Genomic DNA, 54451 nt, shown 5'->3' on the forward strand with positions numbered 1-54451 from the left:
TAGTAGACGTGGATCACGGAACCAACCAGTGCCACGCCGGACTCCTGCGGAGCCTCACCGATGGTGGCGTTATCCAGCAGCTCCTCCAGGTAGGTGATGCGAGCCTCCTCCTGGCCCTGCTGCTCGCGGGCTGCGTGGTAGCCGCCGTTCTCCTTGAGGTCGCCCTCTTCACGGCGCTCGTTAATCTCGGCTGCCAGCACCGGACGGTTCTCCTTCAGAGCCGTCAGCTCTGCATTCAGTCGGTCGTAAGATTCCTGGGTCAGCCAGCGAGTCTGGTTCTCGGCCATTGGGTTCTCCCATCTTCGTTGAAGGTTGACGCGGTCTCTCACGTGGGCGTCAATAGATTATTAAGTAGGCGTGCAAAGTGTAGCACCTGGGCGCCAGGCTACCTGGGCTGCCCGGCCTAGTCGCGCGGGTCGAGGTGCGGCGGCAGCGTGGCGGAGCAACCGTAGGCCGTGGCTGCATAGCCGCGTTCGCGGGTGGGGATGTCCACTAGGAAGCGCTCTACTTCTTCGCCGCCGCGTGGCACGACAAACTCGCGGCGCCCGACTTCGTTCTTGTCGTAGTCCAGGGCGGTGACGATGCAGTACGCGGGCTTGGAGGGATCCTTGCGGGTGACGTCGATGCTCATGGTCATGCGCTCGTCCGAGACGATCTCGCCGCCGGATTCCTGCGCCGTGACATCCGCTTCCGAATTACGCATGAACTGCGTGACCGCATAAGTCAGCGCCGCTGCCAGCATTACGGCCAGGATTACCACAACGATTTTCCCGGAGAATTTCTGGTTGCGCGTTTCGCCGTAGCGCTCTTCTTGGATGCTCTTCTTCGCCGCGTTCATGATGTCTCTAGTCTAGCCCACCCTTTTATTATTGACGCCCACGTCCCCGGGCTGCCTGGACTGGTGGCTCTATTGGGCAGGGGAGGGCTGGGTAGTAGATTGTATTGGCGTGAGTGAAAAGACATCTTCCGCAGTTACGCCGCGTTATCGCCTGTTGGCGATTCATGCGCACCCGGACGACGAATCCAGCAAGGGTGCGGCCACCATGGCTCGCTATGTTGATGAGGGGCACCGGGTGAAAGTGCTGACGTGCACCGGCGGTGAGCGCGGGGACATCCTGAACCCAGAGATGCAGGAGCTGGCCGAGCAGGGCATCGGAGAGATGATCGAGGTGCGCCGCGAGGAGATGGCTCAGGCAGCCTCCATCCTGGGTGTGGAGCATGAGTGGTTGGGTTATGTGGATTCCGGCCTGCCGGAGGGCGACCCGAAGCCGCCACTGCCGGAGGGCTGCTTTGCCCTGCAGGACACGGAAGAGGTCACACAGAACGTTGTGCGGGTGGTGCGTGAGTTCCGTCCGCACGTCATCATCACCTATGACGAGTACGGCGGCTACCCGCACCCGGATCACATCAAGGTGCATGCGGTTTCCGTCCGTGCCTGGGAGGCTGCCGACGACCCGAACTACCATCCGGAGCTCGGCGAACCTTGGGAGGTAAAGAAGCTCTACTACACCCATGGCTTCATCCGCGAGCGTTTCGAGAACCTGGCCACCGCCATGTACGAGCGCGGCGCGCAGCTGCCGGAGCACGTCCTGCGGCACTTGGAGATCTGGAGGCAGCTGCCCGATATTTTCTCCCGCGTGACTACCCGCGTGAATGTCGCCAACTGGTTCGAGCGCCGCGATGATGCGCTGCGTGCCCACCGCACTCAGATTGACCCGAAGGGGGCGTTCTTCCTTGCGGACACGGATCTGCAGCAGCAGGTGTGGCCTACCGAGGAGTTCGAGCTCGCGCAGTCGCGCGTGCACAGCGAGCTGCCGGAGACGGAACTCTTCGCGGGCCTGGATTCGGCGGATTAGCGCAGCACTGGGCTGATTCACGCAGCACAAGCCTGATTCACGCAGCGCAGGGTTTCCCCACAGGCGAGCGACAAACTACAGTTAATGGGCAGATAACAAGAAGGAGTTTCCAGCGATGAACACCGCCACCTGGATCATTGCGCAGGCAGAGCGCACCGGCCCGAAGGGCGCCGAGTTCGGCAAGGCCGCCCCCGTGGGCCTGTTCGTGATCGTCATCTTGCTGCTGGTTGTGCTGCTCATCGGCTTCGCCATGAACAAGCGCATCCGCCGCCTCGAGCGCCGCCAGGCTTTCGCCAATGCGCGTGGCATTGATCTGTTCGACACGGAGAAGCTGGAAGCTGCAATGAAGGCCGAAGGCTTCGACGAAACCGCCGGCAAGCGTTCCATGTTTGCCCGAACCGAGGTGCCGCAGACAGATGAGCGTTTCTTGCCCTCCTCCGGCACACTGACCGGCCCCGCTGCTATTGACGCGGAACGGGCGCGGGCTAAGGGCGTCAATAAGGATGGCGAAGAACCCCCGAACCAGCATCAGTAGGATCAATACCGTGAACCGCATCCCCCAGCTGCTATACCCAGCGTACGAGGCCAGCCTGGCGCGCTCGCTGCGCGATAAGCCGCGGCCGAAGCACGTCGCCATCATGGCCGACGGCAACCGCCGCTGGGCGCGCGAGAACGGGTTCACGGATGTGTCGCACGGCCACCGCGTAGGCGCGAAGAAGATCGCGGAAATGTGCGGATGGTGCGATGAACTGGGGATCGAAACCGTCACGGTGTACCTGCTCAGCACCGAAAACCTGAAGCGCTCCCCGGAGGAGCTGTCGTTGCTGTGCAGCATCATTGGTGACGTTGCCGAGGAATTGGCGGATTCTGACGCCGGGTTCCAGCTGCGCACCGTCGGCCACCTGGAGCTACTGCCTGAACAGCTACGCATTCGCCTGGAAGAAAACCAGGCCAAAACGGACGACCACACGGGCGTGCGCGTGAACGTGGCCGTGGGCTATGGCGGGCGCCAGGAGATCGTGGATGCGGTGCAGACCCTCGTGGCCGAGCTGGCGGAGCAGGGGACCGCGCCGGAGGATATGGCGGAGGCAATCACCGCCGAGGCGCTGGGGAACCACATGTACACCTCGGGGCAGCCGGATCCGGACCTGGTGATCCGCACGTCGGGGGAGCAGCGCCTATCCGGTTTCCTGCTGTGGCAGTCCGCGTACTCGGAAATCTGGTTTACCGATACCTATTGGCCGGCTTTCCGGCGCGTGGATTTCCTGCGCGCGCTGCGCGACTACTCGCAGCGGCACCGTCGCTTCGGGCTTTAAGCCGGGGATAACCGGCGATAGGGCGCGGACGATAACTGCCCGCGATAGAGCTCGGGGCTAGATCTTCCGCATCCGCACTTTTTGCACCAGGTGGTCCGGGCCCTTCCGCAGTACTAGAGAGGCACGCACGCGGGTGGGAAGGATATTTTCCATGAGGTTCGGCAGGTTCACGGTCTGCCAGATTTCCCTAGCGACCACGGTGGCCTCTTCATCGCTGAAGTTGGCGAAGTGGTGGAAGTGCGCTTTCGGATCCTTAAACGCAGTGTTCTTCAGGCGCAGGAAGCGGTCGATGTACCAATCCTCGATGTCCTCGCGCCGGGCATCGACGTAAACGGAGAAGTCGAAGAGGTCGGAGACCATGAGGGTGGGGCCGGTCTGCAGAACGTTCAGCCCCTCGACGATGAGGATGTCCGGGCGGTCGACGGTGATGGTCTGGTCCGGAATGCGGTCATAGGCTTCGTGGGAGTACACCGGCGCCTGCACCTTCTGGGTGCCGGACTTCACCTTGGTGATGAAGCTCAGCAGTTCCGCCTGGTCGTAGGACTCCGGGAAGCCCTTGCGGTGCATGAGCTTGCGGCGCTCGAGTTCTGCGGTGGGCAGCAGGAAGCCGTCGGTGGTTACGAGGTCCACCCGCGGGTTTGTCTCCCAACGCTGCAACAGAACCTGCAGCACGCGGGCGGTGGTGGACTTGCCTACGGCGACGGAACCGCAGACGCCGATGATGTAAGGGATCTGCGGCATTGCCTCGCCGAGGAACGTTTCGGTAGCGGCGTTGAGCCTGCGGTGCGCCTCGACACGCAGGAAGATCAGGCGAGACAGTGGCAGGTAGACCTCGGAGACTTCTTCCAGGTCGATTTCGTCGCCGATGCCGCGGAGCTGTTCCAGTTCATCTTCGGTGAGGACCTGGGGCATCGACTTTCTCAAGGTGCGCCACTGAGTACGGTCCAGCTCAATGTAAGGGCTGGGGGAAGTCATAGCACCCATTGTGCCCCGAAAATGGGGCAAGGTGAAATTGGATCGCTTTGGGTTTGTCATGGGACCGCAATGGGAACGCAATGGGGTCGCAATGAGACCGCAATAGTTTGGCAGTGGGGTGGGTGTGGGCTGGGGTTGGGATGAGGTATGGGTTGGGTATAGGGCGCTGCGGGCACTCGCTATGATGGTGATGCAGATAAGCAACCGGTTTTATCTTTCTTAGATTCATCCACAATGGAAGGCCTTGGTAGACGTGACTTCTCCGCAGAATTCGTCCACTCAGAACTCGCAACAGCACAACACTCCTTTGGCGGAGCTGGATCCTCAGGTCGCAGAAGCCATCGCAGGTGAGCTGCGCCGCCAGCGCACAACCCTGGAGATGATCGCTTCGGAGAACTTCGTGCCGCGCGCTGTGCTGCAGGCACAGGGTTCGGTGCTCACCAACAAGTACGCCGAGGGCTACCCGGGCCGTCGTTACTACGGTGGTTGCGAGCACGTGGACGTCGTCGAGGACCTGGCCCGCGACCGCGCCAAGCAGGTCTTCGGTGCAGAGTTCGCCAACGTGCAGCCGCACGCTGGTGCACAGGCCAACGCAGCAGTCCTGATGTCCCTGGCTAACCCGGGCGACAAGATCATGGGCCTGTCCTTGGCACACGGTGGCCACCTGACCCACGGCATGCACCTGAACTTCTCCGGCAAGCTCTACGAGGTCGCCGGATACGAGGTGGATCCGGAGACCTTCCGCCTGGATATGGACAAGATCCGCGAGCAGGCCATTGCAGAGAAGCCGCAGGTGCTGATCGCCGGCTGGTCCGCCTACCCGCGCCACCAGGACTTTGCAGCTTTCAAGTCCATCGCCGATGAGGTCGGGGCGAAGCTGTGGGTGGACATGGCTCACTTCGCTGGCCTGGTTGCCGCGGACCTGCACCCGTCGCCGGTTCCGCACGCTGACGTGGTCTCCACCACCGTGCACAAGACCCTGGGTGGCCCGCGCTCCGGCATGATCCTGGCTAAGCAGGAGTACGCCAAGAAGCTGAATTCTTCCGTATTTCCGGGACAGCAGGGTGGCCCGCTGATGCACGCCGTTGCCGCCAAGGCCGTGGCCATGAAGGTTGCACAGACCGACGAGTTCCGCGACCGTCAGCAGCGCACCCTTGAGGGTGCGAAGATCCTGGCTGAGCGCCTGAACGCTCAGGATACGAAGGACGCTGGCGTGCAGGTGCTCACCGGCGGCACCGACGTACACCTGGTGCTGGTTGATCTGCGCAACTCTCAGCTGGATGGCCAGCAGGGCGAAGACCTGCTGCACGAGGTTGGCATCACCGTCAACCGCAATGCAGTGCCTTTCGACCCGCGCCCGCCGATGGTCACCTCCGGCCTGCGCATCGGCACCTCTGCCCTGGCTTCGCGTGGCCTGGATACCGAGGCCTTCACCGAGGTTGCGGACATCATTGGTACTGCTCTGGCCGGCAACGCGGACATTGCTGCGCTGCGCGCCCGCGTGGATAAGATTGCCGCGGACTTCCCGCTGTACGAGGGCCTGGAAGACTGGAAGCTGGTCTAAGGAGCCCAGCGGCTTCAAGACAGGCAGCTTCAAGGCAAGCGGCTTTGAGAATAGCGGCTATAAGAATTGGGGTTTAGCACTATGGTCAGCACGCAGGTGAAGGATGCAATCATCGTCGTCGACGTTCAAAACGACTTCGTCGATGGTTCCCTGGGAACCGACCGGGGCCTAGAAGTGGCACGGGGGATCAACGCCTGGCTGGGCGGCCTGGTGCACGCCGAGGAGGAAGTCGAAGCAGGCGACGGTTCCTCCGTTGCCGCCCGCCCGCTTATCGTCGGCACAAAGGATTGGCACATCAAGCCCGAAGGCCACTTCGCGCCAGAAGGGGAGGAGCCGGACTACAAGGACACCTGGCCGGTCCACTGCGTAGCCGACACGCACGGCGCGCAGGTCTGTGCCGAGCTGAACCCCGAGCTGGTGGACGCCTGGTTCCACAAGGGCGAATACACCGCCGCATATTCTGGCTTCGAAGGTCACCTCGCGGGCGAGGAGCAGACACTTGAGCAGTGGCTGAACTCCCACGAGGTAGAAAACGTGACGATCGTGGGCATCGCCACCGACTTCTGCGTGCGCGCTACAGCCGAAGATGCGCTCCGGGCGGGCTTCGGCGTGACGGTCATCGAGGAACTTTGCGCCGCGGTGAGCGAGGATGGCGCTACCCAGGCTCTGGACGCCCTCAGGGCTGCCGGCGCCGAGGTTATCGCCCAACCACGCTAGCCATCCCGCGCTAGCGGGTACACAAGAGGGCGATGGCGAGGGGGCGTCACTAGACAAGAAACCACGACAGCATCTGCCCAAAGCACAGCTTTACGCAGCCGCTCCACGTAGCGTATCCAGTATGAGCGAAAACACTAATCTTGTACTGGTCGAAGACAAAGCCGGCGTACGTTACATCACCATCAACCGCGCAGAAGCATACAACTCCCTAGACCAAGGGCTGCGTCTCGCGCTGATCGAGGCATTCCGCAATGCGCAAAAGGATTCGGAAGAACTCGGCTCCGCAGTGCGCGCAGTGGTTCTGCGCGCCAATGGCAAGGCGTTCTGCTCTGGCCAGGATCTGAAGGAACAGCTGCGCGACACGCAGAACCGCACGGGGATGGAAAAGGTGGTGGAGGAGTACAACCCCATGACTGAGCTCCTCGCCGGGATCAGCGTGCCGACGATCGCCGCGATCCAGGGGCCGGCGGCAGGCGCGGGCTGGGGACTGGCAATGGCCTGCGACTTCCGCGTGATGTCCACCGCCGCCTCTTTCAAGGGCGCCTTCACGGGCGTGGGGCTGGCGGCGGATTCGGGCCTGTCACAGACCCTCGTCGACTGCGTGGGCCGCGCTAAGGCCCTGCAGTTGCTGCTCTTGGACCGCAAGGTGCCCGCCGAGGAAGCCGCAGAGCTGGGCCTGGTAGCGCAGCTTGTGGAGCCAGCGGATCTCGAAGCGACCGTGGAGAAACTGGCCAACAGCTTCGCCGCCGGCCCGACCGCGGCGTACAAGGAGATGAAGGCACTGGTGAAGAACACTGCGGCGATCAGCGAGGCTGCCGCAGCGGAGGCAGAGGCACAGCTGCGCCTGTTTAACACCGCCGACCATAGCGAAGCGGTGGCCGCCTTCCTAGGAAAGCGACCACCGCAGTTTAAGGGGGAGTAAGGCTAGACCCTAGCTATCGCCCTTGGCCAGGCGGCGAGAGATGATCTCGATCATGATCTCGTTCGGGCCGCCGTAGATCGGCTGGACGCGGGAGTCCAGGTAGTGGGTGGAGATCGGGTACTCCAGCATGAAGCCGTAGCCGCCGTGCAGCTGCAGAGCCTCGTTGACAACCTCGATCTGCAGCTCGGTGGTCTGGTACTTAGCCATTGCACCGGTGACCTCGTCCAGGGTGCCGTTGACCTTCTCCATGATGCAGGCATCAACGAAGGACTGGGAGCCCTGGATGTTTGTGGCCATCTTGGCCAGCTCCCAGCGGTATGCCTGGTGGTCGATCAGGCGCTGACCGAAGGTCTTGCGGTCCTGAGAGTGCTTGTAAACCAGGTCGAATGCGCGGCGGGAGGTAGCGATGGAGCCCACGGCGATGGACAGGCGCTCCTGTGCCAGGTTGGTGCGGAGGTAGCCGAATGCGGCGCCCTCTTCGCCCAGCAGGTTCTCCTTCGGAACGCGAGTGTCCTCGAAGGACAGCTCAGCGGTGTCCTGGGACTTCAGGCCTACCTTCTTCAGCGGGCCGGTCTTGGTGTAGCCCTCCATGCCGTCCTCAACGATCAGCATGGAAACGCCTGCGCGGCCCTTCTCCGGGTTGGTGACGACGACCAGTAGGGTGAAGTCTGCCTGGACACCGTTGGAGATGAAGGTCTTCGCGCCGTTGACGATGTAGTCGCCGTTCTCGTCCTTCTTCGCGAAGGTGCGGATGCCAGCCAGGTCGGCACCTGCGCCCGGCTCGGTCATTGCCAGTGCGGCGATCTTCTCACCGGCACACAGCGGCTTCAGGAAACGCTCCTTCTGCTCGTCGTTGCCGAAGCGCTGCAGGTAGGGGATGACCAGGTCGTTGATGGTCTGGATGCCCACGATAACGGAACCGGAGTCAGCCTTAGCCAGCTCCTCGGTCAGCACAGCGTTGAAGCGGTAGTCGTTCTCCATACCGCCGCCGCCGAACTCCTCCGGAGCCATCATGCCCAGCAGACCCTGTTGACCGGCCTTCTGGAACATCTCGCGGTCGCAGTAGCCCTGCTCGTGCCAGCGGTCAACGTTCGGGGCGATCTCGGCCTTCACGAAGTCCGCGCAGGCCTCGCGGAACATGTTGTGCTCTTCTTCGAAAATGTTGCGTGGCAGGAAGTTCTTCATGGGTTCCTTTCAAACCAAGACGTTGGCTGCTTGAACTGCCGAACTTGAACTACTGGAATACCAGCAGCGTGCGTAGCGCCAGTGGCAGCAATGTCGGTTATAGAGATTTCTGTGTGTTGCAGCTCGATGTTACATCGCTATTGTGACGTGCATCTCTGCGTTGTTTATGAGAATAGCATTTCTTTGGGGTGAAAGTACAAGGAAACCCCTCGATATTGGGCGAAAACACACTGTTATGTGTCGCACATGGTTGCCACTTCACCCCTGCGGGCAGATCTAGCCACCCCCGCCTGAAAAAAGCCCAGGTCAACTATTTATTCAACATTTTTGTTGTTTAAATATTGACAAGCCAGGTGAGGCTTGGCTAACCTCTTGGATGTGTCGCAGGCTAGTCACCTGAGGCGCACTGCAGTTGTGGAATATGTTGCAGCACCTGTCGAAAGTTCAGTTGTCGGCGCAGTATTCATGCGACGAGGGTTTCTCTCTTCTCCCCGAAGCGCACGAGCATCGGTAGCCACTTTCTCCTCCGAGGTGCTGTGGTTGTTCATCCGGTTACCCGGCAACCGTCAGCTTCGTCACCTGGAGGTTGCTTACCGGATAAAGCTTCTGATGGCTCGTCACCATCGAAGGCCCAAGGTCAATGGCCAAAGGCGAAAAGGCGAGGAAAGGTCCGAAATATCGGGCTTATCCTCGCCTTTTTCTTATTCTTATGCCGCCTCTAGCTGAACTTATTGACGCCCCGTCTCCTCGCGCTCACTAGCCAACTTACGGCGAGCCTCTCGCAGCCACTCCGGCTGCTTTTCAAGCAATGCCTTAATCTCCGCGGTCGTCAGTGGCTTGTCCATGTCATTGTTCTTCAGCGACGTAATGCTAATGCCCAGCTTGCGAGCTACCTCGGGGCGGGGGTGTGGCCCCTCTCGGCGCAGCGTCTGTAGCCACTCGGGCGGGTTCTTCTGCAGCTCCACGAATTGCTCATGGGTAAGTGCGGAATCCTGGAACTCCTGCGGCGTGGCTGGAAGGTAGATGGCCAGCTTCTTTGCGGCGGTGGCGGGCTTCATGGGCGGGCCGGACTTGTAACTTGGGATCGCGTCAGTCATGTTCATCATTCTAATGAACGGCTCTATTATTGGTGCCATGCCCACTCAGCAGAACCACGCCGCGAAACCGCGCCAGCACCTAAAAGTTGTCTTTAGCACTGGCGTGCAGCCGGATAAGTGGTTCCGCCGTTTTGACGAGCGGGTTCCCGGGTGGAAGATCGCCAGCGCGGGCACCGATGACCCGTTGCCTTATATACGCGCAGGCCAGGCGGATGTTGCCTTGGTGCGTCTCCCGGCGGAAGGGTTCGAGCGCCCGGCTGACATGCACGAAGTTGCCCTCTACGAGGAGCAGATCGGCGTTGCCGCACCCAAGGAGCATCCCGCCAGGGTCATGGATTCCATCAACTTCCGGGAGCTGGCCGACGAGAAACTTATGTACGTCACCCCTCCTACCGGCTGGGATAATGTGGCAGCTCTGCGCGAAGCCCTGCAGGTGGTTGCCGCCAATGTTGGCATTGCCGTCGCGCCGCGTCCCTTGCTGCGGGCTATTAACCAGCGCGGGGTGGTGCATCGGGATCTTTCGGGGATTGACGCCACCACGTGCCCCCGCACCCGGGTGGCCCTGATGTGGCTTACCGAATCCGACAGTGACGTCATCCAGGACTTCGTTGGGATATGTAAAGGGCGCACCGCGAGCAGCTCGCGACAGGTGGCTAAGCGTGGGCGTGGTGGCGTCCATAAAAATGCAGATAAAACAAAGAAAAGAGGTAAGAAAAAGACCTCTCAAGGCGCGCGGCGAAAATAAAGAATTGGTTCCGATTGGGTTAAAGATCCTCAACAACACGTGCATTTTTCGTTGGAACACTATTAGGAATGGAGGGGTATTGCTTTTGCAATAAGCGAGAGCTGAAAAAGAGCCGACAGAAAGGTATTAGTAATGAACTCCAACAAGCGCTTCCGTCGTTCCGCAGTGGCACTGGCTGCAGGTGCATCTCTGGTATTCGGTGCTGCTGCATGCTCTGACGATGCTGAGGACGCCAAGGACAAGGCTGGCGACGCAGCAAACTCCGCTACTGAGAAGGCTGGCGAGGCTGCCGACTCTGCTACCGCGAAGGCCGGTGAAGGCGAGGACGGCGAGTCCGAGGCTGAGGGTGCTGACGCTGAGGGCTCTGAGGGCGCAGACGCAGAGGGCGCCGAGGGTGAGACCGAGAAGGTCCAGACCGCTAGCGGTGAAGAAGTTGAGCTGCCGAAGGACGTCAAGACCGCTTGGGACAACGAGGGCGGCGAGTCCGGTTCCTTCGGTAAGCTCGCCGAGTTTACCGAGGGCGAGAACGGCTCCCTGGCAACCTTCGAAAAGGGCTGGATCGCCAACTCCAAGGACCACGGTGCAGTTCCGCTGATCGGCAAGATCGGCGAGACCTGGAACAACGGCGGCGGCCTGGACAACGAGCTGGGTCTGCCGACCGCTCCGGAGAAGGGCGACGCAGCTAACGGCTGGACCCAGTCCTTCGAAAACGGCACCATCACGTGGGCCAAGGACGAGTCCGGTCAGTTCTCCGAGACCATCGAGAAGCGCTAAGTTCTAACCCTCAAGTAGAACTTGATAACCCCAGGTGAGGGGCAGGAACTGCCCCGAAGCCTGGGGCTTTTTATGTTTACCCAGAGTTCATCTGACAACAATGTAATTTCCATGCGGTGCGCATAGCGTCGAGGGTGTCCGAAGCAAGTAACAACTACCCACCTCATCCGTTTCCCGGATGTAAAGCGTAGCTTTTGCGGCGTGGAACGTCCGGGTTGATTGACTCATAATCCCTTACAAGGAGCACCACCTCCATGACTTCCGCCGCACCCACCGATCAGGCACATCAGAACTTTCAGGCAGAGCAGGCTCTCAACGCCCATTCCGACGCAGAGCTCGGCCTAAGCACCTATGTCCTTGACACCTCGGTGTTGCTATCCGATCCCTGGGCACTCATCAAGTTTGCGGAACACCGCATCATCCTCCCCGTCGTCGTCATCAGTGAACTCGAAGGCAAGCGCCATCACCCGGAACTCGGCTGGTTCGCCCGGCAGGCCTTGCGCATGCTCGAGGACTTTCGTCAGGAGCACGGTCGACTGGACATGCCCAGCATCGTCAATGAAGCTGGCGGCACCGTACAGGTTGAGCTGAACCACGTTGACCAGTCCGTGCTGCCCACGGGCCTGCGCGGAGAACAGAACGATCACCGCATCCTGGCCTGCGCTTTGAACCTGCGAGCGGAGGGGCACAACGTCACGCTGGTGACGAAGGACGTGCCGCTGCGTGTGAAGGCCGGCGCCGTTGGTCTTGACGCCGACGAGTACCACGCCCAGGACGTCGTGCTAACCGGGTACAACGGCATGGCTCGCGCGGAGGTGCCCACCAGCATCATCGACGAGTTGTACGACGTGGGGGAGGCCGACATCTCCGGCGCCCTGACGGTAGACGGCGACGAGGTCGACGAGCTGCCGATCCACTGCGGCTTGCAGCTGACCGCGGGCAGCCAGTCCGTTCTGGCGCGTTCGATGGGCGACGGAATGGTCCGCCAGGTTCCCACCGACCTGGAAGCCTTCGGCATCCGGGGGCGCAGCGCCCAGCAGCGCGTGGCGTTGGACCTGCTGCTGGATAACGAGGTTGGCATTGTCAGTCTCGGCGGTTCCGCGGGCACCGGCAAATCCGCTCTGGCGCTGTGCGCCGGGTTGGAGGCAGTGCTAGAACGCGGTGAACACAAGCGCATCGTCGTCTTCCGCCCCCTGTACGCCGTCGGCGGCCAGGATCTGGGCTACCTGCCCGGTAGTGAGACGGAAAAGATGAACCCCTGGGCGCAGGCGGTGTACGACACCCTGGAAGGGGTGGTGAGCGACAACGTGCTGGAGGAGATCGACGCCCGCGGGTTGCTGGAGGTGCTGCCGCTGACGCACATCCGTGGCCGCAGCCTCAACGACAGCTTCGTCATTGTGGACGAGGCCCAGTCACTCGAACGCAACGTCCTGCTAACAGTGCTCTCTCGCCTGGGGCGCAACTCCCGCGTTGTACTGACTCACGACGTTGCGCAGCGCGATAACCTGCGGGTAGGGCGCCACGACGGAATCCAGGCGGTGATCGAAAAGCTGAAGAACAATCCGCTGTTCGCGCACGTTACGCTGACCCGGTCCGAGCGTTCCGCGATCGCTGAACTGGTGACGAATCTGTTGGAAAAAGGATAGTTCGCTCACAGCTGCCGGTAGTCAGGTGGCGTAAACGATGGGTTTTAGGGCACAATTTCTTCCATGACTTCCGCGAACACCGCAGGTAACACTGCGCACTCTGGGAACGCTGCGAACACTGCAGGGAGAGCCGCAGATAGCAGTGCTGGCAACAACGCCAAGGACAGTGCCAAGCAGGCTATCTCCATCCGCCTGATGGAGGAGAAGGACTATCCGCAAGTCCAGAAGATCCTGCAGACCGGTATGGATACGGGCGAGGCTACCTTTGAGGAAAGCGCGCCCGAAGCGTGGGATGACTTCATGCGCCACCGCTTGCCCGAGCTCTCCTTCGTTGCCATCGACACGGATCCCGCAGCTGCGGCGGCCGCGGGGCTTGGGGAGGATGAGGAGAAGATCCTGGGGTGGATCACTGCCACCTCCGCCAGTCACCGCGACGTGTTCGACGGGGTGCTGGAGGACTCGATCTACGTCCACAATGACGCCGCCGGCAAGGGCGTGGCCGGCAGCCTGCTCGACAGGCTGCTCAAGGAGGCCGCAGAGCAGGGCCACTGGGCGATGCACTCCAGCATCTTCCCGGAGAACGAAGGCTCCGTGCGGCTGCACGTCTCCCGAGGCTTCGAGGAAGTGGGAGTGTTCCACTGCATGTCTCACATGAACTACGGGCCGAAGAAGGGCACGTGGCGCCACAACATGGTGATGGAGAAGATTCTCGAGGGCGGCCCGGCATGGAAGTACTACCAGGAGAACCTGGACCACCCCGACGAGGGCGACGCTGAGGGCAACGCTGAGAGCGCTAGCAACGCGGGCAGCTCTGAAAACGCTGAGGAATCGGCAGAAAAGTCCGAGTAACTTTCCAGCACGTATCCCAAGCACGTTTCTCAGGCACGTTCCCGAGCGAGCTCAGACACAGCAAAAGGCGACCGTATTAGCCATTAGCGCGGTCGCCTTTTCTCTTTGCGCAGGATCCCATCTGGGACTACTCGATGGTTTCCTTCAGATTGTCCTGGCGGACCAAGACCAGAATCAGCGCAGCCAAAATAGCCACCGGCGCCATTGCCCCGAGAACGGGGACGAGGGCGTCGTTATACGAGGTAGTGATCGCGTCATGCAACGGGCCAGGCAGCGTATCGACGATCTCCGGGGTTAGCCGCGCACTGCCGCCGCCCTGGAAGTCCTTTGCGAACTCAGCCCCTTGCGGACCCAGCTCCTTGAGCGCGCCGGGTACCCGCTGGCCCATCAGATCCGCCACGCGGTGCGTGAACAGCGAACCGATGATAGCTGAGCCAGCCGTACCGCCAATCTGGCGGAAGAAGTTATTCGAAGCCGTCGCAGTGCCCACCATCGAGATTGGGAAAGAGTTCTGCACGATCAGCACCAAAATCTGCATCGAAAGCCCCAGGCCAACACCCATCAGGGCCAAGACAAGACCGAGGTGCACGAGGGAATCGTGGGCGTCAAAAAGCCCCATAAGACCGACCGCCGCGGCGGCGACGAGCAGACCCGCGACGGGGAACCACTTATAGCGGCCCGTGCGGGACACGTACTGGCCGGAGGCGGTGGCGGTGACGATCATGCCGGCCATCATCGGGACCATCATCAGACCGGCCTTGGTGGGGGTCATGCCGTGCACCATCTGGATGTACGTCGGCATGTAAGCCAGCACGCCAAACATAACCACACCCGTGATCGTTCCCGCCGCAGTCGTGACGACGAAGTTGCGGACGGTGAACAGCTGCATCGGGATCAGCGGATCCTTCGCCTTGCGTTCCACCAGTACGAACAGCGTAGCCAGGATTGCCGCTGCGATGCCCAGGCAGATGATGACCGGGCTGGACCAGGCGTAATCGCGCCCACCCCAGGTGAGCAGCAGAATCAGCGCGCTAGTAGCGCCGGCCATCAGGACCGTGCCGGGGACGTCCAGGCGGGCGCCCGAGCCACGTTTCGGCAGCTGGAGATTGAAGAACACCATCAGGAACGTGATGACCGCCAGCGGAACGTTGAACCACAGCGCCCAACGCCAGCCCGGGCCGTCGGTGAAGAAGCCACCCAGCAGCGGCCCTAGTACGGAGCTCAGGCCGAAGACGGCACCCATGATGCCCATGTAGCGGCCGCGATCACGTGCGGGAACCACGTCGGCGATGATGGCCTGCGCGCCGATCATCAGGCCGCCGGCGCCGAGGCCCTGTACGCCGCGGGCGACGATCATCATGTCCATGCTCTGCGCAAGCGCACCCAGGACGGAGCCGGCCAGGAACAGGGTTACCGCCACCAGGTACAACGGCTTACGACCCATCTGGTCACCCAGTTTGCCGTAGACGGGCATGCCGATGGTCATGGTCAGCAGGAAGCTGGTGATGACCCAGCTCATCTTGTTGGCACCGCCGAGCTCGCCGACGAGGGTGGGCAGGGCGGTGGAGAAGATCATCTGCCCCAGTGAGGACATCAGCATGCCTAGCATCAGGCAGCCGAAGACTAGGGGGACGTTGTTGTGGTTTTCCTGGCGCTGCTTTTCCGCCGCGTCGAGCCGTGCCTTGGCTGCAGCGGCTTCTTCGCGAGTATCTTTCATGGGCGGTTCTCCTTGGTTTTCTGTGCTTTCTGCGAGATGTTTTCTGCGGTTGAGGCTGTTGACGGCTTGAGGGTGGCCGGTTCGATGGCACTGAAGACTTGCCGTAGCCCGGTTAAAGCAACGTCGAAGTCCTTTGTGCTGTTCAGGGTTCTGCCGCGCCGTGTGGCTGAGGTTGCTGCGGCCCATTGCACCGTTGTTGCCGCGGTGACGATGAGGTGTGCTTCCTCCATCGCCTCCATGTCGGTGCTGCGGTTATGCGGGTGCCTTTCGAGGTTCTTGCACACCGCTTCGGCAAGGTCGCTGCGCAGCTTTTCGTAGCTGGCGAGCTTCGCAAGTGCCAGGCTGGGGAATCTCTTTATTATTTGGGATCGACGCCACCTTATCGACTCCGCCAGTTCCGGATCGAGGTTGGCATTGTCCGACTTCTTGGCCTCCTCGATGCGCTTCTTGGTCAGCATGTCGTAGAGGTATTGAGGCAGGCTGCCCCGTGCCGGGGAGAAGCTTTCGAGTTTGTTGAAGTCGTCTTCGGTGAGCAACGGGGGTTGTTTGCCGACCGCAACGTGTTCCTTGGATGAGAAGTAGTTGAAGAAGGTGCGGCGGCTGATGTCCGCTGCTTCGCAGATTTCCTCCAGGGTGACTCCATCGAAGGAACGATCGAGGAAGAGGCGAGTGGCCTCGTCCTCGATCCTTAGCCTGGTTTCCAGGCGTTTGCGCTCGCGCAGTCCCATGGTTGGGGGATCTGTGGGCTCTGGGGGAGCTGGAGGTTCCGTGGGGTCTGGGGGAGTTGTGTGGTCCGTGGGTTCCGTGGGCTCCGTGGACTCTGGGGGAGCTGGGGGATCGGAGCGGTTCGAATGCATCACTCGAACAAAGTTACACCCAGTGCAAAGTTGTATCTAGTGCAAAGTTTGTGTGATTCTTCATACGGGTTTGCCTAGTGTGTGGTGGTTAACGGTCTGCGCCGCGGGTGGGATGGGGTGCTGTGACTGGCTTTGCGGGTGGGGGTGCTGCGCCTGTCGTCACGGGTGGGTTTGTGGTGGGCGTGGTCGCGAAGTTCCATTGTGGGGGTGTAAATGTCGGAAATGTTGCACTCCGGTTGGGTAAATGTCGGAAATGTTGCACTCCGGTTGGGTAAATGTCGGAAAAGTTGCACAACCTTGTCGGGGCGAATTTTCAATAGTGTAAAAGTGTAGGTCACGGGGGTGTTGCTGAAGGGGCCAATTCTGGAGGGGAGGCCTTTTGCAACTTTTCCGACATCTATGAAACGTGTGGTGTTGGTGTGACCAATAGCTTCTGAAGGATAGTGGTTGGTTGACGATGTGACGGCAGATAGTGGGTATTGGTCGGTGCTGGAGAGGCTGAATGTCGCTAGAACGAGAATCCGTTAATGGGATCAAATCCCAGTAAAGTAAAAGCCCAGGTCAGAGGGTTTTGATTTTCCGGAGTCGGCTGCGGCGCCGTGCGTATTCCCGTTCTAACGACATTTTGGCTCTATGGGAGCGGCGAAAGGGAACTAAAAGGGGCAGAAGAGGCCGGGATGGAAGTAAGGCGGAGGGACAAGAAAGGTGTAGGCGAGGCTGGCCGCGGTCAGACATAGGAAAACCCGCTGTCGCTCCTCCAAGGCGGTGGCTAGTACTTACTAGTAGCGCTAATGCCTACTAGTGCCTTCGGAAAACAACAGCGGGTGTGTCGGCCCGGCTTGCAGGCCAGCCAGGATGACCCGGCAAGTGTGGCCACCCGAGCCAGCGCCGCAGAAGCTAGTGTGGCCAGCCAACTAGCCGGCTGGCCCCGCAACAGCGTCAGTACTTAGTTTTCGCCTACTTGTCGCGGTCGGTGTTTGCCATAGCCAGGACGTCGAGACGCTTATCCAGCTCCTCCTCGGTCAGCTTCTCGCCGTCGACAAAGCCCAGGTCGATAACAGTCTGACGGATGGTCTTGCCTTCCTTCAGAGCAGTCTTAGCAACCTTCGCCGCAGCCTCGTAGCCAATAGCAGAGTTCAGCGGGGTGACGATGGACGGGGAGGACTCAGCCAGAGTGCGCATACGCTCCTCGTTCGGCTCGATGCCGTCGACCAGCTTCTCCGCAAATACGCGGGCGGTGTTGGCCAGCAGCTTCGCAGACTCCAGCACGTTGCGGGCCATCATTGGGATGTACACGTTCAGCTCGAACGCACCCTGGGAACCGCCGAAGGCAACGGCAGCGTCGTTACCGATGACCTGTGCAGCGACCTGGGTTGCAGTCTCACACAGAACCGGGTTGACCTTGCCCGGCATGATGGAGGAGCCCGGCTGCAGGTCCGGCAGGTGGATCTCGCCCAGGCCGGTCAGCGGGCCGGAGCCCATCCAGCGGATGTCGTTGGCGATCTTGTTCAGGGAGACAGCGATGGTGCGCATAGCGCCGGAGAACTCAACCAGGCCATCGCGGTTAGCCTGTGCCTCGAAGTGGTTCTCTGCCTCGCGCAGCTGCTCCACGCCGGTCAGCTTCACCAGCTCGGCGGTCACGTTGGCGCCGAAGTCAGCCGGGGTGTTCAGACCGGTGCCGACTGCGGTGCCGCCGATCGGCAGCTCACCCAGCCGGGGCAGAGTGGCCTCAACGCGCTCGATGCCTGCCTCGATCTGGCGGGCGTAGCCGGAGAACTCCTGGCCCAGGGTTACCGGGACGGCGTCCATCAGGTGGGTACGGCCGGACTTCACGACCGTCTCCCACTCCTTGGCCTTCTTGGCCAGGGACTCCTGCAGCACCTTCAGACCCGGGATCAGGTCGTTGACGGCAGCCTGGGTTGCGGCTACGTGGGTGGCAGTCGGGAACGTATCGTTGGAGGACTGACCCATGTTCACGTGGTCATTCGGGTGGATCTCCACGCCGTTGTTCTTGGCGATGGAGGCGATGACCTCGTTGGTGTTCATGTTGGAAGAGGTACCGGAGCCGGTCTGGAACACGTCGATCGGGAACTCAGCGTCGTGCTTGCCCTCGCCGATTTCCTTGGCGGCGGAGATGATGGCATCCGCCTGCTCGTCGGTCAACAGGCCACGGTCCTTGTTCACCTGCGCGCAGGCCGCCTTCAGCAGACCCATCGCGCGGATCTGTGCGGACTCCAGCGGACGGTCGGAGATCGGGAAGTTCTCCACCGCACGCTGCGTCTGCGCACGCCACAGAGCCTTCGCGGGAACCTTAACCTCGCCCATCGTGTCGTGTTCAATGCGGAATTCTTGCTCGGTCATTCTTTCATCACCTTTATCTTCTAAGCTTTTTGACGCCTCCCGCTTCGAACCCACCGAAGGACTCAAAGTCGGGAACCGTGGGAAAGCGGATTGTCTTTCGTGCCCCGCACGGACACCGCCCAATCTACCTAAAAGGCCTGCTGTACGGCGGCGGCGTGGGGGCGTCATAAAAAGAGTTAGTTACGGGTGTAATCCAGCACGGAGTAGGACTGCAGCTTCGCCAGCTGGTGCTGCGACTCGATGAAGCGGATTGTGCCGGAGCGAGAGCGCATAACCAGGGAACGGGTGGTGGCGGAGTTCTGGTGGTAGGAGACACCGCGCACCATGTCGCCGTTGGTCACGCCGGTGGCCACGAAGTAGCAGTGCTCGGAGTTCACCAGGTCGTTGGTGGTCAACACGCGGTTGAGGTCGTGGCCTGCGTCGAGAGCCTTCTGGCGCTCGGCCTCGTCCTTCGGCCACAGCTTGCCCTGGATCTCGCCGCCCATGCACTTCATGGCGGCGGCGGCGATAACGCCCTCCGGGGTGCCGCCGATGCCCATCATGATGTCCACGGAGTTGGTGGAGGTGTCCTGGGCAGTTGCCACAGCACCTGCCACGTCGCCGTCGCCGATCAGGCGGACCTTCGCGCCGGCCTCGCGGATTTCGCGGATCAGATCCTCGTGGCGTGGGCGGTCCAGCACGACGACGGTGATGTCGCCCGGGACGGTGCCCTTGGCCTTGGCGACGGCGTTGATGTTGTCGGCGACCGGAGCGTCGATGTCCACCTTGCCCACGGCCTCCGGGCCGACGGCGATCTTCTTCATGTAGAACACGGCGGACGGGTCGTACATGGATCCGCGCTCGGCGGCGGCGATTACGGAGATTGCGTTCGGGCGGCCCTCGGCCATCAGGGTGGTGCCGTCAACCGGGTCGACTGCGATGTCCACCGCCGGGCCGTTGCCGGTGCCGACCTGCTCGCCGTTGAACAGCATCGGGGCTTCGTCCTTCTCACCCTCACCGATCACGACAACGCCGTCCATTTCCACGGAGTTGATCATCTGGCGCATCGCATCCACGGCTGCGCCGTCACCGGATTCTTTCTGTCCACGGCCAACCCACTTGCCGGAGGCGAGGGCGGCGGCTTCCGTCACGCGGACCAGCTCCATCGCCAGGTTGCGGTCCGGAGCCTCCGGGTTGGGGGAGACAGCAGGGATGTGCTCAGTAGACATGATCTTCAAGCTCTTTTCTGTTGCTGATTGGTGGCTGATAGGTAATTGTTTCCACTCTTCTTCCATTGTGCCTCATTTACCCCGGGCGCTGTCTGATGCTGCGCCTTATGTTTCGCCGTCCAGCCCTGCCTAGGGTTGGGTTCCGCCCTGTGCAGGGCTGATTTGGCCAGGCCAGCGGTGGCAATGCGATAATGGCGGGCGTGCAGATTCAAAAACCCCGTGCGTTTCAATCCACCAAGGACATTGTGCTTTCCCTGGTGGTGCTGTTGGTTGCCATGTTCCTGACGGTCGGGTTTACGGGCCTGTGCTCCTATAACCCTGGAGAGGCTGATCGCTCGGGCCCTGTGCAGGAGGTCGACAAGGATACTGTGCTGCAGATGGATGCCCGGACCTTCGACTTCCCGATCCGTAATCCGGAGATGCCGGAAGGCTGGGTGGCCAACTCCGCCCGTCGTGTGATGGTCGGCGGCGAGCCGTCGAGCCTGGTCGGTTGGGTTATTAACGGGGAGAACTACATTTCCTTGACCCAAACCGGTGCCGACTTTAAGGCTGCTTCTCAGCCTGATGATTCCGTGCGGGAAGAGACTGGCACGGAGACCACGGGGGACGTCGAGTGGCACGTCTTCACCGGCGAGGATGCTCGCCCGCTGTGGGTTGCTGACCTGGGGGATGTGCGCTTGGCTATTGAGGCGATGGCCTCCCACGAGCAGACTCGCACTGCCGCGGAGAAGATCGCTGCGACGGAGCCGATCGACGTCACCGACGCTTCCGACGCTGACGCTAACGAAGCGACCGTCGAGCCCAGTAGCGGCGAAACAGCTAACTAGCCCCTGGCGCTAGCTCGCACGCTAGCTCTCGCTCTGCGCCGCGGCGTTGCGGGCCTCGCGCTGTTGTAGGGCTTGCTCGATGCGCTTGGACGCGCCGTTGAGGTAGTCCTCGCAGTACGCGGCCAGCTCCTCGCCGCGTTCCCAGTAGTTCAGCGACTCGTCGAGGCTCATCTGCCCGAGCTCGAGGATCTTCACGACCTCCACCAGCTCGTCGCGTGCCTGCTCGTAGCTCAGCTGGTCGAGCGGGCGAAACTTCTGCTGATCGCCGTTGTTGGTGTTGTTAGTGCCGTTGCTGGTGTTGTTGTCCGCCATCGTTTTACGCCTCTCCTGTGCTGTTCTCGGTGCTGTCGGTACTGCCGGTACTGTCTGTCGTGTTGCTGTTTCTATTCATGACGCCCCCAGGCGCCGCCTGCACGCCCATTGCCGCGGCCGTGATGGATCCGTCGGGGACACGGATGCGAAGCTGCGAACCGGGGTCAACCTGATCCACCGTGGTGACCACTTGGGCTCCCGACTTGTCGCGCGGAATAACCTGCACGATGGAATAGCCACGCGCGAGGGTCTGGGATGGCCCCAGGGCGTTGACCTGTGCCTTCAGCGACTCGATCGAGGAACGCAGTGAGCGGACATGCACCCCCAGGGCACGGTCCTTGCGCTGCAGAGCTTCCGCGATGATGTCCTTCTGGCGGGTGACCGGCAGGCTGGGATCCGCCATCACAGGCCGGGTGCGGATCTGCGCCAGCCCCTTACGTTCGTGCGCCACCCAATTACGCAGGGCCCCGGCGCCGCGCTGGCGTGCTTCGCTGATGATTCGCAGCTCCTGAACCACATCCGGGACTACCGTCTTGGCCGCATCTGTGGGAGTGGCCGCGCGTACGTCGGCCGCGTAGTCCAGCAGGGGATTGTCCGGCTCGTGCCCGATGGCCGACACCACTGGGGTTCTCAGTCGGGATACTTCGCGCACCAGTGCTTCCTCGGAGAACGGCAGCAGGTCTTCCACCGAACCACCGCCACGGGCGACGATGATTACGTCGACCGCCGGGTCTTGCTCCAGTTCGTGTAGAGCATCGACGACCTGCGGAACCGTTTTCGGGCCTTGGACGGCGGTGTTAATCACCCGAAAGCGCACTGCGGGCCAGCGGCGCTTGGCCACCTCCATCACGTCCCGCTCCGCCGCCGAACCACGACCGGTAATCAAACCAACGGTGGTGGGCAGGAAGGGCAGGGGAGCCTTCAGGCGGGGATCGAAAAGTCCCTCGGCGAACATGGCCTTCTTCAGCTGTTCGATCTGCGCGAGTAGCTGGCCGATACCGACCTGCCGGATTTCCGTGACCCACAGGGAAAAGCTGCCGCGCTTGGAATAGAACGATGGCTTACCGTGCACGACGATGCGGTCGCCGTCTTTCACTGGCGTGGCCAGGTTCTTCAGCGCGCTCGTCTCCACGGTCAGGGAGACCGAAGCTTCCAGGTTCACGTCGCGCAGGGTGATGTAGGAAAACCGCCAGGTACTCTTCATGTTTACCTGTGTGACCTGGCCTTCGACCCAGATGAACCCCAGCCTTTGGATCCAGTTCTTCACCTGGTCGTTTAGCTGCCCGACCGCCCACGGGGCCTCAGGGGAGTTTGGAACACTCATGGTTAAGCATTCTAAATGACGGCCCGGACGCCAGGGGATGGGCACTGTCAGGTACTTCCATTACGATGGGGCACATGACTACCCCAACTACCGAGGCAACTGCCGATACTAAGAAGGTTTATCTAGCTGCCCCGCGCGGTTATTGCGCCGGAGTCGACCGCGCCGTCGAGTCCGTCGAGAAGGCTTTGGAAAAGCACGGTGCACCGCTGTACGTACGCAAGGAAATCGTGCACAACAAGCACGTTGTGAAGACTTTCGAGGATCGCGGCGTGATCTTCGTCGACGAGACCTCGGAGGTCCCTCGCGGTTCCAACGTGGTGTTTTCGGCGCACGGTGTATCGCCCGCGGTGCACGAGGAGGCACGCCAGCTCGAGCTGAAGACTTTTGACGCCACGTGCCCGCTGGTCACCAAGGTTCACCACGAGGTCACTCGCTTCGCTAAGCAGGGATACCAGATCATCCTGATCGGCCACCACGGCCACGAAGAGGTCGAGGGCACCGCGGGTGAAGCCCCGGACGTCGTCCACCTGGTCGACGGCGAGGAAGACGTGAATGCACTGGACTTCCCGGAGGACACGAAGCTGGTGTGGCTTTCCCAGACCACCCTGAGCGTGGACGAGACCATGACCACCGTGAAGCTGCTGCGCGAGAAGTTCCCGCACATCCAGGATCCGCCGTCCGATGACATCTGCTACGCCACTCAGAACCGCCAGGTGGCGGTTAAGGCCATTGCGCCAAAGGTGGAGCTCATGATCGTGGTCGGTTCGCAGAACTCCTCCAACTCCAAGCGCCTGGTGGAGGTAGCCCTGCAGCACGGTGCGCAGGATGCCCACCTGGTGGACTACGCAGAGCAGGTCGATCCCGCTTGGCTGGATGGCGTGACGCATGTCGGCGTGACCTCGGGCGCATCGGTGCCGGAGATTCTTGTTCGCGGTGTGCTGGAGCTGCTGGCGGAGCGGGGCTATGGCGAGGTGGAGGAAGTCACCACCGCCACGGAGGACCTGATCTTCTCCCTGCCACGCGAGCTGCGTCCGCCGCGGACCCAGAAGTAAACCAAATCCGATAGGGGGCGCAAACCGCAGAGCGCCAAAGCCAGATCAGCTAGTCGCGCTCGTCGTCGAGGTAGCGCTTGGGGGACATGCGCCGCTCCGGGAAGGGGACCCGGCGGCGCTGAGCGTTCTCGCGCAATTCTTCAGAGCTGCGGGTTACCCGCTTGGCGCTAGAACGGACGTCATCGGTGCCGGAGCGTTCTTCGAACCGCAGGAACTCCTCGTCCCTATCGAAACTCCTGTCGGAATCCCTATCCAAGCTCCTGGCGGCGCGCTCCTGGTAGGGGGCAGGAATCGAATCTCCGCCCCGCGGGATGCGGGTTACACGCTGTGCCGTCCGCTCTGAACGCTCCCGCGGTTCGTAGCTGGGGGCGTCATCAACAGAACGAGCACTCCTGCGCGTGTAGCTCCGAGCGTGCGAACGCTTCTGTGCGCGACCGTAGGTCTCAATGTTGCTGCGGTCGGATTCGCTGCGACGTCGGCGCTGCATCTCCAGCTTCGCGGCCTTGCGGGTGAGGGACTCGCGGAAGTTCCACCAGCGGAAAACCGCGATACCCACCGCGATGAGGAAGGGGATCAGCAGCCAAAGGTAGTGCTCGATGGCGGGGTAGATAGAGGTGATGACTTTCGTCTTTCGGCTGGCAATCGTCGCCCTTCCGGAACTGAACCAGCCAATCAAAAGCGACCCGAACAGGTAAAACAGCGGGAACGAGGCGACGGTGATGAAGAGCCCGCGCGGTTCGACGAAGATTGTGGAGGCAATCATCCCGACAGCGAAGAGTCCGAAGAAAAGAGTCGGGATCGTGGTATCGCCATTGGCGAGCACCAAGCCGGTGAAGACAATGGCCAGCATTACCAGTGCGGGCGCCCAGACGGGGAACCAGTGCGCCGGTGAATCATCGTGCGCCACCTCAGCCATGCCGCGGCTGCGTACGCCACGGTGCGCGGAGCGGCTGTTGCTTCTGTGTCGGCTGCTTTCGGTCACGGGGTAATGCTACTTCTTTGGTTCGCTCTACTCGTTATTGCCACGGAGGGACTTATAGATTGACTGCACCCTACCGCGGATCTGTGCTCTCTTGTCGCTGAGGGATGACGCCCTCTCGCCTCCGTCGGCTGCCGCCTCCGCAGGATTTTCGCTGACCGCTGTGGCGGTAGTGGCATTGGAGGAATCAGCAGAATCAGGCTTTTCGGAGCTGTTCAGTATCGTGGCCTTGCGTAGCTCCTGCCAGCGTTGGGCGGCACGTTCCGACTGTTCGCCTGTGAGGGAACCGGCGGTGGTAGCAAATTCGATGTCCTGGGAGGTTTTCTCGCCCGTGGCGAGGTCCGTCAGGTCGCCCATGTAACGCAGGATGACCGCGATCATAGCGGCGCACGGCACGGCCAGGAAGGCGCCGATGATGCCGAACAGGGTGGAGCCCAGAGTGACGGAGAGCAGGATGATGACGGGGTGAACGTTCATCGCGCGGGACTGCAGCACCGGCTGCAGGATGTTGCCCTCTAGCTGCTGGACGGCAATGACCAGGAGCAGTGCCATAACGGCGGTGTTGAAGTCGACTGCCACCAGTGCGATCAACACGGACAGGGCGCCGGCGACGAATGCACCGACCATGGGGATGAAGCCACCGAAGAACGTCAGGATAGCCAGCGGGCCGGCCAGTGGCACGTTCAGCAGGACTAGGCCCAGACCGATGAAGATAGCGTCGATGGCGGACACGATGGCCTGGGTGCGGATGAAGCCGCCTAGCGTGTTCCAGCAGCGGGTCAAGACCTCAGTGAGGTGCCAGCCGACACGGCGGCCGGTCACGCGGCGCAGCATCGGCAGGAAGTTCTCTCCGTCCTTCAAGAAGAAGAACGTCAGAACCAACATCACGAAGAGAGTGACCAGCAGGGAAGCAGTCTCCGTGCCGAAAGCGGCAATGCTGGTTGCGATATCGCCGGACTTGTTCTGCAGCCAGTCGGTGATCTGCTGAACACCGTCGTTGAACTGGCTTTCCTGCAAGTTAACGGGAGGACCTTGCAGCCAGTCCTGGATCCGGCCGATGCCGTCGCTGGCCTGGTTGACGATAGTCTTACCCTGGTCCACGGCACTGGGCGCGATGGCGGCGAAGGTGCCGATGATGAGGGCGAAGAAGCCCAGGATAGAGATCAGCACAGCCAAGCTGTTGGGGATCTTTAACTTGCGGAGCAGGCGCACGATCGGCCACAGCACGGTACATACGATCACCGACAGGCAGACCGGCAGAATGCCGGCCCAGAGCTTGCCGAATACCTGGAAACCTAGGTAGAGAGCCGCAGCGATGATGATGAAGCGCAAGCACCAGCCTGCAAACCAGCGACCCGTGGTGCCGATGACCTCCGCACGGTCGCGTAGTTCAGGGTTCAGCTCCTCATCTATGGGAGACTTCTTGGCTGGTTTCTTGGCCTTCTTTTTAACCTTTGCGGCATGAGAACGAAGGCCGGGGTGATCGTCGGTCTCTGTCTCCCCATCCGGCTCGTGATCTTCATCCAGTGGCTTCTCCGTGCCCGTTGTGGCGCGGGCTGTGTTGCGCTCCTGGACGTAGGAATCCCCCTTTTCCTCCACGGTGGGGGAAGTTTCCGCCCGCCTGTCCTCGACCAGCTCGGCCTCGGGGGAATCAGGACTTACGGTTGGGTGCTTGGCTGCCTGCGGTTCGTCAGCGAACCGGCTGTTGCCGAGGCGTTCTTCGTCTCTATCGTCACCCGGGATTGGGATGTTTTCCGTATCCATTCGATGGGAACCCGCGATAAAGTCTGCAAAATCACGGCCATCCTTACGAGGAAAGGACCTGTCGTGGGGGTTCTGGGAGTTCATTCTCCCCATTCTGCCTCACACAGGTCCAAAACGGGAGTTTATGACGCACCCCGGGGCGTGTTATTCGGCGGCCTAATGCGCCACGGAGGATGTGTTCACCTGGAGTAGGGACTCGTTGTCCGTGCCGGGAGCAGAACCCAGCTCGCCAGTGGTGGCGTCATCAGTCTTGGCGAGCATAAGAATCGCTGCAACGAGCCCACCCCAGATCACGATAATGAACAGGGCCATCAGGAGAATTGCGGGGCCGGTCATGACAGTTCCTTTCCATTGTTAGCGCCGTTGTTAGAACCGGAGGCAGAGGTAGCAGAGGTAGCAGAGGTGGCTGCAGCTGTAGAGCCATTAGCGAGCGGGTTTGGTGTGTGGTTCGGTCGGCCCTTTGGCGGCACTCCGTAGTCCGAACTCGGCAGACCATCGAGGAACAGATTGCCGCGGAAAGGCACGAAGCTCCATACCACCGCGCCCAGGCCGATGATGATGAGCACCAACCAGCCATAAGCGAAGATCGTTCCGGAAGCGTAGCCCTCGTAGCCTTCGGAGAGGAGAGTACGAATCTCCTCGAACAGGAAGTAGAGAAGTACTACAGGAGTGATGGCGAAGACGCATGCCTTCCACGCGAGGCCGAGGCGCAGCTCCGAAACAGCGTTGAGGTGCTGTGCCATCTCGTTACGGCGCCCCTGAACCCAGCCAATGGTCAGAACCGCGGCGACGGCGCAGATCACGATGCCCAGGTTGTTGGTGAACTTGTCCATGATGTCCAGGGTGATCAGTCCGGACGTGGTGGAGAACAGTAGGCAGGAGACAATGGCCATGACGCCACCGATGCTGATCGAAGCGACCTCACGAGTCAGGTTCAGCTTGTCCTTCACAGCGGAGATGACAACCTCCATGATGGAGATGAGCGACGTAATGCCAGCAAGGAACAAGGAGCCGAAGAACAGCACGCCGAACAGGGGTCCCGCCGGCATTTCGTTGATGATGGTCGGGAAGGCAATGAACGCCAGGCCGATGCCGCCGGAGACCGATTCCTCGACGGAGGTGCCAGACTGGACAGCCATGAACCCCAGGGTGGCGAACACGCCGATGCCGGCCAGAACTTCGAAGGAGGAGTTAGCGAAGGCCGTGACCATACCGGTGCCGGTGAGGTTCGTGCGCGGCTTGAGGTAAGAGGCGTAGGTCATCATGATGCCGAAGCCGATGGACAGGGAGAAGAAGATCTGGCCATAAGCGGCGATCCATACGGAAGTATCGGTCAGTACGCCCCAGTCCGGAGTGAAGAACGAATTCAGCCCCTCGGCGGAACCATCGAGGAACAGGGCTCGCACCACCATGACGATGAACAAAACGATAAGTACCGGTACGAAGAACATGGTGACGCGGCCGATGCCTTCGTTGATCCCGCGTGCCAGGGTGAAGATACAGACCACCCATACGGCGACCATGACCAGCAGAACCGGGATGACGAAGTCGCCTGTCCATACGGAGGAATCGTCGACCTTCAGGAAGTCGCCCATGAAGTAAGTCTCTGCGTCTTCACCCCACGTCTTGCCAATGGACTTCCAGGTGTAGAGGCCCGCCCAGGCGATGATGGCGGCGTAGTAGACCGCAATGAAGAAGTTCACGCCCACCTTCAGCCAACCGATCGGCTCTGCGTACTTGCTGGTGCGGCGGAATGTCAGGGGAGTGGAGCCGCGGAAGCGGTGGCCCATGGCGAGATCGAACCAGAGTAGCGGAATACCCGCGGTGAGAAGTGCGACCAGGTAGGGAATCAGGAAGGCGCCGCCGCCGTTCTCGTAGGCGACGTAGGGGAAACGCCAAATGTTACCCAGGCCGACCGCAGAGCCAATTGCGGCCATGAGGAACACGAGGCGGGTGTTGAATGTTTCCCGTCTCTGACGGGTGCTAGCTTCAGGCGAGGAGGATGAAGTGGTCATTGAGGTGCAACTTTCTAGCAGGCATCTCGCAAGGCGAAGAATTAACAGAAGAGGCTTAATGGGTGGTAAAGCCTCAAGTTTTTCTAAGGTGCATTTACTATATGACCGTTGAAAGGTTCTGATAGTGGGTTTTCACAATTCTTTCCCGAGATTGACTACCCAATGAAGGGGCGGGGGTAGCCGGTCTGGGGTATGTGGGGGTACTGGAGCGGCTTTGGGTGGGCAGCGGTGGGCGTCAAAAAGAAGCAATAAGTATGGCAATAGAGGCAATAGAAAGGGCGCATTGGAGGCAGTGACGGCCGGGCGATAGGATGGGGCACGTGACTCTTACTCTTGGAATTGTTGGCCTGCCCAACGTGGGCAAGTCCACGCTGTTTAACGCCCTGACCCGCAACGATGTTCTGGCTGCGAACTACCCGTTCGCGACTATTGAGCCCAACGTGGGGCTGGTGGAGTTGCCGGACCCACGCCTGACGCGCCTGGCCGAGATCTTCGAATCCGAGCGCATCTTGCCCGCGACTGTGTCCTTTGTGGACATTGCCGGCATCGTGAAGGGCGCCTCCGACGGCGAGGGTATGGGTAATGCCTTCCTGGCGAATATCCGTGAGGCGGACGCGATCTGCCAGGTGGTGCGTGCGTTCTCCGACGACAACGTGATCCACGTCGATGGACGTGTGGATCCCGCCAGCGACATTTCCGTCATTGAGACGGAGCTGATCCTGGCTGACCTGCAGACGGTGGAGAAGGCTCTGCCGCGCCTGGAAAAGGAAGCGCGCAAGAACAAGGATCTAGCCGAGCAGGTCGAGGGGGCTAAGAAGGCTCAGGCGATCCTGGAGGATAGCCGCACGCTGTCGAGCGCCGCGGCGCAGGGGGAGATCGACCTGGCGACCGTGCGCGACCTGCACTTCCTGACGGCCAAGCCGTTCCTGTACGTGTTTAACTCCGACGAGTCTGTGCTGACCGATGACGCGAAGAAGGCGGAGCTGCGCGAGCTGGTGGCTCCTGCGGACTGCGTGTTCCTGGACGCCGCGACGGAGGCGGACCTGCTGGAGCTGGACGACGAGGAGGCGGCTGAGCTGCTGGAATCCGTCGGGCAGACTGAGCCGGGGCTGCAGACCCTGGCCAAGGCTGGTTTCGCAACGCTGGGCCTGCAGACCTACCTGACCGCCGGGCCGAAGGAGGCCCGTGCATGGACGATCCACAAGGGTGACACTGCGCCGCAGGCAGCCGGCGTGATCCACACGGACTTCGAGAAGGGCTTCATTAAGGCCGAGATCGTGGCCTTTGAGGACCTGGACGAGCTCGGTTCCATGGCGGAGGCTCGCGCCCACGGCAAGGTGCGCCAGGAGGGTAAGGATTACGTGATGGCCGACGGTGACGTGGTGGAGTTCAAATTTAACGTGTAGTGCTTAACCTCTGCGATGAACTCTTTGATCCCGGGACGTGATGAGGACTGGGGCTATTGTGCTCCCCCGAACGCTACGGCCCGGGGGCACGAGGCTGTGTCGCAGGTGCAAGCGAGAGGACCACTAGCGAAACACAGACCGCTGAGTCGACGCAGTCACGGTAAAGACGGAGCCGTCTAGGCGGTGCTCGAGGTTGCGCGAGATACGGTGACGCTGGGCGTCGGTAAGCGATGCGCATTCGGCGACATCGATGGAAAGCTGGACTTTGCCGTCCGTCGTGTTGACGCCCTGGCCGCCCGGAGTCGACGATTTCGCGAAACGCTCCGCGAGATCGGTGGCGATGACCGCACCGTCGGGGATCCCCGGGCCGGGCGCTATGGTCATGTCGTTCATGCCGCCCAGCCTAGGTGCCCACAACCCTTTCTCGTCTCGGCGGAAGCGGAGACCGCGTCGCGACGGCCGGGATCCAGCCTCAGTATTATCCTCGTCACCGGTTGATTCGAACGCTTTTTGCTCCTCCTTCTCCCGTCGGGCTTCGATTTCAGCGGCCTCCGCAGGTGGCAGTGATCGCTGGATCCGCTCGAACTACCGGTTCCGATCAGCGGTCGAAGGATTTTCGCAGCAGCCGGACCTGCGGCGCCGGTGCCGCCGCCGTAGCCTGACGAGCATCCCCGCCATGACGGCCATCACGACGGCGGTCCCGGCACCGATGATCCAGGGATTACCGAGGAGCCCACCGACGCCTGCGAGTGCTCCGCCCGCCGCGATGAACGGCAGGCCGCAGCAGAGCAGCGACGGAAGCGCGCAGCATGCCAGCAAGAGCAGCCCGGTCACTGCAGCGACGACGGGACCGGCGCGCCATTCGTCGCGGTCCTGATCGGCGCTCATCGTCTGCTTCAGGATGAGATCTCCCCGATTGCCTGCGTTGCCGTTCATGCGCAGCACGACAGCAGCGACGGGTCGGTGGTGAAGGCCTTCGCGGCGATCCGGATGCCCTCGGCCATGGTCAGGTAGGGGGCCCAGGCGTTGGCGACCTCGGCGACGGTCCTGCCGAGCACGTGGACGCCTGCGGCGGCGAGCTCCCCGGCGTCCTTGGCGACGGCGGTCAGGCCGAGGATCTCTTTCGTCTCGGCGTTCACGACGATCTTGATGAACCCGCGGGTGTCGCGGTTCACCAAGGCGCGGGGCACGTGGTGCAGGGGCAGGACGCGGCAGTCGCAGCGGATCCCCGCGGCGAGGACGTCCTTCTCGGTCATCCCGACCGCGCCGATCGCGGGCCCGGTGAACGTCACCCGCGGCAGGCGGGCGTAGTCGACGGACCGGTCGGCGTCGGCGAACGCGTTCTCGGCGACGAGGGTGCCGTGGTGGGCGGCGACGTAGACGAACTCGGGGTGCCCGGTCACGTCGCCCGCGGCCCAGACCCGCGGGTTCGAGGACTGCAGCCGGTCGGAGACGACCACCTCGCCGGAGTCTCCGGTATTCACCCCGACCGCATCGAGGTTCAGGCCATCGGTGACGGGACGGCGTCCGAGGGCGACCAGGACCTGGTCGGCGCGGAACTCCTGCGAGCCGCCGGACAAGGCGGCGGTCACGACGGCCTCGCCTCCCGTGCCGCGGGAGACCCGGGTGGGCACTGCGCGGCTGACGACGCGGATGCCCTCGTCGGCGAACACCTCCTGGAGCGCCTTCGACACCTCCGGCTCCTCCTTCGAGGCGAGCCGGGACCGCACGAGCAGCGTGACCTGCGAGCCGAGGCGGGCGAACAGCTGCGCCTGCTCCAGGGCGACGTAGCCGCCGCCGAGCACCAGCAGCGACTCGGGGACCTCCGTCAGCTCCATCGCCGTGGTCGAGGTCAGGTATCCGGTCTCCTCCAGGCCGTCGATCGGCGGTGCCCACGGGCGAGAACCAGTCGCGACCAGGTAGTGGTGGGCCTCGATGGTCTCGACGCTTCCGTCGGATCCGGCAACATCGAGAACCGGCGCATCAGGGGTGCCCACGAACGAGGCGTCGCCGCGGAGGACCTGCCAGCCGTAGGAGTCGGCGACGTCGGCGTACTTCTCGCCGCGCAGCGACTCCACCAACGCTTGCTTCCCAGCGATCAGCGCGGGCATGTCGACGGGATCCGCCGTCGTCGCGATCCCGGGGAACCGGGTTGCGGCGTCGACCGCGACGTGCCGCGCGCCGGCCGCGGCAATGAGCGCCTTCGACGGGACGCAGCCCGTGTTCACGCAGGTGCCGCCGAGCGTCCCGCGCTCGATCATCACCACCGACTTCCCGAGCGTGCTGGCGCGGATCGCAGCGGCGAACGCGCCGCCTCCCGATCCGATGATGGCGAGATCGTACTTCGTAGGCATCGCTACTCCTGTCAACTCTTGGCTTTCTGCTCTGTCTCAGCCATACTGGACCTTCCAGTGCAGGGGAAGGTCAAGCGCGGCCACGGAGGGAGACAGCAATGTGGATCGGAGAACTCGCCGAGAGGGCGGGCACTACCGCGAAGACCCTTCGCTTCTACGAGGAACAGGGCCTTCTACCCCCGACCGAGCGCACGCCGTCCGGATACCGCGACTACGCGCCCGAGACGGTCGCTCGGATCGACTTCATCCACCGCGGCCAGGCCGCGGGCCTCACCCTCGCCCAGATCCGCCAGATCCTCGACATCCGCGACGGCGGCCATGCGCCCTGCGGGCACGTGCGCGACCTGCTTGACGTGCGCCTCGCTGAGATCGAGCAGCAGATCGCGCAGCTCTCCGTGCTGCGCGACACTATCGCGGACCTTAGCCAGGACGCCGCGCACCCGGATCCTGAAACGTGCAGCACCGATCAAGTGTGTAGGTACTTGTAGACGGCGGGAGTCAATGACTCAAACGCTACAACCCCGATATGCGCTAGCGCATGTCGATGCCGCCGGTGCCCACCTCGATGATTTTGGTGGTGGCCGCGATAGCACACAGCAGCGGCATCGGGGCGGAGGCCTGCAGTGCGAAGTGGTGGACTCGGAAGGACGCGTTGTTCACGCCGATTTCGTCCGCAGCCTGGGTGATCTCCAGACGAGTCTTGGCGATCTTTTCCGCAGATGGCCCGCACTAGCTGCCGAAGGCGTAATGCCCGAAGCTTAAGAAGCCGATCGCTTTCATTGAATAACACTCCTTTTGATGGTGTTAACGAGAGGGGGTAACTTTGCAACGACATACCGTTGAGTTCAAATTTAACGTGTAACGTTATTGACGTTTCGCGTTATGGGGGATAGGGTGAAGCATGATCCAGTCGTTCGCTGACAAGGACACTGAGCGTCTGTGGAATCGAGAGCGGGTTCGCTCGATCGATTCCCGCATTCACTCAGTAGCGCTGCGTAAGCTTCGCCAGCTTGGGTACGCGCAGACTCTTGATGAGTTACGGATTCCCCCGGGAAACCGGCTTGAGGCGTTGAAAGGTGATCGGCGGGGTCAGTTCAGCATTCGAATCAACGACCAGTGGCGGATCTGTTTTCGGTGGTCCGCTGCGGGGCCAAAGGAGGTTGAGATCGTTGACTACCACTGACAAGCTCCCTCCGGTTCACCCCGGTGAGATCCTAATGGAGGACTTTCTCAAGGGAATGGGGATCACCCAGCACAAGCTCGCCGTCTCCATCGGCGTTCCGCCCCGCCGGATCAACGAAATTGTTCACGGTAAGCGCGCTGTAACCGCTGACACGGCCCTTCGTCTAGCGAAGTTTTTCGAGATGAGCCCCCAGTTCTGGCTTGGGTTGCAGACCCAGTACGACCTGGATGTGGCAGAAGACAAAATCCTCGCCGAGATCGAGCGGATTCAGCCGGTCCAAGCTGCTTCGGCGTAGGCCGCACCTAGGGAATTTGGGGCCGTTGCCTCATCGCTTTCAGCTCCGAGCGCCGCTTCTTTGCTTCGAGACGGCGCCGTACCGAGCCCCTCGTCGGCTTCGTTTTGTGCCGCGGGGGAGGGGGCGGAGCTAGGGCCTCGCGCAACAGGGCGGCCATGCGTTCGCGTGCCTCAGCTCGGTTGCGCACCTGCGACCGCTGGGTCGACGCAGACACGGTGAGGACGGAGCCGTCCAAGCGGTGCTCGAGGTTGCGCAAGATCCGGCGGCGTTGGGCGTCGGTAAGCGATGCGCTTTCAGCGATATCGATGGAAAGCTGGACCTTGCTGTCGGTCGGGTTGACGCCCTGGCCGCCCGGACCCGACGACTTCGCGAACCGCTCCGTTAGGTCGGCAGCGGTGATGACTGCACCGTCGGGGATCCCCGGGCCGGGCGCGATGGTCAGGTCTTTCATGCAGCCCAGTCTAGGTGCCCTACGAGTCGTTCTTGTCTCGGCGGAAGCGGAGACCGCGTCGCGACGGACGGGGTTCAGCCTCAGAATTATTCTCGTCGTCGGTTGAGTCGAGTGCTTTTTGCTCTTCCTTCTCCCGTCGGGCTTCGATTTCAGCGGCCTTCGCAAGTAGCCGGTCGTCGTTCATGTCGCGAATTTTCTCGGTGGCTTTCTGCGCCTGATCCACCGCAGCCTGACGGGCGCAGTTCGCGACATTGACTGTGTCTCCCGCTAGCGACATCACAGATTGACGCCAGCCTTGGACCTAGAGACGCTCCGCGTAGTGTAGCTAGTCCCCGGGGTTACCCACGCAGAACTCGTTGCCTTCCGGGTCCTGCATGACAGTCCACACCAATCCCGGCGCCTCGTGGGTGGTGAGTTCGGTAGCGCCTAGGTCTTTGAGGCGTTCTATTAAAGTTTCGCGCTCCGCCCCGCCAACGTCGATGTGCATGCGGTTTTTCCCAGGTGTCGGATCCTTGATGCGCTGAAATCCCAGCGCCGGGGTGGAATCAACCATCACAAAATCGCCGTAATCCGCGGCGATTTCGCATCCGGTTGCGGCGGACCAAAACTTGGCGAGCTTTGAGGGATCGTGGCAGTCGAAGGTGATCTGCCGGATCGTGAGATTGGCATCATTCATGGTCTCTATTATGAGGATGGGATCTGACGCTTGCTACGTGCATTTCTAAATAGCATTCTTTAGCGCTTCGCGGATTGCCTGGGACCGTGACCATCCGTGGGCGGCTGCGTATTTGTCGAGGTCCAAGATTTCGCGAGGAGAGAGCCGAATGGAGATAACCTTCGCAGTATCTTCGTTGCGAGGTTTCCTTCCTCGTCGACGAAGTATTTCTACGTCGTAGCCTTTCTCGGCTTCGGTTACCCACGCATCGATTTGCTCTTCGCTGACTGGCTTTCCGTTGATAGTTTTCATGAACATAATCGTAATACGGAAAAGGGCTTGGCGGCTCGGGGGAGGTTATAGTCTTTCGACAATCCGTGGAGTTCAAGTTCAACGTTTAACGCGGGCAGCCACCGCCGGATTCTCGGTGGCGATTCCGGCCTGAACCTCGGGGACATTGTCGCGCTTCCTCATTTACGTGAGCTCCGCGACTCCGGCCAGCTCACCGCTACCCCCATCTTCGATAGCTTGAGCGAGCTCGACCACGACCATCTGATCTGGTGCACTGGTTTCCGTCCGGCCCTCAGTCCATTCCGCCACCTCATGCGTGGCCGCGAAACCGCAGTGAAGAATCTGCATCTAGTCGGTTATGGCAACTGGACCGGCGACGGATCGGCAACCCTGATGGGTGTGGGGCTCTTTGCCAAACACACTGCCCAGGTAGTCGCGGACCGTGTCGATGAAGCTCGGCAGCAAAAGTTTTGAGGCGACGCTTGGTCCCTAAGCAGCTCGATCCTTCCAAGATCCGCGCTGGAGAGCCAGCGCGCTGGGCGAAGGTGTGTCTCAGCGCTTCGCTTGCGCAGCCCGCAGGCCGTTCAAAATCACGATGACCTCGGCGACCTCGTGAACCAACACGACGGCGGCCAGACCCAGCACGCCGCTGATCGCCAGCGGCATCAACACGATGATGATGGCCAGAGACAGCACGATGTTCTGGTTAATAATCCTGCTGCCTCGACGGGCGTGCTGCAGCGCCTGCGGGATCAGTCGGAGGTCGTGGCCGGTGAAGGCGACGTCAGCGGACTCGATTGCGGCGTCAGAGCCGGTCGCTCCCATCGCTATGCCCACCGTCGCGCCCGCCAGCGCAGGAGCGTCGTTGATGCCGTCGCCAATCATCGCCGTCGGCGTCTTGGAGGAGAGTTCGGCGACGATGCTTGCCTTGTCCTCCGGGCGAAGCTCGGCGCGCACGTCGTCGATTCCGGCGATTTCAGCCAGCGCCCGGGCGGTGCGAGTGTTGTCGCCGGTGAGCATGCTCACTTCCACGTCGTTGGCGTGCAGGGTCTGCACGGCTTCGGGCACCTCGGGCCGCAGCTCGTCGCGGACCCCGATCGCCCCAGAGAGGGCGTCATCGACGGTGACAAGGACGCAGGTCTGGCCCTCGGACTCCATGCGCTCAACGTCTGCCTTTAGTGGCCCGGCGTCGATCCACCGGGGGCTGCCCACCAGCACCCGTCGACCTTCGACAGTGCCGCCGATGCCATGTCCGGCTTCCTCGCTGATATCCAAGGCGGTGGGCGCTTCGGGCTCCGCTGCCACGATCGCCGCGGCGAGGGGGTGCGTCGATTGCTGCTCAACTGCCGCCGCGAAGGCAAGCACCTGCGCCCGATCGAATCCGTCTGCCGGGACCACGTCGGTAACCTCGGGCTGGTTGCGGGTAAGGGTTCCGGTCTTGTCCACCGCCAGGTGACGGATGCCACCGAGTCGCTCGAACGCCGCGCCGGACTTGATGACCACGCCGAACTGGCTGGCCGCGCCGATGGCGGCTACGACCGTCAGCGGCACGGAGATTGCCAGCGCACACGGGGATGCTGCGACCAGGACCACCAACGCTCGGGTGATCCACGTCTCGGGGTTGCCCAGCAGCGAGCCGATCACGCCGACCAGCACCGCCAGGATCATCACCCCGGGCACTAGGGGTTGGGCAATTCGGTCGGCGATCCGGGCGCGGTCGCCCTTTTCCGCCTGCGCCTGCTCGACGAGGTCGACGAGTGTGGTCAGCGAGTTGTCCGTTCCAGCTGCGGTCGTCTCGACCTCCAGCACACCGGCGGAGTTGATCGCTCCCGCGGGTACCTCGTCGCCGGGCGCAACCTCCTCCGGAATGGATTCTCCGGTGATCGCTGAGGTGTCAAGGCTGGAGCGTCCGGACCGAATGATGCCGTCCGTGGCGATCCGCTCCCCGGGGCGTACGACCATTAGCTCGCCAACCTCAAGGTCCTTCGCAGCGACCTCGGCCGTAGTACCGCCGCGCAGCACGGTCGCGGTTTGCGGTACCAGCTTCAACAGTGCCCGCAGTCCGCCTTGGGCCCGGTCCATTGCCTTGTCTTCCAGCGCCTCGGCGATCGAGTACAGGAACGCTAGCGCCGCGGCCTCTCCGACGTAACCGAGGATTACCGCGCCGACCGCGCTGATCGTCATCAGCAAACCAATGCCGAGCTTGCGCTTCGTGACAAGGTTTCGGATCGCGCCGGGCGCGAACGTATACGCCCCTAGCAGCAGGCCGACCCAGAACAGTACTGTCGCGGGTGTCTCTACCCCGGACCAGTCCAGCGCCAGACCTATGCCGAGGGCTACGCCGGAGAAGATCGGCAGTAGCAACTCGGGGTCCTTCCACCATGGCCGATCGAGTTCTTCGATCTCTGTGGCGGGTTCGTGTGCGCATCCACACGCCGAGCTCATGCGTCCGCTCCCTTCTCGCCGCAGCCGGGCACCGAGCATTCAGGGTCGATGCACGGGGCGTTTTCGTCGACAGCCAACGTCGCGTTCACCAGCGCGTTGAGCGCTGCCGCGAGGTGCGGATCGGCGATTTCGTAGCGTGTCTTGCGGCCCTCCGGCTCGGCGACGACGATGCCGCAGTCGCGCAGGCAGGTCAGGTGGTTCGAGACGTTCGAGCGGGTCAGGTCCAGGTCGCGCGAAAGCACGGCCGGGTAGCTCGGGCCGTCGAGTAGTGTCATCAGGATTCTGGAGCGCGTCGGATCCGCCATGGCCCGGCCGAGCCGGTTCATGACGTCGAGGCGTGAAACAATGGTCAGCATGTGCTGAACAATACATCGTGTGCTGAACTATTCAAAATGCGCTGAACTGACAGTTACGCGAAGGTCCTGCGACCTGCAAGAATTAGTCGATGGGATAGCAGATGACTGATCCTTTGTGGTTCGGCTGCCACCCAACGCGGGAGCGACGTGGGCGGCGAGGTTCTCGAGAAAGTAACTTTGCAACTACATACCGTCGAGTTTAAGTTCAATGTGTAGCTAAGGGCCTTATTAATAGCGTTTGACAACACGCGCTCCTATTTACCTTCGTATCTCACGAGACGCTGACGTGGATGGCCTCACCATCGACCGGCAGCGTCAGGACTGTGAAGCCATTGCAAAGCAGCGTGGCTTGCACGTTGGACATAGGACATAACTACGTCGATCAGTCCATTTCCGCGTCAAAGAAGAATGTGGCTCGCCCCGACTACGACGCCATGGTGGCGTCCTTTGAACGCGGCGAAATCGACGCGATCATCTGCTGGGACCTCGAACTACCCGCCCCACGTCGGTGGATAGTCCGATCGGTCGGACAAAATTACTCCCGCACCACAGCGTAATCAGGGGTGCACCTTAAAAACATCCGGAGGTGGGGGTAACTCCCCCTCGTTGCCCAGAGACAAAATACGCCAGTGGCGTCTGTACGACGAGCCGAAAGTAGGACAAATTCCAATCCAGAGAGGTCTTGCACTGTTGCGGTGCGGTTGTCTTCTTTCTCACCGTATTGGACCCTGCGAAATTAATTGGATACGATAGGCCCATGTTGATTTCAGGTTCCGTTTTCATGCGGCCGCTCACCAGCCGCTAAGGCGGTTTTCTCCCTCCCGCAGGTTAGAAACCGCTCCGGTCCTTTAGCCGGGCGGCCATTTGCCATGCCCGGCTTCGTTTCAACTCCACGGAGCACACCTGATGTCTACATACGGATACGGCCGTCACGAACATGGCCAAAATTTTCTCACAGACCACAAGATCATCAACTCCATCGTCGATCTTGTAAAACAATCCTCTGGCCCCATCATTGAGATCGGGCCAGGAAGCGGTGCCCTCACTCACCCGCTATCCCGCTTGGGGAGGCCAATAACGGCAGTTGAGGTAGACGCAAAACTAGCTGCCAAACTCACAAAAAAGACCGCCTCGGCGTCGGTCGAAGTGGTCCATGATGATTTCCTTAACTTCCCGTTACCCGCCACTCCCTGCGTCATTGTGGGAAACATTCCCTTTCACCTCACCACTGCCATTCTTCGAAAGTTGTTGCATGCGCCGGCATGGACTGACGCTGTACTCCTCATGCAGTGGGAAGTCGCTCGCCGCCGGGCCGGGGTAGGCGCAAGCACAATGATGACGGCTCAGTGGTCCCCATGGTTCACATTTCACCTTGGTTCCCGAGTACCAAGGTCTGCTTTCCGGCCACAGCCAAACGTTGACGGGGGGATCTTAGTGATCCGCCGGGTGGGTGACCCGAAGATCCCGATAGAGCAGCGCAAAGCCTTTCAGGCGATGGTGCACACCGTTTTCACCGCCCGGGGACGCGGGATAGGGGAAATTCTCCGAAGGGCAGGGTTGTTTTCATCACGTTCAGAGACACAATCATGGTTGCGCTCGCGAGGAATCGACCCCGCAACCCTACCTCCCAGATTGCGCACCAGCGACTGGATCGATCTCTTCCAGGTGACTGGTTTCTCTCCACCGCGCCATCGGCCCATTTCACAATCGGGAAGTAGTCAACGCCCTCCTCAACGGAAAAAACGAGGCCGGCGGCGGTAATCCCCCCACCACCAAAACCGAAATCCACCAGTAGTAGTGAACGACCCATGCTCGTCTACCGTGAGCCGCGTTATGACAGTGACGTGTTCTCGTCGGGCACAGTCATAGTTCCCGGCGTTGCCAGCGACAGGGTTCTACACCCGGCAGCGGGCCGATCAAAATCACCCGCACGGGGAACGACCCTGCTGGTGGTTTCGATTTTGATGAAAGCGAGGAGACATAGCCCCTCGCCAACTCCCCGTAGCTGGCGAACAGTAGCTCCTGGCGGTGGCGCTCGTTGGTGAGTTTGCGTGCCGCACCGAAAGCCTTATCGACTTCCTGGTCCAAGTTGTTGTGAGCCTTGAGCAGAATTGGGTCCATCGATAACGGGTTGTAGTGCTCCGCGAGTGACCGCCGGGGGTGCCGCTCGCGTGCCCGCAGCACCAACTGTCCAGCGTCGATGATTCGCTGCTGCGCCTTCTCATCTAGTTCACACAGAGCTGGTCCGCAGTTGTAGCTCCCGATGTACTCCGAAAAACGGAAAAAATAAATAGCGGGGATACATCAACCTTCCACTTTCCATTCTTCCGGCTCAGAGTATTGAGGGGTCTGGGACCGGGTCCGTAAACCCTTTATGTTTTCCGCGCACAGCGGTTTTTAGCGACGCGCCCTATAGGTTTTCCGCAGAACCTATATGTGTTTCTGTGCACCCCATATGTTGTCTGTTTTAGCGGTATTTCGTTGTTAATTCCGCACGCGCGCATCAAATGGTTAGTTATCGCCGACACTCCGTGGAGTTCAAGTTCAACGTAACCTAAGGCGCGCTAGTGTTAGTCGTATAACAACACGTGCTGCCATTTACCTTCGCATCTCGCTCGATACCCTGCTGTGGGGGTTACTCGTAGCGAAGCGAGCTGAGCATCCCGGTTTCCATGTGATAGGCGTTATGGCAGTGAAATGCCCACTCACCGGGGTTGTCAGCGATCAGGTCGGCGATCATGGTTTCACCGTGGCGGAGAAGGACGGTGTCCTTGCGTAGTCCGCCGCTGCCGGGCAGCGCCCACGTGTGGCCGTGGATGTGCATGGGGTGGGGCATCATGGTCCTGTTGCGCATGACCATCCGCAGGCGCTGGCCCTCCTGCACGGTCGCGGAGGAGGATTGGCCGTCGGTGAGAATGCTCCATTCATACGGCATCATCTGCCCGCCCAGGTCGATGCTGACTTCTCGGTCTGGTGTGTCCTCGGGTAGGAGTGCACGGTCTGCTGGCTTCAGGGAGGACAGGAGCAGTCCGGTGGACGACAACTCGGGGAAGTCGACATCGGGGTGGGGGGCCTGGCCGCCGGCGGTGCGGATGACGGCGAAGGCGCGGTCGTCCTTACCCACCGCCAAAGCCGTGAGCGGGAAGATGCCGTCGCCGAGGATGACCTCGACGTCGACACGCTCGCCCATCGACAGGTAGATCGATTCGGTCTCCCGGGGCTGGACGGGGAAGCCGTCGGTGTGGGTGACGGTCATGCGGTGACCACCGAGGGCCACCTTGAAGATGGTGTCACCGCCGGAGTTGATAAACCGCAGGCGGGCCTTGTCGCCCGGGCGAGCCTCGAAGGTCCGGTGAGCACGGGGGATACGTCCGTTGATGAGGTAGTGCGGATACATCACATCGCCGACATCCCCGCCCAGTACCCGGTCCGGGGTGCCGTGCATCATCTGGCCGTGACCTCCCATTCCCATACCCCCGTTATGGTCGCCCGAACCCATTCCGGTGAGCTTGTCGAGCTCATCGTCGGGAGTGCCCTGAATGCCATCGACCCAGTCGTCGAGCACGATGGTCCACTCAACGTCCTGGTCTTCAGCGTCTTGCGGGTCACGGATGATCAGTGGGGCGTGGAGGCCGCGATCAAGCTGCAGGCCGGTGTGGGAATGGTAGAAGTAGGTGCCACCGTGGGGGACTTCAAAAACATAGGAGAAAGACGCGCCAGGTTCAATGGGGTCCTGGGTCATGCCGGGCACACCGTCGGCTGCGTTGTGGAGTGCGATGCCATGCCAGTGGATGGAGGTGCTCTCAGGCAGTTCATTGGTGATATCGACCTGGAGGACGTCGCCGGCGGTGGCCTCAATGGCCGCATCCCCGGTGTCAGAGACGTATCCCCACGTCTTGGCTTCGATACCGCCGATATCCAGAGAGAGGGGCCGGGCGGTCAGTGTCCTGCGCACCGTCGGCTCACCGAGCGCAGTGGGGGTGGGGCGAAGGGAGGGACCTGGTGCCGAGGCAGCGGGTCCAGGGGCGCTGGTGCAGGCGGCCACGGCCCCGGTGCCGGCGAGGACGAGCCCGCCGAGCAGAAACTGTCGTCGGGAAAACGCGTTCGTCATGATTTAACCTTTCTTGGTGCAAGATTTCAGTGACACGGGAGACAGGCGCAGGTGAGGATCCTGCTGAGCCATCACGTCAGGCGCAGGTCTGTGACACAGGTGGCACCGTCGTCGGTGGTGGAAAACTCCGTGGTGCCGGTACGCCCCTGGTAGCTGACCTCAATCAGGCCGGTGACATCATCGGGAAGCCAGAAGCCGACAAACCCGTTGTCGAAGGTGGTTGTCGCCTCGTCCACCAGCACCTCACCGGTCGCCTCATCGGTGATCGTGACCTGGATATCCTCATTGTCGAGTTCCCCCTGGCAGGTCGTGAGGCTGTGGTAGAAGCAGTCGTGGGTGGAGGTGAGATAGGGTGCGATCGAGACATACGTCTGATTGTCGGGAAGATCAACCACGACTTCCTGGTCATCGCTCGAGAGCAGCAGTTCATCGTTACGCACTGAGGCGATCAGATCCGTGGGACGCTCAGTGACCTTCTGCCGGTCGAGGTGATCAATAATCTCCACCGCGTCCATGCCGGCCAGGCCATGGGTAGTCAGGAATGTGTCCTGGGACACCGTCTCATCGGCGGTGGGTTCCGGGTCGGCGGCCGAACACCCCGTGAGGGCGAGGGCAAGGGCGGCGGCTGCGATCGCTGCTCGTTTCACGTCAATCTCCTTGGATCGTGGCTGGGCCATGAGAAGACACCGCCTCAAGGTCGATGCCATACCTTTATCTAGCACGGGTGCCTAACGGACTAGAATTCAAAAACCCTGCTCACAGTCTTATAACAGGGCGAAAAGGGGGGTGAATTCGGTGGGCTGGGTCACCACCGGAACACCACCCCACAGCCGTGGGCGATGTCCTTCTACCCGCCCCGGGTATGCGGTGCAAGCAGTGAAATCCCTGGTGGCGCCTGCTGAACCGACCAGGGGAGGCGATGCCGCCGGCCCGGGGCGGGGCACAGGGGTGACGGCGGTCGAAGGGTGATGTTTGAAGATTTGATGAAGATTCCCCGGCGGGCACTGAGCGAGGATGGTATTCCCCCTTGGCCGGAGCGATACTGGGGTCTATGGCTGACCACACACCGACCACCGCCACGCCCCCGGGGCGGGTGCTGGTCGTCGATGATGAACAACCCCTGGCTCAGATGGTGGCCTCCTACCTCATCCGGGCCGGCTTCGATACCCGCCAGGCGCACACCGGCACCCAGGCCGTGGACGAGTCCCGTCGCTTTTCCCCCGATGTCGTGGTGCTGGATCTGGGGCTGCCCCAACTCGACGGCCTGGAGGTGTGCCGACGCATCCGCACCTTCTCGGACTGCTACATCCTCATGCTCACCGCGCGTGGCAGCGAGGACGACAAGATCAGCGGTTTGACCCTGGGGGCGGATGACTACATCACCAAACCTTTTAGCATCCGGGAACTGGTGACCCGGGTGCATGCGGTGCTGCGCCGTCCACGCACCAGCACCACCCCACCGCAGGTGACCACCCCCTTGATCGTTGGTGACCTCATCCTTGACCCCGTCGCCCATCAGGTGCGGGTGGGGGAGACGACCGTGGAGCTCACCGGCACGGAGTTCGAGCTGCTGGTTGCCCTGGCCCTGCGCCCCGGCCAGGTGCTGACCCGCCACGACCTGGTCACCGAGGTCTGGGACACCACCTGGGTCGGTGATGAACGCATCGTCGATGTCCACATCGGCAACTTGCGTCGCAAGCTCGGCACCGACACCCGGGGCCGGGGGTTTATCGACACCGTGCGTGGCGTGGGCTACCGGGTGGGGCAGCCATGAATCACGGACCCGGCCTGACCTTCCGCTTCCTGGCCGCCCAGGTGTTGGTCGTGGTGATTAGCCTGCTGGTGGCCGCGGCCGTGGCCACGATGGTGGGCCCGCCCCTGTTCCACGATCATATGTTGATGACCGGCCGGGAGGACCCTTCGCTGGAGCTGTTCCATGCCGAGCAGGCCTACCGGGGCGCCAACCTGATCACCCTGGCCGTCGCCCTACCCACCGCCTTGATCAGTGCCCTGCTGGCCAGCCTGTGGTTATCGCGTCGTCTGCGCACCCCCCCTGCAGGATCTCACCCGCGCCGCTACCAGCCTAACGGCCGGCAACTCCCGTATCCGCGTGCCCGCCGGAAAAGCAGGCCCCGAGGTCACCACCCTGGCGCATGCCTTCAACACCATGGCCGACCGGCTGGAACACACCGAACAGGTCCGCCGCCAGATGCTCTCTGATCTGGCCCACGAAATGGGCACCCCCTTATCGGTGCTCACGGTCTACCTCGATGGTCTCCAGGACGGGGTCGTGGACTGGAATAATGCCACCCACACGATCATGGCTGACCAACTCACCCGCCTGACCCGGTTGATGGAAGACATCGACGATGTCTCCCGGGGCCAGGAACACCGGATCGATTTGGACCTGGCGGAGGAAGGGCTCGGGGATCTGCTCCATACCGCCGCTGCTGCCGCGGGGGAAGCTTATGCTGACAAAGGCGTCGATTTACAGGTCGAGACCATTACAGAAACCGCCCGGGTGCTCGTGGACCGGCAACGCTTCGGCCAGGTGATGAGCAATCTCCTGTCGAACGCGCTACGGCACACCCCGGCCGGCGGGCAGGTCCGGATCAGCGTCCACCGACAGGGGGCGTCCACCGCGCTCATCCACGTCGCCGATGACGGCGAGGGCATCCCACCTGACCAGCTCGGACACATCTTCGAACGCTTCTACCGGGGAGATGCCGCCCGCAGCCGGGACGCCGCCGGGTCCGGTATCGGTCTGACCATCTCCAAGGCATTGATCGAGGCCCACGACGGCACTCTCACAGCCACCTCCCCCGGACCCGGTTGCGGAGCGGTGTTTGCCCTCCGCCTCCCGCTGTCCCCTCCCGACAGTGAGGAGGCTGCTCGGTGACCACACCCTGCCCCGCGTGAGGGCCGTGCCCTCCACCCCTTGAGAATATACCCCCAGGGGGTATGCTGAAAATATACCCCCAGGGGGTATACGCTAGATAGCGGCATCGCCGAACCCTACCGAACCGAAGGAGCTTTCCTATGATCACCTCCCCGCCCCGCCTCTTGCCGATGGACTCCCACGGCTGCAGCTGTTGCGGACCTGCCTCACGTGCCGACACCGCCTCCATCCCTGCCGCCAGCGACTCGTCAGCAGGAGGATCCTCCCCGAGCTACCAGGTCACCGGCCTGACCTGCGGGCACTGCGTGAAAAGCGTGACCCAGGCCCTTCAGGCCCTCCCCCAGGTCGACGACGTCCAGATTGATCTCGCTGCTGGTGGTGTTTCTACCGTCAGGGTCACCGGTGTCGTACCTCCGGAGATGGTTCGCCGGGCCATCGAAGAGGCCGGCTACACCGTCTTATCCTGATCAGTTTTACCCATCATCTCGACCCCGACCGGGTTGAGCGAAAGGAACGTCATGAGCACTCCCTACCATTCCGGTGACCACCATGGTGATCACCCCGCTCCGGAAACAGACCACACCCACCACACGCATCATGCCAGCCACGAACACCACGCAGATGCCGACACCCACGGCCAGGCGATGCCCCACGATCACCCGCACTCCGCCATGGACGACGACCACCACGTTCATAGTCACGGCGAACACGCCGGACACAGCACCGCAATGTTTCGGGAACGCTTCTGGTGGTCGCTGATTCTGTCCATTCCCGTCGTTATTTTCAGCCCCATGGTCGCCCAGCTGCTCGGCTACCATCTCCCGGCATTCCCCGGATCCACCTGGATCCCCCCGGTGCTGGGCACGATCATCTTCGTCTACGGCGGAACGCCTTTCCTCAAGGGCGGATGGAACGAACTGAAATCCCGCCAACCCGGGATGATGCTCCTGATCGCCATGGCCATCACCGTGGCGTTTGTCGCCTCCTGGGTCACCACTCTGGGGCTGGGCGGTTTTGACCTGGACTTCTGGTGGGAGCTGGCTCTGCTGGTGACCATCATGCTGCTGGGCCATTGGCTGGAGATGCGCGCTCTCGGGGCCGCGTCCTCCGCGCTTGACGCGCTGGCTGCCCTGCTGCCGGATGAGGCCGAGAAAGTCATCGACGGGACCACCCGCACCGTGGCCATCTCCGAGCTGGCCGTCGACGACGTCGTGCTGGTGAGGGCCGGTGCCCGAGTGCCGGCCGACGGAACCATCCTCGACGGAGCCGCCGAATTCGATGAGGCGATGATCACCGGCGAATCCCGTCCCGTCTTCCGCGACACCGGTGACAAGGTGGTCGCCGGTACTGTGGCCACCGACAACACCGTCCGCATCCGGGTGGAGGCTACCGGCGGGGACACCGCCCTGGCCGGGATCCAACGCTTGGTTGCCGACGCCCAGGAGTCCTCCTCCCGGGCCCAGGCCCTGGCGGATCGGGCGGCGGCGTTATTGTTCTGGTTCGCGCTGATCTCCGCTCTGATCACCGCGGTGGTGTGGATCATCATCGGCAGCCCGGACGATGCCGTGGCGCGCACGGTCACGGTACTGGTCATCGCCTGCCCGCACGCCCTGGGCCTGGCGATTCCGCTGGTCATTGCGATCTCCACCGAGCGGGCCGCGAAATCCGGGGTGCTCATCAAGGACCGGATGGCGCTCGAGCGGATGCGCACCATCGACGTGATGCTCTTCGACAAAACCGGCACCCTGACCGAGGGAGCGCACGCGGTCACCGGTGTCGCGGCAGCTGGCGGCGTCACCGAGGACGAGCTGCTGGCCCTGGCCGCCGCCGCGGAGGCCGACAGCGAGCACCCCGTGGCCCGCGCCATCGTGGCGGCCGCGGCCGCCCATCCCGAGGCCTCCCGTCGGCAAATCCGTGCAACTGGTTTCAGCGCCGCCTCCGGCCGGGGGGTCCGGGCCACTGTCGATGGCGCTGAGATCCTCGTGGGCGGGCCGAACATGCTGCGCGAGTTCAACCTCACCACCCCGGCCGAGCTCACCGACACCACCAGCGCCTGGACCGGGCGTGGGGCCGGTGTGCTCCATATTGTCCGCGACGGTCAGATCATCGGTGCGGTGGCCGTCGAGGACAAGGTCCGCCCCGAATCCCACGCCGCCGTGAAAGCCCTGCAGGACCGCGGGGTGAAAGTCGCGATGATCACCGGTGACGCGCAGCAGGTGGCCCAGGCGGTTGGCCAGGACCTGGGGATCGATGAGGTCTTCGCCGAGGTCCTGCCCCAGGACAAGGACACCAAGGTCACCCAGTTACAGGAGCGTGGCCTGAGCGTGGCCATGGTCGGCGACGGTGTCAACGACGCCCCCGCTCTGACCCGCGCGGAGGTCGGTATCGCCATCGGTGCCGGCACGGATGTGGCCATGGAATCTGCCGGGGTGGTCCTAGCCAGTGATGACCCGCGGGCAGTGCTGTCGATGATTGAGCTGTCCCAGGCCAGCTACCGCAAGATGATCCAGAACCTGGTCTGGGCCTCTGGCTACAACATCCTTGCCGTGCCGCTGGCCGCCGGAGTGCTCGCCTCGATCGGGTTCGTGCTGTCCCCGGCCGTGGGCGCGATCTTGATGTCTGCCTCGACCATCGTGGTGGCCCTGAACGCCCAGCTGTTGCGCCGGATTGATCTGGACCCGGCCCACCTGGCTCCCACCAGTCCGAAGGAGTAACACACCACGCCTACTCCGAAATCCACCGCCGTCCACTGATCCATCACTTCTCTCCACTGACCCCATATGACCCTGAAAGGGCTCCACCATAAAGCGCACCCTTGTTCTTTCCGCTCTCGCCGTAGCCTCCACCCTGGCGCTGGCCGCCAGCGGTGAGGCCACCGACTCAGGCAACACCGACGCCACCACCTCGGCACCAGCACTGTGACGACTACCGCTGAGACGACCGAGACCACCAGGGCGGCGACTGAGGAGGACGGGGAGATCTCCGCCGATCACAACGACGCGGACATCATGTTTGCCCAGATGATGATCCCCCATCACAAGCAGGCCGTGGAAATGAGTGAGATGCTCCTGGCCAAGGAGGGCATCCCCGCCCAGGTCGTGGAGTTTGCCCAGGGGGTTATTGACGCCCAGGGACCGGAGATTGACCGGATGAACGCCATGCTCGAGGCCTGGGGCCAGCAGCCGGTCACCGACTCTGGGGCATGGGGACCATGGATGAGATAGGTGGAATGGATCACGGCGAGATGGGTGGCATGAGCTGGATGATGAGCCAGGAGGACATGACAGCCCTTGAGGAAGCCCAGGGCACCGGCGCCGCCCGCCTTTACCTGGAGCAGATGCCCTCCACGAAGGTGCGGTCGACATGGACCGTGACGAGGTGGCTGACGGCCAGAATCCCCATGCAACCACCCTGGCCGAACAAATTATCAACGACCAGGAGGCCGAGATCGCCCAGATGCAGCAAATGCTCACTGACCTATGACAGGTCCCCGTCTTTTTCTGATCCCGAGGACAGGAATCTGAAAAAGAGGGATAACCGTGACGATTGCCACCTGCTGCGGGCGATGGGTCGTTGTCACCGCAGCGGGTGCACCGGGGTGGATGTTTCTACTCCCTCTGGTCGCACCACTGAGGAAAGGGGAAAGCCCCTGTGTCCAGACCCTTGGAGGACTACGCATTATTGTCCGATACTCACACGGCCGCCCTGGTCTGCCGGCAGGGCAGCATTAATGTTGGGGGTGTCCTCCGAGTAGTGGACACGGCGTTGGTGTCAGTTAGGCAACGAGGCCTACGGTAGCAGCCGTCGTCGCGGTCTCGAAGGTTGTACTGCGATCCTAGCTATCGCTTTTTACTTCTTGTATCTACTCAATCTCTAGCAGCTTCTACTGTATGTCCATAGGGTAAAGTGTATTTAGCAACGACACGTCGTGGAGTTCAAGTTTAACGTGTAGCGTTATTGACGCTTCGCGTTATGGGGGATAGGGTGAAGCATGATCCAGTCGTTCGCCAACAAGGACACTGAGCGTTTGTGGAATCGAGAGCGTGTGCCCTCGATTGATCCCCGCATTCACTCAGTGGCGCTGCGTAAACTGCGCCAGCTTGGCTACGCACAGAGCCTTCAAGAGTTGCGGATTCCTCCGGGAAACCGTCTCGAGGCATTGAAAGACGATCGTCAGGGTCAGCACAGTATTCGAATCAACAACCAGTGGCGGATCTGTTTTCGGTGGTCCGCCGCAGGGCCAGAGGAGGTTGAGATCGTTGACTACCACTGACAAGCTCCCTCCGGTTCACCCCGGCGAGATCCTCATGGAGGATTTTCTCAAGGAGATGGGGATTACGCAGCACAAGCTTGCTGTTTCTATCGGCGTTCCCCCTCGTCGGATCAATGAGATCGTTCATGGAAAGCGCGCTGTTACCGCGGACACGGCCCTTCGTTTGGCGAAGTTTTTCGGGATGAGCCCCCAGTTCTGGCTCGGGTTACAGACCCAGTACGACTTGGATGTGGCCGAGGATAAAATCCTCACCGAGATTGAGCAGATTCAGCCGGTTCAAGCTGCCTCGGCATAGAACTGCGATCGCCACGGACAAGGTCGATCCGCCCAGGCGCGACTGTGCTGAGCTTAGGAGAACTCTGTTCTAGAATTCCGTTGCAATACCTGTCAGAAGCTATTCACTGGGAGATGGGCATGCTCGGAATGGTCGACTACCTGACGGGCATCGTCGACGACGAACAGGCCGCCCTCCAATTGGATATGTGACTACCACAAGCGAAGGAGCCCCCAATGCGCGACATCGAAAGCCTCATCGCCGTCGACGGTCTGGCCTGGCCCCACCTTCAGAAGGCGTTAGCTGAATCTGAGGCTATTGCGCTGTCCGTCGCCCCAGAGCAAGGGCAGCGTTCGCTGTGGGAGTTGCAGGTCACTGCCGCGTCGATGATGGGAGCCGTCGCGCTGCACACCGGCGGTATCGTCGCGGAGCACGGCTGGGTTCGTCTGTACGGCGGCGGTAGTGAGAGCCTGCCTAGCATCGCTAAAACAAACGGGCTGGGAGGCTCCGTTTCGGCACCGCCCGGTGCGCTCATCGTCGGACATGACGTCCTCGGTGGCCTATTCGCCATTGACGGCGGCGCGCTGGGTGTCTCGCCCGGCGAAGTCTGCTACTTCGGGCCGGACACCCTCACATGGGACGGGCTCGGTGGAGGCTACTCGGCGTTCCTTATGGCTGCGCTGGGCGGCGGGCTGGGGGTGGTTTTCGAGGGGCTGCGCTGGCCTGGTTGGCAAGACGAGGTGGCGCCGTTGGCGTTGTCACAGGGCATTTCCCTCTACCCTCCGCCGTCCACCGTCGAGGGCAGAGACGTGAGCAAGGTGTCGAGGTCGGTTGTCAATATCCGGGAGTTGCTGGGCACTAAGTGACGCGAGGGGGGCGAAGGGCGTAGGGTCAACTCCCTTGGTCAGGGTGAAGCAAAACTTAAAACTAGCCTGCTACCAATGAGCGAGTGTGATGTTGTAGCCTACTCGCCCATCTCCAGCAGTTCGCCGTTCAGCAAGAATCAGGAATTCTGCGCTGGATTCAATGGCTGAGGCTACATCCTTGTAGACCGAGTTACGTGCAGTTAGACGGAATACCTTTCGCCCTTCTGCTGAGGAAGCAAGAATGTGGGGCTTCGCGGATGATCCCTTGGGGACAGGGAGAAACTCCAATCTTGCATTTTCGAAGGCCCAACTACTTCTTCCAGTGAGCTGTTCGAAGTCCTGCTCGTCCCATTCGTTAAATTGAATCCTTTGTGCACTCTTGGGAACTTTGCTGTTTACCTCATAGTTCTCAATTAACTAGTAGTGCTTCGGCTGGTTGGAAGGTGAAGAGTTAGAGCGCGGATGTTGCCATAATCAGGTAATTGGCGGCCGACCGTTGCGGTAGCCAAAAGCCGAATTCCTTTGTCGTAAGCGAGCCGAACGTCGTTCCGATAGTCGAAAACCACGCCGACTGGCCGACCTTTGTGGAGCAGGCAAACCGCCGCGTCTTTATGGGTATCCACCGCCGACCCTGACTTTTTACTCAACAGAGTTGCTTCGCCAGGGAAGAATTCAACCTGAATGGTGTCGCCGCGTTTGGCGGTGGAGAAAGGTGAGCCATCGTAAACATAGAGCGTGCGGTCGTACCCGCCAGGTAACTCCAAAATCTTAGTTTGTGGTTTGGCGGGCCATGGTTTCAGGAAGTTACCATTTTTGCGTGCAGGTTCGCGTTTCTGCAGCTTCGGCTTGGCTTGTTGCAAGCCGAGCAATTTAGATAGGAATCCCATTTTTCACCTCGGAGTAACCAGCAGCTTTCCAGGTACATGATCTCATGAACCCTGGATGCATCTGCCGAAAACTTGATGGGAATATAGCGGCACACCCCTTAGTCGAGGATCTCCGGCTTGTAGTCCGAGTTTTCGACCGTCACCGCCGTCGGGGGAGCGGATGGGTCCGTAGCGAAGGTCATGTTGTCCCGGTGCGCGATGGCGCGGATATTACGCCCGACCATAGAGTCCCAGTTCATTTCATTCGGCATACTGCTGCTGCCAACGATGGCCCATTCGGGAGTCTGGGTGCCAATGCCTGCCCCCAACTTCGCCGTCACGGGCTTTTTCGGATCGAGCTTGATCGCGTAGTAGACCACGCTATCGTCCACGATGTCCGCCACTCGTGCGAAGTCCTCCGGTGGGGTCATGTCGCTGAAGCGCACCTTCATCAGCTTGCCCTCTAGAGCCGTTTCATTCGGGGCGAGCTCGACCTTGTCGGGCTTCGGAGTGCTGGGTGCTGTGGGGTTGGGGCGCTTTTGGGCCTTGTTATCTGTGTTATCTGCGGCCTCATCATCTTGCCCTTCTTCCGAAGTGTCTCCTTGTCCTTCGGCGGCGGAAGTTTCGCCGGACTCCTTAGAAGACTGAGCCGCGCTCTGCTCAGGCGGAGTCTCGTCATCCGAACAGGCTGCAAGCGAGAGGGCCGTCAATGCGGCAACGGAGAGTGCAACAAGGCGATTTCGCATGACCTAAAGCCTACAACGCCGCCCGGTCTTGCCCAGGCAGAACAGCAGAATCAGGCAGGTGGTTCGACGGGCTATCCCGCCACGATGGCGCGCGCCATGCGGTGCAGTGTTGCCGTTGCCTGTTTGAGGTCTTCGGGGGTTTTTGCCATTTCTGACGCCCTCACCACCGCCGCATTCAGCAATCCGATGTCGATGGAGGAAACACCGGGGCAGAAGCTATCCACGATTTCCTTGAAGCCGGCGTGTGATTTCTGCACCTTTTCCTCGGCGAACGCTTCCGGGAAGTGCTGGGCGGCGGCCATTAGGGGGCCGTGGGAGCCGTGAACGAAGAGATCGAGCATCGCGTCGACGTAAGCGCAGATGCGTTCTTCGGGCTCTGGCGGAGCGGCCTTGACCTTGTCTTCCAGCTGGTCATGCCAAGTTTCGCTGTTGAGCACCAGCAACTGAACCATCAGATCATGTTGGGAGGAGACGTAGCGGTAGACGCTGGGGCGGGCTAGGCCAACCTCGGCCGCCACCTCTGCCAGGGAGGGAACTTTGCCGCCGCCAGCAACGATCAGCCGCTCGGCGGCCTCCAGCACTGCGCGGTGCTGGACCGCGCGGTGCTCGGCTACTGTCGTCTCCGTGATCTTCGGCATGGTTCCTTAGTGTACTACCCGTTTTTTGGCCTGCGTAGAGGCCTATTTGGGTGCCTATTCGGAGGCTGCACTCAGGCGCCCATCGACCATTTCGTAGACCTTGTCGCAGTGGTTCAAGACCTCGTGGTCGTGGGTGACCATCACGCCCGCGAGGTTGAAGTCGTGACATTCGCGAGCCAGAAGCTCCACGATTTCCTGCGAACGCTTGCGGTCCAGAGCCGCGGTGGGCTCGTCGACCAGTAACACCTGTGGGTCGCCGACGAGAGCCCTGGCGATGCCCACACGCTGACGTTCGCCACCCGACAGATTTCCCGGGCGGTGCTTAGCTCGGGGCGTCATACCAACCTTCTCCAACAGCTCCGCACCAGAGTATCGACCGTGCTTACCCATAACGCGCGCGGCGAGCTCCAGTTGTTCCTCGGCGGTGAGGGCGCCCGGCAGACTGCCGGAGGATTGAAAGACGAAGCCGATGTAGTCGCGACGAATGCGGGCTAGTTCCTTGTCGTCGTAGTTGGTGATTTCTTCGTTGCCGATCTTGACGCTGCCAGAGGCCGGGTTGGTCAGCGCTCCAGCGACGGCTAGCAGCGTCGACTTACCGGAACCGGAAGGGCCGACGACGGCGACGAACTCTCCGGGCTCGACGGTCAGGTTCACTTGGTTGAGAGCGGTGATCTGGGAATCGCCGTCGGTGTAGGTCACTGTGACGTCTTTAAGTTCCAGAGCGGGAAGGTGCGGGGCGGGGCTCATCGGTTTTCTCCTAGGGCTGCGAGCGGGTTAGTGCGGGTGACGCGGACGACGGCGATCAGCGCGCCGATCAGGCCAGATACGAAGAGGATCGCGCTGCCGCTGAGGACGGATCCGAGTTCGGTGGCGTAGGGCATCGCCGTGGTTTCCAGGAGGCTCCCGAGGCCGACGGCGATGAGTGCACCGACGATGACGGACGCACCCAGAATGATGACGGCTTGGCCCAGGCTGTCGCGCAGCAGGAAGCCCTTCGTGGCTCCCATCGCGCGCAGTGCGGCGATGTTGCCGGCGCGCTGGATGGTCCACACCAGGAAGAAGGCGCCGGTAACCAGGGCGGCGATGACGTAGAGGAACCATTTGATCATGGAAAGGGTCATCATTTCGGCGGTGTAGCCAGGGGAGGAATCGAAGCTTTCCTTGAGGGTGCGGACGTCCAGGCCGGAGGCGTCGGAGAGCGCTCCAGTGTCTGGTTTGTCCTGTGTGCGGGCGGCGATGACGGAGATTTCCTTGTACGCCTCCGGGCTTACCTTTTCACCCTTACGTGCGCCGGCGTGGATTTCCTGCCAGACGTCGAGGGGCAGGTAGGCAGCATCGACGTGGCCGAAAGTGCGCTGGCCATCGGAGAAGCCAACGACTTTCAACGGGATTTCCAGGCGATCGATCGTGATGGTGTCGCCTTCTTTGATGCCTTCGTCTTGGAGGGTGGAGGACACGACGATCTCGTGCTTGGTTTTGGTCGGGGCGCCGTCGTTAGGAGTGGTGCTTTGTTCTGGCAGGCCCTCTGGTGCGATGAAAGAGCCGGGTTTTACACCGAGGAGGGTGAGGTCGACCGCCTTGCCGTCCTGGTTGTGAGCGTTGGCGATGGTGAGGCCCAGCGGGGCGGCCTCTTCAACGCCGTCGATGTTGGAGAACTTGTCGGCCTCTGCAATGTCGATGACGGAGCGCGTGAAGGCGGAATCGGTCTGGGTGCCATCGGCGAAAGCGATGACGTCACTATCCATTGCCTTCAAGCCGGAAACGCCGTCGTTGACCAGACCGGCTGTCAGGCCGGAGATGATGACGACCAGCAAGGACATGAGCGCCAACACGACGCTCATGAGAAGGAAGCGGGTGCGCGCAAAAAGCATTTCGCGCAAGGCTAGAAACATGATGAAAATTCCTGGGGTTGGGGTTGGGGAGGTGAGCGGTTGATCAGTCGCTACACAGACTTTAGCAACGATGTGTTGCCAAGATAAAAACAGGGTGTTTCTAACTTGTTATGAAAGACGCCCAGACTTTTCGCGCTATTTTGTAGTTACGTTGTTGCGTCAGGAGGTTGGCTATGACTAGCGTGAGCGCGCGTGAGTTCCATCAGGATGTGAGTTACGCGAAAAGGAAGGCCGGTGAGGGGCCAGTTGTTATTACTGATCGAGGTGAGCCGGCCTTCGTATTGCTTTCCATTGATGACTACAGGAAGATCTCCGGCTCGAATGAAGACTGGGCTTCGCGGTTGCAAATGGAAGAGGACATTGACCTCGAGGACGAAAGGATGGACTT

57 protein-coding genes and 4 pseudogenes (2 of these 61 only partly in view) are annotated in these 54451 nt (G+C 61.6%); 28 read left to right on the forward strand and 33 right to left on the reverse strand.

Annotated features, from left to right (window positions below; genetic code table 11):
* Together greA and QKE30_RS02105 are read right to left on the reverse strand one after the other, a co-directional pair.
* A protein-coding gene (gene greA / locus QKE30_RS02100; RefSeq protein WP_035004425.1) for a transcription elongation factor GreA crosses the window boundary here: on the reverse strand, positions 1-287 show its 5' portion. The gene continues 235 nt to the left of window position 1, outside the view; 287 of the gene's 522 nt are visible here — the first part of the coding sequence; the start codon lies at positions 285-287; its stop codon lies off the left edge, out of view.
* A gap of 116 nt (positions 288-403) precedes the next feature.
* Entirely contained in the window at positions 404-838 is a 435-nt protein-coding gene (locus tag QKE30_RS02105; protein ID WP_035004424.1) for a DUF4307 domain-containing protein, read from the reverse strand.
* Positions 839-947: 109 nt separating this feature from the next.
* Here QKE30_RS02105 and mca point away from each other — a divergent pair, with 109 nt between their 5' ends.
* The 3 genes from mca (at position 948) to QKE30_RS02120 (ending at position 3172) form a co-directional block, all read left to right on the forward strand.
* On the forward strand, positions 948-1856 hold the full coding sequence (gene mca / locus QKE30_RS02110) for a mycothiol conjugate amidase Mca (protein WP_347933982.1): 909 nt from the start codon (positions 948-950) through the stop codon (positions 1854-1856).
* A 115-nt stretch (positions 1857-1971) separates the two neighbouring features.
* The gene (locus QKE30_RS02115; protein WP_239200289.1) at positions 1972-2391 is read left to right on the forward strand and encodes a hypothetical protein; all 420 of its coding nucleotides are present in this window, start codon (positions 1972-1974) and stop codon (positions 2389-2391) included.
* 10 nt (positions 2392-2401) lie between these two features.
* The gene (locus tag QKE30_RS02120; protein ID WP_239200286.1) at positions 2402-3172 is read left to right on the forward strand and encodes an isoprenyl transferase; all 771 of its coding nucleotides are present in this window, start codon (positions 2402-2404) and stop codon (positions 3170-3172) included.
* 57 nt (positions 3173-3229) lie between these two features.
* On the opposite strand, the gene coaA is transcribed toward QKE30_RS02120, so the two are convergent.
* A complete protein-coding gene (gene coaA / locus QKE30_RS02125; protein ID WP_239200284.1) occupies positions 3230-4156 on the reverse strand; it encodes a type I pantothenate kinase in 927 nt (308 codons plus the stop codon).
* A gap of 244 nt (positions 4157-4400) precedes the next feature.
* On the opposite strand from coaA, the gene glyA reads away from it, so the two are divergent.
* From glyA to QKE30_RS02140, 3 genes are all read left to right on the forward strand, one after another.
* The gene (gene glyA, locus QKE30_RS02130) at positions 4401-5711 is read left to right on the forward strand and encodes a serine hydroxymethyltransferase (protein WP_347933983.1); all 1311 of its coding nucleotides are present in this window, start codon (positions 4401-4403) and stop codon (positions 5709-5711) included.
* 81 nt (positions 5712-5792) lie between these two features.
* Positions 5793-6428: an isochorismatase family protein gene (locus QKE30_RS02135; protein WP_239200281.1), complete on the forward strand. Its 636-nt coding sequence runs from the start codon at positions 5793-5795 to the stop codon at positions 6426-6428.
* A gap of 121 nt (positions 6429-6549) precedes the next feature.
* Complete coding sequence (locus tag QKE30_RS02140) at positions 6550-7350, forward strand: enoyl-CoA hydratase-related protein (RefSeq protein WP_239200278.1); 801 nt, start codon at positions 6550-6552, stop codon at positions 7348-7350.
* 9 nt (positions 7351-7359) lie between these two features.
* Here QKE30_RS02140 and QKE30_RS02145 read toward each other — a convergent pair whose 3' ends face one another.
* Together QKE30_RS02145 and QKE30_RS02150 are read right to left on the reverse strand one after the other, a co-directional pair.
* Positions 7360-8535, reverse strand: coding sequence for an acyl-CoA dehydrogenase family protein (locus tag QKE30_RS02145; RefSeq protein WP_035004419.1), 1176 nt, complete (start codon positions 8533-8535; stop codon positions 7360-7362).
* Positions 8536-9263: 728 nt separating this feature from the next.
* Entirely contained in the window at positions 9264-9632 is a 369-nt protein-coding gene (locus tag QKE30_RS02150) for a DUF5997 family protein (protein WP_239200275.1), read from the reverse strand.
* 37 nt (positions 9633-9669) lie between these two features.
* Here QKE30_RS02150 and QKE30_RS02155 point away from each other — a divergent pair, with 37 nt between their 5' ends.
* The 4 genes from QKE30_RS02155 (at position 9670) to QKE30_RS02170 (ending at position 13646) form a co-directional block, all read left to right on the forward strand.
* Positions 9670-10377 carry a LysR substrate-binding domain-containing protein gene (locus tag QKE30_RS02155; RefSeq protein WP_239200272.1) on the forward strand — a complete coding sequence of 236 codons (708 nt, stop codon included), beginning with the start codon at positions 9670-9672 and terminating at the stop codon, positions 10375-10377.
* Positions 10378-10509: 132 nt separating this feature from the next.
* Complete coding sequence (locus QKE30_RS02160) at positions 10510-11151, forward strand: hypothetical protein (protein WP_239200269.1); 642 nt, start codon at positions 10510-10512, stop codon at positions 11149-11151.
* A 254-nt stretch (positions 11152-11405) separates the two neighbouring features.
* On the forward strand, positions 11406-12797 hold the full coding sequence (locus tag QKE30_RS02165; RefSeq protein ID WP_239200266.1) for a PhoH family protein: 1392 nt from the start codon (positions 11406-11408) through the stop codon (positions 12795-12797).
* Positions 12798-12860: 63 nt separating this feature from the next.
* Positions 12861-13646, forward strand: coding sequence for a GNAT family N-acetyltransferase (locus QKE30_RS02170; protein WP_239200263.1), 786 nt, complete (start codon positions 12861-12863; stop codon positions 13644-13646).
* Between the two features lie 127 nt (positions 13647-13773).
* On the opposite strand, the gene QKE30_RS02175 is transcribed toward QKE30_RS02170, so the two are convergent.
* The 4 genes from QKE30_RS02175 to glpX form a co-directional block, all read right to left on the reverse strand.
* The gene (locus QKE30_RS02175; RefSeq protein WP_239200260.1) at positions 13774-15363 is read right to left on the reverse strand and encodes an MDR family MFS transporter; all 1590 of its coding nucleotides are present in this window, start codon (positions 15361-15363) and stop codon (positions 13774-13776) included.
* Positions 15360-16091 (reverse strand): helix-turn-helix domain-containing protein, encoded by a 732-nt coding sequence (locus QKE30_RS02180; protein ID WP_239200257.1) that lies wholly within the window; start codon positions 16089-16091, stop codon positions 15360-15362. The genes QKE30_RS02175 and QKE30_RS02180 overlap by 4 nt, the downstream gene beginning before the upstream one ends.
* Before the next feature lie 1086 nt (positions 16092-17177).
* Positions 17178-18581 (reverse strand): class II fumarate hydratase, encoded by a 1404-nt coding sequence (locus tag QKE30_RS02185; protein WP_049049125.1) that lies wholly within the window; start codon positions 18579-18581, stop codon positions 17178-17180.
* A gap of 176 nt (positions 18582-18757) precedes the next feature.
* Positions 18758-19789 carry a class II fructose-bisphosphatase gene (glpX, locus tag QKE30_RS02190; RefSeq protein ID WP_035012344.1) on the reverse strand — a complete coding sequence of 344 codons (1032 nt, stop codon included), beginning with the start codon at positions 19787-19789 and terminating at the stop codon, positions 18758-18760.
* A 191-nt stretch (positions 19790-19980) separates the two neighbouring features.
* On the opposite strand from glpX, the gene QKE30_RS02195 reads away from it, so the two are divergent.
* Positions 19981-20616: a DUF4245 domain-containing protein gene (locus QKE30_RS02195; RefSeq protein ID WP_239200254.1), complete on the forward strand. Its 636-nt coding sequence runs from the start codon at positions 19981-19983 to the stop codon at positions 20614-20616.
* A 21-nt stretch (positions 20617-20637) separates the two neighbouring features.
* Here QKE30_RS02195 and QKE30_RS02200 read toward each other — a convergent pair whose 3' ends face one another.
* Positions 20638-20928, reverse strand: a complete 291-nt coding sequence (locus QKE30_RS02200; protein ID WP_239200251.1) for an exodeoxyribonuclease VII small subunit — start codon at positions 20926-20928, stop codon at positions 20638-20640.
* 4 nt (positions 20929-20932) lie between these two features.
* Positions 20933-22252, reverse strand: coding sequence for an exodeoxyribonuclease VII large subunit (xseA, locus tag QKE30_RS02205; protein ID WP_239200248.1), 1320 nt, complete (start codon positions 22250-22252; stop codon positions 20933-20935).
* A 65-nt stretch (positions 22253-22317) separates the two neighbouring features.
* Between xseA and QKE30_RS02210 the strand changes: the two genes are divergently transcribed.
* Entirely contained in the window at positions 22318-23304 is a 987-nt protein-coding gene (locus tag QKE30_RS02210) for a 4-hydroxy-3-methylbut-2-enyl diphosphate reductase (RefSeq protein WP_347933984.1), read from the forward strand.
* Positions 23305-23353: 49 nt separating this feature from the next.
* Here QKE30_RS02210 and QKE30_RS02215 read toward each other — a convergent pair whose 3' ends face one another.
* From QKE30_RS02215 to QKE30_RS02230, 4 genes are all read right to left on the reverse strand, one after another.
* Positions 23354-24286 carry a DUF6542 domain-containing protein gene (locus tag QKE30_RS02215; protein ID WP_347933985.1) on the reverse strand — a complete coding sequence of 311 codons (933 nt, stop codon included), beginning with the start codon at positions 24284-24286 and terminating at the stop codon, positions 23354-23356.
* A gap of 27 nt (positions 24287-24313) precedes the next feature.
* The gene (locus QKE30_RS02220) at positions 24314-26131 is read right to left on the reverse strand and encodes an AI-2E family transporter (protein WP_347933986.1); all 1818 of its coding nucleotides are present in this window, start codon (positions 26129-26131) and stop codon (positions 24314-24316) included.
* A gap of 72 nt (positions 26132-26203) precedes the next feature.
* On the reverse strand, positions 26204-26383 hold the full coding sequence (gene metS, locus QKE30_RS02225; RefSeq protein ID WP_347933987.1) for a methionine/alanine import NSS transporter subunit MetS: 180 nt from the start codon (positions 26381-26383) through the stop codon (positions 26204-26206).
* Positions 26380-28062, reverse strand: coding sequence for a sodium-dependent transporter (locus QKE30_RS02230; RefSeq protein WP_347933988.1), 1683 nt, complete (start codon positions 28060-28062; stop codon positions 26380-26382). The genes metS and QKE30_RS02230 overlap by 4 nt, the downstream gene beginning before the upstream one ends.
* Before the next feature lie 320 nt (positions 28063-28382).
* On the opposite strand from QKE30_RS02230, the gene ychF reads away from it, so the two are divergent.
* Positions 28383-29468, forward strand: a complete 1086-nt coding sequence (ychF, locus tag QKE30_RS02235; RefSeq protein WP_347933989.1) for a redox-regulated ATPase YchF — start codon at positions 28383-28385, stop codon at positions 29466-29468.
* A 3-nt stretch (positions 29469-29471) separates the two neighbouring features.
* On the opposite strand, the pseudogene QKE30_RS02240 reads toward ychF, so the two are convergent.
* From QKE30_RS02240 to merA, 3 genes and pseudogenes are all read right to left on the reverse strand, one after another.
* Positions 29472-29861, reverse strand: a pseudogene (locus QKE30_RS02240) (peptide chain release factor I).
* 192 nt (positions 29862-30053) lie between these two features.
* On the reverse strand, positions 30054-30404 hold the full coding sequence (locus QKE30_RS02245; RefSeq protein WP_005293255.1) for a hypothetical protein: 351 nt from the start codon (positions 30402-30404) through the stop codon (positions 30054-30056).
* Positions 30401-31822, reverse strand: coding sequence for a mercury(II) reductase (gene merA / locus QKE30_RS02250; protein ID WP_034978272.1), 1422 nt, complete (start codon positions 31820-31822; stop codon positions 30401-30403). The genes QKE30_RS02245 and merA overlap by 4 nt, the downstream gene beginning before the upstream one ends.
* Positions 31823-31920: 98 nt before the next feature.
* On the opposite strand from merA, the gene QKE30_RS02255 reads away from it, so the two are divergent.
* Positions 31921-32310 (forward strand): heavy metal-responsive transcriptional regulator, encoded by a 390-nt coding sequence (locus tag QKE30_RS02255; RefSeq protein ID WP_005293249.1) that lies wholly within the window; start codon positions 31921-31923, stop codon positions 32308-32310.
* A 46-nt stretch (positions 32311-32356) separates the two neighbouring features.
* On the opposite strand, the pseudogene QKE30_RS02260 reads toward QKE30_RS02255, so the two are convergent.
* A pseudogene (locus tag QKE30_RS02260) lies at positions 32357-32602 on the reverse strand (alkane 1-monooxygenase); the annotation flags it as partial.
* A 121-nt stretch (positions 32603-32723) separates the two neighbouring features.
* On the opposite strand from QKE30_RS02260, the gene QKE30_RS02265 reads away from it, so the two are divergent.
* Together QKE30_RS02265 and QKE30_RS02270 are read left to right on the forward strand one after the other, a co-directional pair.
* Positions 32724-33005: a type II toxin-antitoxin system RelE/ParE family toxin gene (locus QKE30_RS02265; RefSeq protein ID WP_347933990.1), complete on the forward strand. Its 282-nt coding sequence runs from the start codon at positions 32724-32726 to the stop codon at positions 33003-33005.
* A gap of 34 nt (positions 33006-33039) precedes the next feature.
* Complete coding sequence (locus QKE30_RS02270; protein ID WP_049049231.1) at positions 33040-33300, forward strand: HigA family addiction module antitoxin; 261 nt, start codon at positions 33040-33042, stop codon at positions 33298-33300.
* 7 nt (positions 33301-33307) lie between these two features.
* Here QKE30_RS02270 and arfB read toward each other — a convergent pair whose 3' ends face one another.
* From arfB to QKE30_RS02290, 4 genes are all read right to left on the reverse strand, one after another.
* Complete coding sequence (gene arfB, locus QKE30_RS02275; protein ID WP_347933991.1) at positions 33308-33751, reverse strand: alternative ribosome rescue aminoacyl-tRNA hydrolase ArfB; 444 nt, start codon at positions 33749-33751, stop codon at positions 33308-33310.
* 19 nt (positions 33752-33770) lie between these two features.
* Positions 33771-33974, reverse strand: coding sequence for a hypothetical protein (locus QKE30_RS02280; protein WP_347933992.1), 204 nt, complete (start codon positions 33972-33974; stop codon positions 33771-33773).
* A 102-nt stretch (positions 33975-34076) separates the two neighbouring features.
* Positions 34077-34427, reverse strand: a complete 351-nt coding sequence (locus tag QKE30_RS02285) for a VOC family protein (protein ID WP_347933993.1) — start codon at positions 34425-34427, stop codon at positions 34077-34079.
* Positions 34428-34472: 45 nt separating this feature from the next.
* Positions 34473-34718: a ribbon-helix-helix protein, CopG family gene (locus QKE30_RS02290; protein ID WP_080716819.1), complete on the reverse strand. Its 246-nt coding sequence runs from the start codon at positions 34716-34718 to the stop codon at positions 34473-34475.
* Between the two features lie 216 nt (positions 34719-34934).
* Between QKE30_RS02290 and QKE30_RS02295 the strand changes: the two genes are divergently transcribed.
* A complete protein-coding gene (locus QKE30_RS02295) occupies positions 34935-35171 on the forward strand; it encodes a hypothetical protein (protein ID WP_011273879.1) in 237 nt (78 codons plus the stop codon).
* A 78-nt stretch (positions 35172-35249) separates the two neighbouring features.
* On the opposite strand, the gene QKE30_RS02300 is transcribed toward QKE30_RS02295, so the two are convergent.
* Both QKE30_RS02300 and QKE30_RS02305 read right to left on the reverse strand, forming a co-directional pair.
* Positions 35250-37142, reverse strand: a complete 1893-nt coding sequence (locus tag QKE30_RS02300) for a cation-translocating P-type ATPase (RefSeq protein WP_347933994.1) — start codon at positions 37140-37142, stop codon at positions 35250-35252.
* A complete protein-coding gene (locus QKE30_RS02305; RefSeq protein ID WP_005293231.1) occupies positions 37139-37498 on the reverse strand; it encodes a metalloregulator ArsR/SmtB family transcription factor in 360 nt (119 codons plus the stop codon). The genes QKE30_RS02300 and QKE30_RS02305 overlap by 4 nt, the downstream gene beginning before the upstream one ends.
* A gap of 290 nt (positions 37499-37788) precedes the next feature.
* Between QKE30_RS02305 and QKE30_RS02310 the strand changes: the two genes are divergently transcribed.
* Together QKE30_RS02310 and erm are read left to right on the forward strand one after the other, a co-directional pair.
* Positions 37789-38055 (forward strand): recombinase family protein, encoded by a 267-nt coding sequence (locus QKE30_RS02310; RefSeq protein WP_005293226.1) that lies wholly within the window; start codon positions 37789-37791, stop codon positions 38053-38055.
* A 349-nt stretch (positions 38056-38404) separates the two neighbouring features.
* Positions 38405-39259, forward strand: coding sequence for a 23S ribosomal RNA methyltransferase Erm (gene erm, locus QKE30_RS02315; RefSeq protein ID WP_065422277.1), 855 nt, complete (start codon positions 38405-38407; stop codon positions 39257-39259).
* Positions 39260-39361: 102 nt separating this feature from the next.
* Here the strand turns inward: erm and QKE30_RS02320 are convergent, their stop codons facing one another.
* The 3 genes from QKE30_RS02320 to QKE30_RS02330 all read right to left on the reverse strand — a co-directional run bounded on the left by QKE30_RS02320 (position 39362) and on the right by QKE30_RS02330 (position 42256).
* On the reverse strand, positions 39362-39799 hold the full coding sequence (locus QKE30_RS02320; RefSeq protein ID WP_309136521.1) for a type IIL restriction-modification enzyme MmeI: 438 nt from the start codon (positions 39797-39799) through the stop codon (positions 39362-39364).
* 334 nt (positions 39800-40133) lie between these two features.
* Complete coding sequence (locus QKE30_RS02325; RefSeq protein WP_347933996.1) at positions 40134-41609, reverse strand: multicopper oxidase family protein; 1476 nt, start codon at positions 41607-41609, stop codon at positions 40134-40136.
* Positions 41610-41680: 71 nt separating this feature from the next.
* A complete protein-coding gene (locus QKE30_RS02330; protein WP_347934074.1) occupies positions 41681-42256 on the reverse strand; it encodes a CueP family metal-binding protein in 576 nt (191 codons plus the stop codon).
* Between the two features lie 404 nt (positions 42257-42660).
* On the opposite strand from QKE30_RS02330, the gene QKE30_RS02335 reads away from it, so the two are divergent.
* From QKE30_RS02335 to QKE30_RS02370, 8 genes and pseudogenes are all read left to right on the forward strand, one after another.
* Complete coding sequence (locus QKE30_RS02335; protein WP_141747080.1) at positions 42661-43383, forward strand: response regulator transcription factor; 723 nt, start codon at positions 42661-42663, stop codon at positions 43381-43383.
* Positions 43380-44508: pseudogene (locus tag QKE30_RS02340) on the forward strand (HAMP domain-containing sensor histidine kinase). The gene QKE30_RS02335 and the pseudogene QKE30_RS02340 overlap by 4 nt, the downstream one beginning before the upstream one ends.
* A 140-nt stretch (positions 44509-44648) precedes the next feature.
* Complete coding sequence (locus QKE30_RS02345) at positions 44649-44975, forward strand: heavy-metal-associated domain-containing protein (protein WP_035005531.1); 327 nt, start codon at positions 44649-44651, stop codon at positions 44973-44975.
* Between the two features lie 51 nt (positions 44976-45026).
* Positions 45027-47222: a copper-translocating P-type ATPase gene (locus tag QKE30_RS02350; protein ID WP_347933997.1), complete on the forward strand. Its 2196-nt coding sequence runs from the start codon at positions 45027-45029 to the stop codon at positions 47220-47222.
* Positions 47223-47310: 88 nt separating this feature from the next.
* Positions 47311-47991, forward strand: a pseudogene (locus QKE30_RS02355) (DUF305 domain-containing protein).
* A 508-nt stretch (positions 47992-48499) separates the two neighbouring features.
* Positions 48500-48781: a type II toxin-antitoxin system RelE/ParE family toxin gene (locus QKE30_RS02360; protein ID WP_034973762.1), complete on the forward strand. Its 282-nt coding sequence runs from the start codon at positions 48500-48502 to the stop codon at positions 48779-48781.
* 34 nt (positions 48782-48815) lie between these two features.
* Positions 48816-49076: a HigA family addiction module antitoxin gene (locus QKE30_RS02365; protein WP_051873987.1), complete on the forward strand. Its 261-nt coding sequence runs from the start codon at positions 48816-48818 to the stop codon at positions 49074-49076.
* A gap of 215 nt (positions 49077-49291) precedes the next feature.
* Complete coding sequence (locus tag QKE30_RS02370; protein WP_035005631.1) at positions 49292-49921, forward strand: DUF2625 family protein; 630 nt, start codon at positions 49292-49294, stop codon at positions 49919-49921.
* A 413-nt stretch (positions 49922-50334) separates the two neighbouring features.
* On the opposite strand, the gene QKE30_RS02375 is transcribed toward QKE30_RS02370, so the two are convergent.
* The 5 genes from QKE30_RS02375 to QKE30_RS02395 all read right to left on the reverse strand — a co-directional run bounded on the left by QKE30_RS02375 (position 50335) and on the right by QKE30_RS02395 (position 54063).
* On the reverse strand, positions 50335-50781 hold the full coding sequence (locus QKE30_RS02375) for a hypothetical protein (protein ID WP_347933998.1): 447 nt from the start codon (positions 50779-50781) through the stop codon (positions 50335-50337).
* 125 nt (positions 50782-50906) lie between these two features.
* Complete coding sequence (locus QKE30_RS02380) at positions 50907-51533, reverse strand: hypothetical protein (protein WP_347933999.1); 627 nt, start codon at positions 51531-51533, stop codon at positions 50907-50909.
* 71 nt (positions 51534-51604) lie between these two features.
* Entirely contained in the window at positions 51605-52171 is a 567-nt protein-coding gene (locus QKE30_RS02385; protein ID WP_347934000.1) for a TetR/AcrR family transcriptional regulator, read from the reverse strand.
* Between the two features lie 54 nt (positions 52172-52225).
* Positions 52226-52918: an ABC transporter ATP-binding protein gene (locus tag QKE30_RS02390; RefSeq protein ID WP_347934002.1), complete on the reverse strand. Its 693-nt coding sequence runs from the start codon at positions 52916-52918 to the stop codon at positions 52226-52228.
* Positions 52915-54063 (reverse strand): ABC transporter permease, encoded by a 1149-nt coding sequence (locus QKE30_RS02395; RefSeq protein ID WP_034979303.1) that lies wholly within the window; start codon positions 54061-54063, stop codon positions 52915-52917. Before QKE30_RS02395 ends, QKE30_RS02390 begins: the two co-directional genes overlap by 4 nt.
* A gap of 173 nt (positions 54064-54236) precedes the next feature.
* Between QKE30_RS02395 and QKE30_RS02400 the strand changes: the two genes are divergently transcribed.
* A protein-coding gene (locus QKE30_RS02400) for a type II toxin-antitoxin system Phd/YefM family antitoxin (RefSeq protein ID WP_005293177.1) crosses the window boundary here: on the forward strand, positions 54237-54451 show its 5' portion. It continues 25 nt past the right edge of the window; the window shows 215 of its 240 coding nt (coding positions 1-215); the start codon lies at positions 54237-54239; its stop codon lies beyond the right edge, outside the window.

It is taken from the genome of Corynebacterium sp. c24Ua_83, from assembly GCF_039907245.1.
GTDB lineage: Bacteria > Actinomycetota > Actinomycetes > Mycobacteriales > Mycobacteriaceae > Corynebacterium.

What these genes read in the sequence shown, in the direction of transcription:
- QKE30_RS02105 (WP_035004424.1), bottom strand. Translation starts at nt 838, where the DNA reads ATGAACGCGGCGAAGAAGAGCATCCAAGAAGAGCGCTACGGCGAAACG.
- QKE30_RS02115 (WP_239200289.1), top strand. Translation starts at nt 1,972, where the DNA reads ATGAACACCGCCACCTGGATCATTGCGCAGGCAGAGCGCACCGGCCCG.
- coaA (WP_239200284.1), bottom strand. Translation starts at nt 4,156, where the DNA reads ATGGGTGCTATGACTTCCCCCAGCCCTTACATTGAGCTGGACCGTACT.
- QKE30_RS02135 (WP_239200281.1), top strand. Translation starts at nt 5,793, where the DNA reads ATGGTCAGCACGCAGGTGAAGGATGCAATCATCGTCGTCGACGTTCAA.
- QKE30_RS02140 (WP_239200278.1), top strand. Translation starts at nt 6,550, where the DNA reads ATGAGCGAAAACACTAATCTTGTACTGGTCGAAGACAAAGCCGGCGTA.
- QKE30_RS02145 (WP_035004419.1), bottom strand. Translation starts at nt 8,535, where the DNA reads ATGAAGAACTTCCTGCCACGCAACATTTTCGAAGAAGAGCACAACATG.
- QKE30_RS02150 (WP_239200275.1), bottom strand. Translation starts at nt 9,632, where the DNA reads ATGACTGACGCGATCCCAAGTTACAAGTCCGGCCCGCCCATGAAGCCC.
- QKE30_RS02155 (WP_239200272.1), top strand. Translation starts at nt 9,670, where the DNA reads ATGCCCACTCAGCAGAACCACGCCGCGAAACCGCGCCAGCACCTAAAA.
- QKE30_RS02160 (WP_239200269.1), top strand. Translation starts at nt 10,510, where the DNA reads ATGAACTCCAACAAGCGCTTCCGTCGTTCCGCAGTGGCACTGGCTGCA.
- QKE30_RS02165 (WP_239200266.1), top strand. Translation starts at nt 11,406, where the DNA reads ATGACTTCCGCCGCACCCACCGATCAGGCACATCAGAACTTTCAGGCA.
- QKE30_RS02170 (WP_239200263.1), top strand. Translation starts at nt 12,861, where the DNA reads ATGACTTCCGCGAACACCGCAGGTAACACTGCGCACTCTGGGAACGCT.
- QKE30_RS02175 (WP_239200260.1), bottom strand. Translation starts at nt 15,363, where the DNA reads ATGAAAGATACTCGCGAAGAAGCCGCTGCAGCCAAGGCACGGCTCGAC.
- QKE30_RS02180 (WP_239200257.1), bottom strand. Translation starts at nt 16,091, where the DNA reads ATGGGACTGCGCGAGCGCAAACGCCTGGAAACCAGGCTAAGGATCGAG.
- QKE30_RS02185 (WP_049049125.1), bottom strand. Translation starts at nt 18,581, where the DNA reads ATGACCGAGCAAGAATTCCGCATTGAACACGACACGATGGGCGAGGTT.
- glpX (WP_035012344.1), bottom strand. Translation starts at nt 19,789, where the DNA reads ATGTCTACTGAGCACATCCCTGCTGTCTCCCCCAACCCGGAGGCTCCG.
- QKE30_RS02195 (WP_239200254.1), top strand. Translation starts at nt 19,981, where the DNA reads ATGGCGGGCGTGCAGATTCAAAAACCCCGTGCGTTTCAATCCACCAAG.
- QKE30_RS02200 (WP_239200251.1), bottom strand. Translation starts at nt 20,928, where the DNA reads ATGGCGGACAACAACACCAGCAACGGCACTAACAACACCAACAACGGC.
- xseA (WP_239200248.1), bottom strand. Translation starts at nt 22,252, where the DNA reads ATGAGTGTTCCAAACTCCCCTGAGGCCCCGTGGGCGGTCGGGCAGCTA.
- QKE30_RS02210 (WP_347933984.1), top strand. Translation starts at nt 22,318, where the DNA reads ATGGGGCACATGACTACCCCAACTACCGAGGCAACTGCCGATACTAAG.
- QKE30_RS02220 (WP_347933986.1), bottom strand. Translation starts at nt 26,131, where the DNA reads ATGAACTCCCAGAACCCCCACGACAGGTCCTTTCCTCGTAAGGATGGC.
- metS (WP_347933987.1), bottom strand. Translation starts at nt 26,383, where the DNA reads ATGACCGGCCCCGCAATTCTCCTGATGGCCCTGTTCATTATCGTGATC.
- QKE30_RS02230 (WP_347933988.1), bottom strand. Translation starts at nt 28,062, where the DNA reads ATGACCACTTCATCCTCCTCGCCTGAAGCTAGCACCCGTCAGAGACGG.
- QKE30_RS02245 (WP_005293255.1), bottom strand. Translation starts at nt 30,404, where the DNA reads ATGAACGGCAACGCAGGCAATCGGGGAGATCTCATCCTGAAGCAGACG.
- merA (WP_034978272.1), bottom strand. Translation starts at nt 31,822, where the DNA reads ATGCCTACGAAGTACGATCTCGCCATCATCGGATCGGGAGGCGGCGCG.
- QKE30_RS02255 (WP_005293249.1), top strand. Translation starts at nt 31,921, where the DNA reads ATGTGGATCGGAGAACTCGCCGAGAGGGCGGGCACTACCGCGAAGACC.
- QKE30_RS02265 (WP_347933990.1), top strand. Translation starts at nt 32,724, where the DNA reads ATGATCCAGTCGTTCGCTGACAAGGACACTGAGCGTCTGTGGAATCGA.
- QKE30_RS02270 (WP_049049231.1), top strand. Translation starts at nt 33,040, where the DNA reads ATGGAGGACTTTCTCAAGGGAATGGGGATCACCCAGCACAAGCTCGCC.
- arfB (WP_347933991.1), bottom strand. Translation starts at nt 33,751, where the DNA reads ATGAAAGACCTGACCATCGCGCCCGGCCCGGGGATCCCCGACGGTGCA.
- QKE30_RS02285 (WP_347933993.1), bottom strand. Translation starts at nt 34,427, where the DNA reads ATGAATGATGCCAATCTCACGATCCGGCAGATCACCTTCGACTGCCAC.
- QKE30_RS02290 (WP_080716819.1), bottom strand. Translation starts at nt 34,718, where the DNA reads ATGAAAACTATCAACGGAAAGCCAGTCAGCGAAGAGCAAATCGATGCG.
- QKE30_RS02300 (WP_347933994.1), bottom strand. Translation starts at nt 37,142, where the DNA reads ATGAGCTCGGCGTGTGGATGCGCACACGAACCCGCCACAGAGATCGAA.
- QKE30_RS02305 (WP_005293231.1), bottom strand. Translation starts at nt 37,498, where the DNA reads ATGCTGACCATTGTTTCACGCCTCGACGTCATGAACCGGCTCGGCCGG.
- QKE30_RS02310 (WP_005293226.1), top strand. Translation starts at nt 37,789, where the DNA reads ATGGCCTCACCATCGACCGGCAGCGTCAGGACTGTGAAGCCATTGCAA.
- erm (WP_065422277.1), top strand. Translation starts at nt 38,405, where the DNA reads ATGTCTACATACGGATACGGCCGTCACGAACATGGCCAAAATTTTCTC.
- QKE30_RS02325 (WP_347933996.1), bottom strand. Translation starts at nt 41,609, where the DNA reads ATGACGAACGCGTTTTCCCGACGACAGTTTCTGCTCGGCGGGCTCGTC.
- QKE30_RS02335 (WP_141747080.1), top strand. Translation starts at nt 42,661, where the DNA reads ATGGCTGACCACACACCGACCACCGCCACGCCCCCGGGGCGGGTGCTG.
- QKE30_RS02345 (WP_035005531.1), top strand. Translation starts at nt 44,649, where the DNA reads ATGATCACCTCCCCGCCCCGCCTCTTGCCGATGGACTCCCACGGCTGC.
- QKE30_RS02350 (WP_347933997.1), top strand. Translation starts at nt 45,027, where the DNA reads ATGAGCACTCCCTACCATTCCGGTGACCACCATGGTGATCACCCCGCT.
- QKE30_RS02360 (WP_034973762.1), top strand. Translation starts at nt 48,500, where the DNA reads ATGATCCAGTCGTTCGCCAACAAGGACACTGAGCGTTTGTGGAATCGA.
- QKE30_RS02365 (WP_051873987.1), top strand. Translation starts at nt 48,816, where the DNA reads ATGGAGGATTTTCTCAAGGAGATGGGGATTACGCAGCACAAGCTTGCT.
- QKE30_RS02370 (WP_035005631.1), top strand. Translation starts at nt 49,292, where the DNA reads ATGCGCGACATCGAAAGCCTCATCGCCGTCGACGGTCTGGCCTGGCCC.
- QKE30_RS02380 (WP_347933999.1), bottom strand. Translation starts at nt 51,533, where the DNA reads ATGCGAAATCGCCTTGTTGCACTCTCCGTTGCCGCATTGACGGCCCTC.
- QKE30_RS02385 (WP_347934000.1), bottom strand. Translation starts at nt 52,171, where the DNA reads ATGCCGAAGATCACGGAGACGACAGTAGCCGAGCACCGCGCGGTCCAG.
- QKE30_RS02390 (WP_347934002.1), bottom strand. Translation starts at nt 52,918, where the DNA reads ATGAGCCCCGCCCCGCACCTTCCCGCTCTGGAACTTAAAGACGTCACA.
- QKE30_RS02395 (WP_034979303.1), bottom strand. Translation starts at nt 54,063, where the DNA reads ATGTTTCTAGCCTTGCGCGAAATGCTTTTTGCGCGCACCCGCTTCCTT.